A 56,668-nucleotide genomic window follows, 5' to 3' on the forward strand; every position below is an offset into this window, starting at 1 on the left:
ATCTTTAACTCGATTTTTTGTATCCTGGTAAAAGGTACAGATGTATACATTGGCGGCCAGTATAATGGTGCCGGGGCAGTCTGGAAAAACGGGACGCTCCTCAGCCCCTCCACTTATTCGGTAGCCGAAAACGTTTCTTCTATTTTCCTTTATAACAACACGGATATATACATTACGGGTGCCTCATCGTCATCCGGTAACAACTGCTATTGGAAAAATGGAAATTTTGTTGAAATGGACCCGGGATGTAGTCACCAGAGTACAAATTGCGCGGGAACTTTTGCCAACCAGGTTGTAGGTATTTACGTGAAATAAACACAGGTTGTATCCGAAATCTATTTCCAGTAATTCCACTTGATCCGATCTTCCTCAACCTGGTTAAACAAAAAGCCTTTAGCGTAAAGTTAAAGGCTTTTTGTTTTGTCCTGAGGCTTGGATCGCAAACAGTTAGTAAATTAATATTATGCGGGATTTTACTTTTTTGACAATGGATTGGGATAATTATCACTTTGGTCTTCCGCCACATTATCCAGGCATTTAAAGTCCTTTTCAATTAATAGATACAGAGGACCATTGTCGTTTTCAAAACCCACGCGGTCTGTTGTTGTCCATTCATCAGCCATATAGTCAGGTACGTATAACACAATTTTCTGATCGTTAAAATCAGCCATTAGTTCGTCGTCCTGATAGCGTTGTAGCGCGTATATCAATTTTTGGCTTCCAAAAGAAGTAGCTTCTTCGAGATACCCATCCTTTGAAAAACATTCAATATCAGGTTTAGTAAGCCGGTAACGCAGTGAATTGCCTTTAATTCGAATCTTCATAAATCTATGTGTTTTTTGAGTGAAAATTCACCACTTCGCCAATAAGTATCAGCGCAGGATAGGTTAAACCGCCATTTGCCGCCATTTCCGGCAGATCTTCTACAAGGCCCGAAGCTATTTTTTGGTGCGGCAATGAGGCATGTTGAATTATTGCAGCAGGTGTTGCCCCTTTGCCTTGTTCAATATATGTTGCTGCAATTACTGCCAGTTGTTTCATTCCCATATAAATAACAACTGTTGCGTTGCTTTGCATGGCAAGCTTCAGATCCGATGAAAGCGTGCCATCCTTTTTTGTGCCGGTTATCATCCATATTCCTTCACTTACAGAACGGTGGGTAAGCGGGATATCTTCAAAACCAGAAGCCTGCATACTGGTAATACCTGGTATAAAGTGAGTTTTAATTCCATGCTCCCTTGCATAAATAATCTCCTCAAACCCTCTGCCGAAAATAAAGGGGTCACCACCTTTTAATCTTACCACTTTACCCTTTGTAAATGCAAAATGCTTTATCATCTCGTGGATGGTTTCCTGTGGAGTATAACTGCCATAAGGCTGTTTACCAACATAAATCACTTCGCAATCATCTTTTGCGATGGCTAAAAGTTCTTTATTCGCCAAATTATCGTACAATATAACATCAGCTTCCTTTAAAATTCGATATCCCTTCATGGTAATTAGCTCAGGATCGCCCGGACCCGCGCCTAAAACAAACAATTCAGGAAATATTTCACCATTTTTCATTACTTACATTGTTATTTTGTTAAAAATGACCTTCAAATTTTATCTATTTTACCAAAACATAATTATTATATAAACTTTATCAAATTTAAACTTATAAAAATGATTTACATCATAAAAAAATTGTAAAAAACTAACTAAAACTGTTATAAATATTATTAAAATCATAAAAATACTAAAAAACACAAATAAATCATTGCTAAAATGGTGATATATATTATATAATTGAGTACTATTGTTATGTAAATACGCTTTGGTCGCAACATGAATGTATTTATCGTGATTAATTGCTTTAACATTTAAAAAAAACGAATATGTCTCAACCAACAATTGTAGTAGTTGGAAATGGAATGGTGGGATACAAGTTTTGTGAAAAGCTTGTATCAAGATCAAATCAGTTCAATATCATTGTTTTTGGCGAGGAACCCCGAATTGCTTATGACAGGGTACATCTTAGCGAATACTTTAATGGTAAGTCTGCCGATGATCTGTCACTTTCCTCTTCATCCTGGTATGCTGACAATGGCATTTCCCTCCATCTTGATGATCCCATACAGGAAATAAACCGCATCGATAAAACCGTACATTCTTTAAAAGGCGCTACAATAAATTACGATTACCTTGTTTTAGCGACCGGCTCATCCCCTTTTGTTCCCAACATAGAGGGCATTGAAAAAAATGGCGTGTTTGTTTACCGTACTATTGAAGATCTTGACCTGATCAGGGACTATGCTGTTAATGCAAAGGTTGGCGCTGTAATGGGCGGCGGACTATTAGGACTTGAGGCCGCAAAGGCATTAATTGACCTGGGGATTAAGGAAACCCATGTTATTGAATTTGCGCCGCGTTTAATGCCAAGGCAGATCGACTCTGCCGGCAGCGCCATGCTGCAATCAAAACTAAAGCAATTTGGACTAAGCATCCATTTAAACAAAAGCACATCAGAAATTACGGGCAGCGATAAAATAGAGGCCCTGAAATTTAATGATGATACGCTATTACCGGTAGATATGCTGGTGATCTCTGCAGGCATACGCCCTCGCGATGAATTGGCTAAGCTGGCAGGCCTGCAAACAAGTAGCCGCGGGGGCATTGTGGTTAATGAAAAAATGCAAACCAGCGATGAGCACATCTTCGCAATAGGCGAATGTGCACTTTACAACAGCATGATATATGGATTGGTTGCACCAGGTTATGAAATGGCTGATATTGTAGTAACGCATTTAACCGGAGGTGATAAATCCTTTTATGGCTATGACATGAGCACCAAGCTAAAGCTGATTGGTGTAGATGTGGCAAGTTTTGGCGACGCCTTTATTACAGAGCCCGACTGTCGTACCATTGTGTTTGAGGATACCCATAAGGGAATCTACAAACGCATCAATATCAGCAACAATGGCAAGTACTTATTGGGCGGTATTTTAGTTGGCGAAGCGGAAGCGTACAATATTTTATTACAAACGGTCAATAATAAGATTTTACTCCCCCCTAACCCCGAAGATTTAATATTGGGCTCAAGAGGCGGTGAAGCCAGCGAAGGCGCCGGGGTTATGAACTTGCCTGATGACGCATTAATATGCTCATGTGAAGCGGTAAGTAAACTTGCCATCTGCTCGGCGGTAAACGAAGGAGCATCCGGCATTGACGATATAAAGAAATGCACTAAAGCCGGAACCGGTTGCGGCGGTTGCGTTCCCCTGGTTAAGGATTTGATAGCCGGCACCATGAAGGCAAATGGCCAATACGTTAAGAACGTAATATGTGAGCATTTTGACTATTCGCGGCAGGAGCTGTTTGACATGGTAAAGATCAATAAGCTAAAAAATTACGACCTGGTATTGGATCACTTCGGAAAGGGCGATGGCTGCGAAGTTTGTAAACCTGCGGTAGCAAGCATTCTTTCCAGCTTATGGAATGATGTAATTGTAAAACAGGACACCATACAGGACAGCAATGACCGGTACCTGGCCAACATTCAAAAAGGGGGCACCTACTCTGTGGTACCGCGCATTCCGGGCGGCGAGATCACCCCTGACAAACTGATCGTAATTGGGCAGGTTGCAAAAAAATATGGGCTTTATACCAAAATAACCGGCGGGCAGCGTATTGATATGTTTGGCGCCCACGTAAATGATTTGCCCGCAATTTGGGAAGAGTTAATTAACGCCGGCTTTGAAAGCGGACACGCTTACGGCAAATCCTTACGCACCGTTAAAAGCTGCGTGGGCAGCACATGGTGCCGCTACGGCTTACATGACAGCGTTTCGTTTGCTATAGAAATTGAAGAACGTTATAAAGGTGTAAGATCGCCGCATAAATTAAAAGGGGGCGTTAGCGGCTGTGTTCGTGAATGCGCCGAGGCACAAGCAAAGGATTTTGGTATAATAGCTACTGAAAAAGGATGGAACTTATACGTATGCGGCAATGGTGGCTCGAAACCTCAACATGCGCAACTTTTAGCCACAGATATTGATAGCGCAACCTGCATAAAGTACCTTGACAGATTCCTGATGTTTTATATTAAAACAGCCGATCCGCTAACCCGGACCGCAACGTGGCTAAATAAAATGGATGGCGGGATTGCTTACCTTAAAAATGTGATCATCAACAACAGCCTGGATATAAATGAACAATTGGAAGAAGAGATGCAACACCTGGTTAACACCTACCATTGTGAGTGGAAGGAGGTAGTGGAAAATAATGAACTACGCAAACGCTTCGTTCATTTTGTTAACGCACCAGAAGAAAAGAACCCGGCGATAAAATTTGAACCGATGCGGGAACAGGTAAAAGCCAAATGGTAGCGATAGACTTTAAAGATTAGTTAATTAGAAAACTTCAAAAATTAATATGGAAACGACAATTGATATTGAATGGGTACTGGCTTGCTATACTGATGACGTTCCCAGTAATGGCGGGGCATGTGTAAAACATGGTAACGAACAAATAGCTATATATAATTTTACCCGTCGTGGTGAATGGTTTGCGACGCAAAATCTTTGCCCGCATAAGCAACAGATGGTCTTATCCCGTGGGATGATAGGCAGCGAGGGTGATAGTTGCGAGCCTAAAGTAGCGTGTCCATTTCATAAAAAAACCTTTTCGCTATTAAGCGGCGAATGCCTCAGTGGTGACGAATTACAAATAAAAACTTACCCTGTGCAGGTTTTGGATGGCAAGGTGTATATAGGAATTATTTAAGCCGCTAAACTTCTTCGCTGGTAGTTAACAATAGTAGCTTCTCATTATCTATAACTTTAAGGTATTTATCATGGGCAGCTACTATTTTTTCACTCAGCAGTTCATTTATCACTCTAAATACAGTTTCATAAGTAGCCCCAATAAAGGATGCCAGGTCCTGCCGGGATAACCTGATATTAATAAAGCCATCCTCTTTTAACCCAAACTGTTTATCCAGGTATATTAAAGCTTGCGCCACGCGGCCTTTAACCGGCATATGAGCAAGATTACGCATCTTGGTTTCCGATTCCTGCAGATCCTTTACAAAAAACATCATCAATTTATAAGTAAACTCGTGGTTGACTTTTAAACTGGCTTCAAAAAAATCAAGGTCAAAATAACAGACAATACCGTCTTCAAGTGCTGTGGCCGATATGGGATATATTTTAGTGTCAAGCCCCCGGTGACCAAATATTGCGCCATTTGATGCAAACCTTAAGATCACCTCCTTGTCATGCCCCCATTTTTTATGCACCTTAATAGTGCCGCTCAATACAAAATAAATCCCCTCTACAGGATCCCCCTCCTTAAAAATCACCTCATTCTTTTTCACGAAAAAATTCTTCTTGCTGGCAGCAATTGCCCCTTTCCATTCCGGAAGGCAGTTTCTGCATAAAAAGCAGCTATTCATATCGCATGTAATTAGCTTTTTTTTCATATGCAAGGCATTTTATTCAACTTTTTCAATATTACGACCAATAAACAATGCAATTATAAGCCATTTAGCCAGATTGATTTAAATTATTCATTAAAAAATGATATAAATAATATAATCTGCAACTAATCGGATCATAATTTTATTAATTAAGCCATTTATAATGATCCAAAAATTAAAAATTCAATTTTAACATTACAATTTTCTCATTTTTAATACATTTTTTATATTGATTATTGCTTCTATCATAAAAGTGACGGTTTTTAAGCCTTAAAGTTGATTAAAAACATTAAATGAATTATATTTATCACAACAAACACTAAAATAGAGACCACAAATTATTGCTTATGGATAAAACAAGAAATTAAAATACAAAAAAGCCCTGCCGGGAGGTCGCATTCCCAGACAGGGTTAAACAGTTTTCATTGCTTTAACAAATAAAAAACTTACTCAAATGTACAAAAATGTATCAAACCAATGCACTATTGGACTTATTCTATTATTTTCATCATACTTTACAGCAAATGCTCAAGTAAATAGTGAAAATTCTCCAATAGCATACGCCAATGTTGGTGTAAAATCAGACCATCCTCCTTCGAATTTAACAAATACCACCAAACCAGTAGAAGCCGATACCTCATGGAAGCCAATAAGGCGCGTATGGGGGCTGGCTTTTGGTGATTTTTATTTCCTGCAACATGCAGATGCAGCGGGCAGAGGGGGTGAAACCAATTATTCAGGGGTGCCTGCCAACAGAAATGCTTACCAGTTTCGTCGTATTTATTTAGGTTATGATTACGACATCAATAAAAAATTCACCGCTGAAATTCTTTTGGCTTCTGAACCTTCAGGAAACACAGCGCCATCCGGAACTACTTCCATATCCAATAGCGACAATCTTGCTGATAACAAAATGGCGTTCTACATAAAAAACTTCGACCTCCGATGGAAAGGTGTATGGAACGGAACTGATTTCGTGATTGGAGAAATGCTCACGCCAGCTTTCCCTATGTTAACAGAAAAGATTTGGGGTTACCGTTCAATTGAAAGGACGATATCAGATTTTCATCGCACAAACGCTTATGATGTTGGCGCTTCCCTCCAGGGAGCCTTCGACCCAACCACGAAGAATTTTGGTTACAATGTAATGATCGGCAATAATTCTACAGCCACTCTATCATCGGCGGCTAATGCCAATACAGGTTTTTACAAAGCGTTTTATGGTGATGTTTATGCAAAATTTATGGGTCAGCGTTTAATATTTGACCTCTATGCCGATTATATCACTACAAATCCAACTATCCCTGCAACTGCTACAACACCAGTTATAGGTCAACAGGAGCACAACATGATAAAAGGATTTGCAGCCTGGACTACCCCTAAAATTACTTTCGGTTTAGAAGCTTACACCCAACATGTGAAAAATGGGGTTACAGCTACCCAAGCCGGCATTAAAACGGCGGAAAATGCACAGGTATTTGCAATCTCAATTTACTCACACGGTGCTATTTATAAAGATAAATTAGGCTTCTTCGCCCGCTATGACAGCTATAATCCTGACGACGATTTTAATGCTGCAAACGTATATACACCTAACACCAATTTAACAGCCTACAACCCGTATACGAAAGAACACTTTGCTACAGCCGGTTTAGATTTTACGCCTGCCAAAAACATTCATTTTATGCCTAATCTATGGTTTATTGACTACAAGGATGAAAGAGCACCTGGTACTACCGGATATGTGCCCGAAAATCACATTTTGGTTTACCGGCTAACTTTTTTCTTTCAGTTCGGCAGATAAAAACAGAATTATTTGAATAGACGATTACACGCTAATAAATAAACTTATGGAAAATCAACTTACTAAACTCAATATATTTTCATTGAACGGAGTTCAAATGAAGACCTTTCACATTACCTGGCTAATGTTTTTTGTTTGCTTTTTTGGCTGGTTCGGCCTGGCTCCGCTAATGCCCACCATCCGGGCAGAACTTCATTTAACTAAGGGGCAGGTTGGCAATTGCATCATCGCATCGGTATCAGCAACCATAATTGCCCGGCTTTTTATAGGCAAGCTTTGTGATACCTGGGGCCCGCGTAAAACAGCCATAAGGCTCTTGCTGATAGGTTCGCTGCCTGTTTTTTTGGTAGGGCTGGCACACAGCTATACAACATTCTTATTGTTTCGCCTGGCTATTGGCATAATAGGGGCATCATTTGTTATTACGCAATTCCACACCTCTATGATGTTTGCGCCTAAATTAAAAGGAACCGCAAATGCAATAACAGGCGGCTGGGGCAATCTGGGCGGCGGTGTAACCAATATGGTAATGCCTTTAATTTTTGCAGCCATAGTTGGCTTTGGTTATACAAAATCTGAAGCCTGGCGATATGCAATGATAGTACCGGGAGTAATGATGCTGATTATCGCCTTTTTATATTGGAAATACACGAAGGACACCCCCAATGGCAATTATGACGAAGTAGGTTACAATGCCGGAAAATCAACAAAAACAGATTGGTCGGTTTTAGCCGATTGGAGAATATGGGCGTTAACCATAGGCTATGCCATGTGTTTTGGCATGGAGTTAACCTTCGATAACGTGGCGTCCCTGCATTTTGTTGATTCATTTCATCTTTCGCAAAGCACAGCGGGTTTTTGGGCCGGCATATTCGGTTTCATGAATTTGTTTGCCCGCGCACTGGGCGGTATCGTATCTGATAAGGTAGGCAGCAAGTTTGGGATGCGTGGAAAGGGGCTGTTACTTGCTGGCATGTTGCTTTTGGAGGGCCTTGGACTGGTATTATTTGCGCAGGCAGGTTCACTTATGGTGGCTATAATTACCATGTTAACATTTGCGCTTTTTCTTAAAATGTCAAACGGCGCCACCTTTGGTATTGTGCCTTTTGTAAACACAAAAAATGTGGGGCTGGTTAGCGGCATTGTAGGCGCAGGCGGCAATTTTGGCGGAATGATGTTTGGCTTTCTGTTTAAATCATCATCCATCACCTATGTACAGGCATTCACCTATATAGGGTTTATTGTGATAGCCGTATCATTAATCATATTTATAACACGATTTCAAAAAACAAGCAGTTCCGATGTGAGCATTGCTACACCACTGGCAAGCGGAGCAGCATAAATACTTGCAGAAAATTAAGCTATGGCGTTGAAAAGGCAACCTGTAAATCAGTTAACCAGTACCTGTTGTTATTGCGGGGTTGGCTGTGGCGTGGTTGTTAATAAGGAAAAAAATGGGAGTATAACACTTACCGGCGATAAAGATCATCCGGTTAATAAGGGAATGCTCTGCAGTAAGGGGCTTAACCTGCATTATACCGTAAATGATAAAAGCGACAGGCTGCTTTATCCGCAGATGAGGTATAACAAAAACATGCCCATGCAGCGTGTTAGCTGGGATGATGCACTGGAAAGGACAGCAGCTGTATTTAAAACGTTCATCAATAAGTATGGGCCCGATTCCGTTGCCTTTTATGCGTCAGGCCAGTGTTTAACTGAAGAGTATTACGTAGTTAATAAGCTGATGAAGGGATTTATCGGCAGCAATAATATCGATACGAATTCCCGGCTTTGCATGAGTAGCGCTGTTGCCGCTTATAAAATTGCGCTTGGCGAGGATAGCGTGCCTGTTTGCTACGATGACATTGAACTTGCCGATTGTTTACTTATAATGGGTGGCAACCCCGCGTGGTGCCACCCTATATTATGGCGCAGAGTGGAGGCCCATAAGGCGGCTAACCCGGATGTAAAAATCATAATAGTCGATCCGCGGGTTACTGATTCATGCGCAAATGCCGATCTGCACCTACAGATAAACCCGGGAACGGATATCACTCTAAATCATGCTATTGGCAGGCTGTTGATAGAGAATGGTGATATCGACTTTAATTTTATAAAGGACCACGCCGAAGGGTTTGAAGCTTATAGCGAGATAGTTTTTAGTAATAGTTTGTTTGATGCTGCAAAAACATGCGGATTGACCGAGAGCGATATCCGCCTTGCAGCAAAATACATTGGCGACGCAAAGGGCTTTATTACCATGTGGACGATGGGGCTTAACCAAAGCGCCATTGGTGTGAATAAAAATTTGAGCCTTATAAACTTAAACCTTATAACCGGCCATATAGGCAAGCCGGGTTCAGGGCCGCTGTCGCTTACAGGTCAGCCAAACGCTATGGGCGGACGGGAAGTTGGGGGCTTAGCCAACCTGCTGCCGGCACATCGCGACCTAAGCAACCCTTTGCACCGGGAAGAAGTACAAAAGTTTTGGGGCAGTAAGCCAATTCAACCCAAGCCCGGCTTAACAGCCACCGAAATGTTTGAGGCATTAAACGATGGGCGTTTAAAAGCTATCTGGATAATGTGCACCAATCCTTTAACCAGTTTACCAAACGTGCGGCTGGCTGAAGAAGCCTTGAAAAAGGCAAAATTTGTTGTGGTGCAGGAGATCAGCAATAAGCCGGAAACTTTGGCTTATGCCGATGTGATACTGCCCGCTGCTGCCTGGGCCGAAAAGGAAGGCACAATGACCAACTCCGAACGACGGATAAGTTACCTGAACAAAATTGTGGAGCCATCCGGAGAAGCTATTGCTGATGCAGAGATAATTTGCTGCTTTGCCCGCAAAATGGGTTACAAAGGGTTTGATTTTGAAAATCCCGCAGCCATTTATGCCGAGCATGTTAAATTAACCCGCAATACCAATATCGACATAAGTGGGTTGAGCTATGAAATTTTAAAGGAACGGAAAACTGTACAATGGCCCTACAAAAAGAAGGGCCCGCCGGATGGTAAACCCCGGTTATTCACTGATCATAATTTTTACCGGGCATCAAAAAAAGCCCTCATCAGCGCGGTTCCTGATACACTGACCAGCGAAATGCCAAATAATGATTTCCCGCTGATATTAACCACAGGCCGTATCCGCGATCAGTGGCATACCATGAGTAAAACAGGCAAGGTAAATAAGCTTAACCAGCATTATAAACAAGCTTTTTTAGAGATCCACCCTGATGACGCCCAAATATTAGGCTTAAAAGAATTGGATATTGCAGTTATTACATCCCGGCGGGGCGAGGTGAGGGTACAGGCAAAAATATCGCCTCAAATAAAAAAAGGTGTCGTGTTTTTGCCCATGCATTGGGGTAAAATATTGGGAAGTGACCTTAACAGGGCCAACAACCTGACCAGCGACCTGGTTGACCCCATTTCAAAAGAGCCTGACTTTAAATATTGCGCCGTTAACGTGCAAAAGTATGTAAAGCCGTTCCAGCGTATTGTGGTAATTGGCGCGGGCGCGGGTGCCTTTGGCTTTGTAAAATCATACAGGGAATTAAATCCCGACGATGAGATAACTATTTTCAGCAAGGAGAATCATCCTTTTTACAACAGGGTAATGTTACCGGACTACATTAGTGGCGAGCAGAAATGGGAGCAGCTTGTAAAAATGAAAGACAGCGAGGAACCCAGCTATAATATCAGGCTTTTAAGAGGCATCAGTATTGAAAAAATTGACCGGGATAACAAACAGGTTACCGATTCGCGTGGAATAAGAACCGCCTACGACATTTTAGTGATAGCTACAGGCAGCAGGGCGTCGATACCTAAAAACACACCCTCGTTGCCCGGTATATTCAGTATGCGCAGTCGTAACGACGCTGACAACTTTAAAAAACATGTGCCAAAAAACGGGCACGTGGTAATAGTTGGCGGCGGATTACTGGGTTTGGAGATGGCTGCCTCGTTACGCGAGATCGGCGTGAAAATCACCATTATTCATCGCACATCACGTTTTTTAAACAGACAATTAGATGCGTTGGGCAGTCAGCTATTGCATGAAGAAATGGCCGATCAGGGCTGCGACATATATTACGACGACGAAGTACAGCTGTATTACGGCAGGTCGAAATTAACCGGGATAGGCTTAAAGAGTGGCCGTAAAATAAATTGTGATGCTATGATATTGGCTATCGGCACCACACCTAACCTGGAAATTGCAAAGGAATGCGGCTTGACCATAAAACGTGGTGTTATTGTAAATGAAAGAATGCAAACGAATGACCCGGCGATTTATGCCATTGGCGAAATAGCTGAATTTGAGGGCACACTTTATGGAATTACCGCAGCCGCGGAGCAACAGGCGGAGGTAGTGGCCAAATATATGAACGGTGATATTGCAAGCTATTACAAAGGCAGCTTATTCATGAATATCATAAAAATCCACGGTTTTGACCTGTGCAGTATTGGCTTGTCTGAATGCCCGGACGACAAGGCCTATGAAGAGATAGTTTTTATCGATAAGGCAAAACGCTATTACAAGAAATGCATCATTCACGAGGACAAGCTGGTGGGTACGATTCTTATTGGCGACAAAAGTGAGTTCCAGGAATTTAAAGCGCTTATTGGTAATAAAACTGAACTGAATGAAAAGCGATTGCAGCTATTACGAAGTGGTAACAAGGTTGAACCCGTTTTGGGTAAACTGGTTTGCAGTTGTAATAACGTCGGCAGCGAAAACATAGGTAACAAAATAAAAGCCGGTTGCCATACACTAAAGGAATTGTGCGACACTACCGGTGCGGGTACAGGCTGCGGATCGTGCCGGCCTGAAGTAAAGCGCCTGTTGGAGGAAAGTTTGAAAACAACGGTTTAACAAATGGAAAAAATGGAAACTTTTTGTGTAAAGATCAATTTACCGGGAGGCGTAATATCTGCCGGCGACCTTTATGAAATTTTGCAGATAGCCGAAAACGCCGGTGCGAATGCCATAAGCGTTGGCAACAGGCAGCAGTTATACTTTTGTATCCCACAAGACCGGCTCGAAGACCTGGAAATGGGAATGCTGCAGGCGGCAATTGATTACGAGATCAACAGCGATCAGTTCCCTAATATCATCAGCTCGTATGTAACCGATAATATTTTTAATACAGAAAGCTGGCTTAAAGAGGGTGTGTACAAGGATATATTCGACTTGTTTAATTTTCAGCCGGAGTTGAAGGTGAACCTGGTGGACAAGCACCAAACCTTTGTGCCGTTTTTCAGCGGCAACTTTAACTTTATAAGTTCCGACGTAAGTAATTATTGGTACCTGTATATCCGGTTTCCAAAAACAAATGAGTTGTATTGCTGGCCTTGCCTGGTATATTCAGATGATATCCCAACCTTCTGCAAAGTTTCGCAGGAAGCTATATTGGGTAATAAGCAATTGTTTTATGATCAGCCAGAGATCAATTACAATTTGTTTTATGAAAAAGTCATTACCAGCAATAACTTCATAAACCAGCAAATAGCCGAGCCCTTAAAATTGCCGGATTTCTCGCTGTCATACTATGAGGGCTTTAATAAATATCTGAATGACAAATACTGGCTCGGCATTTACCGGCGTAATGAATTGTTTCCGATAGCTTTTTTAAAAGATGTTTGTTCCATATGCCTTAAAACCCGCGTAGGCCAGTTATACACAACCCCCTGGAAATCATTTTTAATAAAGGGAATAAATGAAGCCGACCGTAAAGACTGGGGGTTTGTCCTCAACAATTACAGGATAAATGTGCGGCATGCCGCTAATGAGTTAAACTGGCAGCTCGAAAATTTATGTAAGGAAAGCCTTGAGCTTAAAAAACAGTTGGTAAGAGAATTCGAAGAATATGATTTGCGAACCTATCGTCTTTGCTTTGCTATAAAAATGCAGCCTAAAACCGGGTTGCTTGCTTCTATAATTATTAAGAAGGTAAAGGCCGGCTTATTTGACATCCTGCATACCAGGGATTTTAACCCCAACTCAAAGGATTTTGTTGTTTATAAACAAAAGTTACCCGCCGGCTCTTTAGGGCAGTCACTAATAGAATTATGTAATTTTTATTATGAGCTATTAATTGATAATAGTGTCTTACTGCACCCGGGAAATACGGAGGATACAGAAATAGAAAACGACGTAGAAATTATTGAGCTTTATCAATGTAAAAACTGCCTCAGTATTTACGATAAAAATTACGGAGATCCTGTTAACGGAATACCTGTAGGCACCGATTTTAAAGCCATCAGCGACTATGAATGTCCCGTTTGTGAATCGCGATCAGATTGCTTTATAGCCGTGGAGAAGCAGGTCCATCATATTAGTAAGAATTAGCAGCGGTAAATTATGGTGGCCTCAAGCTATAAGTACTATTAATTCCTAACTTTATTGTTTCTTCATTATCGATTATGAGTAAATTACTGCAAGCGTTCCAGGGATTTGATACATACAACCAAAAAGACCCGCATATATTTACCTGGGATGGTACTGCCTATCCGCAGGAATATTTCTTAGCATTAAAATTGCATGAATGGGTGCTAAAATTAAAGCCCGATGCAAGTGAAGAGCTTTTATTAGCATCGCGCAGTCAGCACATTGGCAGATGGGAAATTCCGCGTGAAAGTTACCCGGATGGCAGGGATGCCTATTTAAAATGGCGCAAGGACCTTGCATTGTTTCATGCTGAAAAAGCATCATCAATTATGGCAGAAGCCGGATATAATGATGCTCAAATTACCCGCGTAAGGCAAATAATATTAAAGCAGAAACTAAAGGTTGATGCAGATGTACAAACTATGGAGAACGCACTCTGCTTAGTGTTTCTTGAATTTCAATATGAAGATTTTCATCCTAAACATCCGCCAGAAAAAGTGGTAAACATACTTAGGAAATCATTATTGAAAATGGATAATCATGGGCATCAGTTTGCACTCACTTTAAATTTTTCAGAAAAAGGCCTTGCTTACATTAATGAAGCGTTAAATAACATTAAACAGAATCAGTAGGCTAAACAATTACCTTCATACGCCAACCTTTTTATCTATCTATGCTGGTGATCGTTATTTGAGCTTTTCAATCGGTTTAAAAAGTCCGCGGCTGCGAACTAACAGATAACATCATAGCGATTAAACAGAAAACTTAAATGAAAGATATTGAAGATATAGCAGATATAAAGCTATTTGTAGATGAGTTTTACACTAAGGTGCGTAGCGATGAATTAATAGGCCCGGTATTTTCCGCAGTGATTACCGGTGATTGGCAACCACATCTCGACAAAATGTATGCATTCTGGAATGCTGCTTTATTTAGCGTCCCAGGCTTTAAGGGAAATCCTTTTGCCAAACATGCACCATTGCAAATCTCGCAGGAGCATTTTGATCGTTGGCTGGAACTATTTTCTGCAACAATAAATGATCATTTTGAGGGCCTAATGGCAGAAGACGCAATGCATAGAGCCCAGCTAATGGCTGAACTGTTTGTTCATAAATTAAGAAACATGAACGGCAACCCGGGAAAAGTAATTGTTTAATGAAACATTCAGATAAGAATGTAAAAAAGACGACTCAACTTTTTAGAACAGAATTAAACGTCGGTATTAATACAGTTCGCGATTTTGTTTATTTTCGTACCTGACACCACAGGTATACATCATCCGCTTATGAACCCGAACTCACAGAATGTAACAGACTACACCAACGACAATACCATATTTATGGCCTGGAATTTTAAGGATAACCTAGAGGTTAGAACCACTTTCAACCAGGTTTGCCGGCTGCTTATCAACCTTAATAATTCGGCCAATGTACGTTTCCCTGTTTCCAGGGCAAGCTGTGTGATGGGGATAGGACATGATGCATGGCTTCGGCTTCAGCTTCCCACTCCATTACCTAAGGAATTGGTGAATTTTGTTCCTGTGGTTGGCGGGAAACACACTGCGGTGTCTTCCAAAGGGGACCTGCATTTTCATATCCGGGCTGATAACACCAGTATTTGCTATGATATGGCATCCGCAATATCAGATACTTTAGCCCCCGTAGCTGTCAGTACAGAAGAAGTTCATGGTTTCAGGTATTGGGATAGCCGTTCTATTTTAGGTTTTGTTGATGGTACCGAAAACCCCCAGGGCCAGGATAGGGAACTCTTCGGTATGATAGGAGACGATGATCCCGGTTATAAAGGAGGAAGTTATCTTTTTGTACAAAAATACATTCATGACCTAACTGCCTGGAAGGGACTTTCTACCGAACAACAGGAAAAGGTGATTGGCCGGTCCAAATCGAATGATATAGAAATGGCAGACGATGTAAAACCCTCAAATTCTCATATAGCATTGGCCAACGTTGGCGACGAACTTAAAATAGTTCGTGATAATATGCCCTTTGGCAATATGTCTACCAACGAAATGGGTACTTATTTTATAGCCTATGCAAGTACATTCAGCACCGTGCAAAAAATGCTGGATAATATGTTTATCGGTAATCCCGAGGGAAATTATGACAGGATCCTGGATTTCAGCACACCGAAAACGGGCAGTTTATATTTTGTACCAACGTTTGACATGATTGATGAGCTTTCATCAGATTAAATTTTGAATATGTTGTCTTTTCTCCCGTTTTAGTACGCTCTCTCCACTTTAATTATCCCAGGTAAGTCTTCAGCGTTCTTGAACGGGTGCTGTGACGCAGCCTTTCCAATGCCTTATCTTTTATTTGCCGCACCCGTTCGCGGGTAAGGTTATATTTTTCACCGATCTCTTCCAGGCTATGTGCGTGCTGGTTTTTCAACCCGAAAAACAGTTCTAAAACCTCCCTTTCCTTGTCACCAAGTACACGCATGGTATCGGATACATCAATACTGAGGGATTCGTTCATCATTTCATTGTCTGTTCCAGGCTCAGCGCTTTGTAATACATCAAGCAATGTGTTATCTTCTTCACTGGAAAAAGGGGTATCATAGGACAGATGTCTGCCTGAATGCGCCAATGAATTGCTTACCTTTTCTACGGTCGTTTCCAGATCTTCCGCCAATTCTTCGGGAGTCGGCTGCCTTTCATAAACCTGCTCCAATTTAGAAGCGGCTTTAGAGATCTTAGAAAGATCGCCCACCTGGTTTAACGGTAACCGCACCATCCGTGATTGTTCGCCTATAGCCGATAGGATAGACTGACGGATCCACCACACTGCATACGATATAAATTTAAATCCTTTTGTTTCGTCAAATCGCTTAGCTGCTTTGACCAGGCCAAGGTTGCCTTCATTGATCAGGTCGCCGAGTGTTAGACCGGAACTTTGGTATTGTTTTGCCACAGATACCACAAACCGCAAGTTTGCAGTCGTCAATCTTTCCAGCGCAGCCTGGTCGCCCTCCCTGATCTTTTGTGTTAAGATCACTTCTTCCTGCGGAGTAACCATCGGAATCTTTGCAATGTCTGACAAATATTGATTCAACGACGCTGTCTCACGATTGGTGATCGACTCACTAATTTTAAGTTGCCTCATTTATGAAAATATATTTTTAAGTGAATGCTAAAGATCCAGTGCCTTAGAATGCGCGAAAAGCAGAATTATTCTCTTTATTGTTACAGCGACTTGCTGATGCCTGCGGAAGAAAGGATATTTAAAAATCTTTAACGTACAAATATACGCACAGAACTAAAAAACAGTGTTGATTGAATGTCAAGAAGTTAGGAGTCCTTGTCACCGGCAAGTCTGATTAACGAAAACAAATCTAACAAACTTTAAGAAAAAAAGCCTCACATTTCTGTGAGGCTTTTTGCTCCTGAGGCTGGGCTCGAACCAGCGACCCTCTGATTAACAGTCATAATCAAGCACTTTTCGATATCTACATTTTCTGTTTTACTTATTGATATTCAAATATTTAACAAATTTTTACTTTTCGTTGTTTATCGATTTTTATCGTTATTTATGGCTAAAATATGCGAAAACTATGCGAAAAAAAAAGAGTAAATATTGGGTTTTTGATGTCATTAGGCTTATTTTTGTACCGTATTTTTAAATATACTATGCGAAAATAGACTGAAATATGGAAAAGATAACGAAAAAGGCAAAAATTTCACTATATCAAGACACCAGAAAGGCTACCACTGATGACGTTTATCCGGTTAGAATCCAGGTTTATTATGGTATCCAGCGCTATTTCTTTACAGGAATGCGCATGTCAATTGACGACTTCGAAAACTCTTATAAGGCTATAAGACCAAGAGGAGAATACTATAAAAATTTAAAAATTGAACTAGCCTCTGTTGAAGCTAAAGCTAACGAGGCGGCAGAGAGTTTAAAAGTATTCTCCTTTGAAAAATTCGAGAAGTTACTGTTTACGGCAAGACTTTCAATGAATAACGTCATCGACCATTACAATGACTATATAAAAATACTCGATAAAAACGATCAAACAGGCACGTCCTCCAGCTATACCTGCAGCATTAATTCTATAAAAGAGTTTATCAACTATAAACGCAAAAACCCCATTGAAGTAATTACGTTCGATATGATCACCCCGGAGTTCCTAAACAATTACGAGAATTGGATGGTTGCTCAGGATAACAGCAGAACCTCGGTAGGTATTTATCTACGGGCCTTACGCAAGATCTTTAATCAGGCCATCGAAGACGAAATCATCGATCAGGAAATCTATCCTTTTAAAAAGTATAAGATTCCAACCGGGAAGAACACGAAGAAAGCGATTGAAGCTCCTGACCTCAAAAAGTTGTTTAATTTAGATGTAAAAGGCAATATTTTCCAGGAAAAAGCGAAAGCCTTCTGGTTCTTTAGTTATCAGTGCAATGGAATGAACATTAGGGACATTTCTGAACTAAAGTTCAAAGACCTTCACGGGACTTACTTCTCATTCCTTAGACATAAGACTATTAGGACAACGAAAGAAGACCCTAAACCGATCATTGTACCGATTACTGAATATGTTAAAGAAGTATTTGAAAAATACGGAAATAAAAAAGGGAAGCCAAGCGATTATGTTTTCCCAGTTTTCACCCCCGGCATGGACGCTAAAGAACGTCATAAAGCAAATCAAAACTTCGTTCGGTTTATTAACCAGCATATGAAAAAACTGGCCAATGCCAATGGAATGGAAATTAACGGCACAATGGAAGCCAGGCACTCGTTTACCACACAGGTAACTAGACGACAAGGCATGGAATTTGCCCAGGAAGCATTAGGTCATACTACTCTTGCCACAACTCAAAATTATTGGGCAGGATTTCAAAGTGAAACCAAAAAAGAAATGGCAGATATGCTGATGAATTTTGATGAACCGAAAAGTAAACGAAATGCCGTCGCCGCAAAACGGGTTGCAAGACGGGTACGTGTTTAACAAAAGGCTTTAATTTTGCAAGTGACGCTTGCAAAATTAAAGCCTCCTGAACGTATATTATCAGAATCTACAAGTTAAGTACTATTTAATATTAGTCAAAGTCGCCGCCGGTTCACCATTCATACCAAGTTGTACTAATTCTGCTATGAATTTTGCGAATGGCGTAATATCACCGGTTACGCTGGCTGTTTCCAGACAACTCATATATTCAGCCCGCCTTTCAACCGGAATGACCGTCCAGGGATATCCACCAGAGGACAGCATGACGTTCATCATAAACCTGCCCATCCGGCCATTTCCATCCATATAAGGATGAATGTTTACAAAAACGAAATGCCCCAATACTGCTCTTACGGATGCTTCCGGCTCATTGGCTAAAAGTTCAAACAGCAATGGCATTGCATCCCTCAGGGCCGTTACATTTAACGGCACATGCTTAGAGCCGCCAATATAAACCTGGTTAGTCCGGTAACCTGCCAGGTCACCGGCCTTTAATATGCCAGCAGTCACGCTCGGCCCAAACAATTCCCGGTACCAATCCTGATGTTCTTCGTCGGCAATAGTTCCGGCATTTGCGCCTTCTAAAATCTTCCGGATACTTTCTTTAACAACCTGAAATGCCTGCCAGTAACCGCGTGCTGCCATCGCATCCTTTTGCCCATGGTCCTCTTTATTGGCCTCGCTGTTCCACCGCCCACTACGTACCTTTTCGATCAGTTCAGGTGTAACCCGGTATCTTTCGATGGATAAGGAGTGATAGGCATCAGTGACATATACTTCCTCGACCGCTTTAAGATAGGCTTTCTTATCCTTTGGTATACCAGGGGCCTTGGGGAACACGGCTATCACTGCATCGCGCATGGTATTCCAAATCAACCTGATTCTATTCGCATAAGGTGAACGCTCTTTGAACGACAGGTCCACATCAATCTTTGTTTCAAAAGGATCGGTCTCCCTGATATCATAGCCAGCGGCTTTCATGGCCTTCAATAGATCGTTTGCGATCCTGTCGCGGCCTATATTCCGGAACGCACCGGCTAATCTCCCGGCAATAGTGGTATGGCCCCCGTTTAACAGGATAGTCAGAACTTCGGATGAATCGCCTATCAAAGCCAGGGCGGCGCGCGCGTCCGTTGGGCTTTGGGTAAAGATCGATTGACTACAAAATAATAGTGAAGCAGGCAAGGTATATACCATGATACCATTTCGCTTTTCTCTGAGTTCAGCTGCCGGCAGTTCTCCTCTCATATGGAACAGTGAGGTATGGAAGGGCAGGTCAGTTTTAAAGTTAGAAGCATCAGGTGCGCGGATTAGTAGCTGCGCCGGTACCGTTTGGTTACCGGAATGAAGTTGCAAAGAATAATCAGCGGAGAGAATATATCCATCACCGTACTTTTCGCCAATGTACCGACCACAAAATTCCCAATAGTTAGCATACCAGGACGTGCTATCGCCCGGCATTTCTTCGGGGCTTGATGGGATATACCAACCTTTGAGCACTTCCTTAAGGAAACCGTTCTTTATTAATCGCTGCCTGTAAACTGTGCTGATGTCGCTAGTATGTATCGTTACGATACCTTTATTTTGTAGGGCATGCAGTACTTCTAATGCATCCGCTAATTTTTCTGCTGGTGTTGCCATTTTTGCTCCATTTGATTGCGAGCATAAATTCCCCATAAAGAATCCGTGCTCTAATTATGATTATTAGCAGTGTTTAAATTATAATAATCAAATGTACTAAAATTATAATTATCAAATGCATGATAATTATAATCATCAGTATCACGAGAAGCAACTTCATGCTTACCAGCAGACTGAGCAGCTTCAAATCGTGTCTTAACGGCACTTACAAAAATTCCCTTATCTGGATGTTGAAATCGCACTGGAGCCGGTTGCTGCTTTAAAGGATCTTGCGGTTATTTTAAGGAAGCACGTTTTGGATGATCAATCAGCCGCCTTCGTTTTACAACAACTAATAGATAGCGGACGTAAAGCCGGTGTTCAAGTTTTTCTCACGGTTGAACATCCTGAAAGCGCCCTACCGGAAGTCCATCCTCTAACCAGTGCAATACTCACAATACCCTTACAGGACAAAATATACTTTACGCCACAAGCCACCAATTATCAACCCAATAAGTTTTATAGTTTATTCGAACCGGAGTCAAAGTAATAATGATCCAATATTCATAGAACCTGTTTTATAGAGGAATCGCAGGCAGGAAATCCGTAGAAAAGTAAAGTCCCGGTTAACAGGCACAGGCCTTATGGCAGTTGGATTCACTTATCGGAACATTCATTTTTTGAACTTGTACTTTCAGAAAAAACTAATTAATTTTAAATCATAGTCCAGCATTGTTGTCTATGAATCTAAGACCTTATTTACCGATCAATACAACAGCAAAAGTTGATGAACTGATTGCCGACCTCGAACCCCTGCCCTGGGATGCCCAAATGGAACAGTTGGAACTGGAGGTGGTCATGGAAATCCGGAAAATGAAAATCCAGCTTTATTGCAAGGAAGCTTTTCTGAAATTACGCCTGTATAAACAAAATCAAAAAAGCACAGTGACTGCCAGCAGCAGCAAAGCCAAAACCTCCACTGTTAAAGAATTAACGATAGGAAGAAAGGCAATGAAAGAAGAGTGTGCGCTATCCCATCAATTTATTGGCCTGACGATAGCAGAGGTCGCTTATCAGATGGACAAAGACCTTGCTGAACTGATTCGGGTATTAGGAGGCCTTGGGGCAGAAGTCTCAGCCGATAGTTTATTCTCCCGTGAGCTACAACTGCTCTCGGAAGATTACATTGTCAATTTTATTTTCGCACGAAACCGCGCCCAAAAACTTAAAGAAATCGAAATGCAAAACCAGGCCTCTGGCTTTGTAAAGAAGGCTGCCCTCTTCAAAGCCAGCGAGGGTCTTGAGGGCAATTATCGCAAACTGATTTATACGCACCCAAAATCCTGAATCACCAATAACAGGCATTGTCCGATTATACAGGTTCTTCTCTGCAATATTGTATTTGGCAGGCCAAATTTGATTCATTTGTGTAAACCATTTATACTTTGTTGTGATCAGGGTATTTTAGAAAGTGAATTTAGTATCGGTTTAAATTCTTCTTCCAAAGCTAACAATAGTATAATGACCGCCTGTTTCATTATTCCCTGGTTCTTTTCAAAGATTTCAGCTTTGCTAATCATAATTCTAAGTCGCATTTCATAAACTTCCTGATCGTAGGGTGCTAACTGGTAGGCTGTCAGCATGGTCATGTCTGAATCAGCCAAATCGCCCCGGTGGGCAATCGTGTCACGAAGCGGTTTGATCATAACAAAAGCTTCCTCAAAATAATCCAGGAACAAATAAAGCATTTTACTTTGTACAACCGGGTGGGCGCGTACTTTCTTTTCCAGCCCCTGAGATTGTGACAACCCCATTCGAAAAACTTGGTTCAGCAATTGCAAAACCTGGTCTTTTAATTTGGGCAGGCGAAAAAAGTAATTCTCGAAATGGTATTTGATATAATCGCCACGATCAACCTTCGTCATCTTGAATGATTTAATTTTTGGATGAGCAAAACGGATCAACTTAATGGTTAATGTAATATCATCAAAACTCTGGCTGATGCTGGTCATAATGTCGTTAAGATCTTGCAGGTATAGCGCGTATTCACTGGTCCGTTCATGTTTTTTCAAATACATGTCGGTAATGAATTGTTGCACTATCCTTCCAACGGGCGTTGTAAAGAGGGAAAGTGTATTAAAATCTATATCTGTCTCATTCATTATTTGATCTTTGGAAATACTGTTTGCTTGGAACGGTCCACATCCCATTCTATAAAGCCATTATTTTTATTGCCCTGAAATTTATAGTAGATCTCTTCATAAGGCATTCCATCGTGATCAAACAAACAAAATAAATGCGGGCAGGACGTCATTTCATCTCCATCAGTAATAAAGGCGGCGATACCTGAATAAGGAATCCTGCCAATACATTTGACAGGTACTACCCTGTATAAAGGACTTTTTAACCGCTCATCATCAGAACTGCGTATAGGTTCCCAATACCCATCTTTGTTCATAATGATATCGGCCCCTATGGCAGCGGAAAGGTGAAGCTCTATGCCATTATGATAAGTATCGTGAAAGAACGAACGAAACCAGGGACTGATTTTAGCATTTTGCCTTTCCGGCATATTGGGATAGGTGCGATCATCTACAGACCGTATATAAACATCCTCACTGATAAATTTCAAACTGGGATCATTGAATATTTTATCCCTATTGGCCGGATTGTTTAAGGCTTTGTGGTTCAGGATTGCTTTAAGCAATTTATCTTTCATCTTCAGACCCCTGATGATTTCCTGGGCATTAGTCTTTGTTTGCTTTTCCTTTCCTGAATCATCACCAAAAGCGACAGCCTTAACTTTTGGGTGAGCATATAAAAATGCCTCTAAAGAGGTCGCCGTCCAAATAATCAACTCAGGAACACCAAGTTCCTGGTAGTAGTTATTGATATATTCATATTTAGCTTTAGTCAAATCACAGGATACGATCAATAAGATGTAATCAGGCATAGGTTGACTGACAATGATTTTATCGACCATTGATTTCAGGTCGCCCTGGCTAACCTTTGCATGACGCTTACACTGGACAAGCCATGTTTCCTTTCTACCACCAGGTAACAATTTAGTGCCTTTAATATCAACGCCCCCATCGCTACCAGTTCTGCCAATATGGATTAATTCATGCCAGTTATACATTGCTTCAAGTAGCATAAAGCAGATATCTTCAAATCTCGATGGATCAAGAACAGAAAATGGAGGCCTGTTGGTAGTCTGTGTAGGTTTAATACTCATCACTTCTTTTTAAATTCTTCCGGTTTGCTAACATAACTACATTGTGTTACCTCTTTAGTCTTGTAATCAGTTGGAAGCCGAAATGTGAAGGTTGTCCCGCCCGGTTTGATTTTACCTGCATAATTGAAAATAAACAATTGCAGGCAACATTTGGTCATCAGCGCTTTTTGCACTAAAATATCCAGATGAAAGTGCGGCCAGTCTGCCGGGTTGGCCAAACGTAGATAATTATTCTCTTCTCCCAATTGAGAAATATAGGGCATAACGTTTTCCGTAAAACCCAACATTAAGATTCCATGGGTCGTTTTTGCAGTTCCTTTTTTAAAGCCCGCCGCTAAATTCATGTTATCATAAGCAGCGAGGAAGGGTGGCATCTCCCCGGCTTTATCCTTGGCAACCTGTTCAGCTGTAAATATATTACCCAGCGGACGCATGGCTACTGAAAGTCCATGTTTATATTGGTTATAAAAAAAATCATAATCTTTATAAAATTGCACCAGTTCAGCAATATAACCAGTTAGCCTCTCGGCACCTTCGGTATATTTTATCTGATCGCTTTCCCGATCGTAAGGCAAGTCATCGGGGAAATGAAAAGCCGCAGCTACATGCTTTCTTTCGGCTTTAAAAGATTTAATAAAGTTTGTTACCTCGCCAGCTTTATAGGTTATAATGTTCCTGATGAAAAACTCTGGTTGCCTGGATGCCCTGATCAACGCAAACAGGTCTTCAATATATTGAATACACTGAGCAATAGTATCGAAATATAAACCGTTTTGAATTTCCTGCGCAATGGTGGCCTCTCCAGTTTCATCCCGGTCACTTTTTACCTGGGGAGCAAGATCGGCGTAAAACTCGTAGCGATTGTTAATGAGTTTTTGCAAAGTCAATACTTTGGTATATCGCCATTCGGAATAGTAATTATCGAGGTATGTACATGTTAAATCTACTGAAGCCAGCCTTCTTTGTTCAGAGGTGAGTTTAGGCATATTATTAACCGGATTATTTTTTCCCGAACGTAAAAATATAATATTTGGTCAGCTGGCGGATTTTTTATTATCCACAAAGGTAAGGGTATCATAATACATCCCAATTTTTCACCTGCCATTGGGTAAACAATAGCTGAGGAAATGTTCCCTGGGCGGCGAACATTTTTTATTGCATCAGCTGCTTCCTATATAAGAAAATAAATTTCAAAAACTTATTCTCTGGTGATTGCGAAATGGTTATACGCTCTCAAAAGAATATATCTGAATTTTTTTTAAAAATAACGTGCTGTTAGTGAAACTTTCTGCTCATTTCAAGTACAATCTCTATAGGAAAATCAAAACCCGTCTTTCAAAGCAGGTTAAACCCTCAGCTTCAATTGATAATTGAACAGGTTTTTTGGATAAAGTAATCACGCATCCAAATTCTTATTCAGCACAAAAACATACTATCTAACTATGGAGACACTTAAAATGATAACAGCGCTAATCAGCTTTATAACCGCCTGTATGGGCATCAGCATAAAATTGAAAACCTCAAATTCCAAACATATGAACAAAGAAACTATTCCTTACCTCGTCCTGATTATTGCCTTCCTTTTACTGGTTGGCGCAATCTGTTACCTGGCGAAAATTAACCTGCGGAAATAATGTGGCATAAATTGGAAAGGGTATTTAAAAAGAAAAGTCCCGAACACTCGCTGCCGGGACTTCTCAACCTAAACCTTATCACAATAGGCAGAAGAGTTCTGCCATTTGAATCGCAAAGTTAGTCATAATGATCGTAAAAGAAACACCTTTAAAGGAGTACCAGGTTTCAGAACAGCTTATTAATTTGCGCCATGATTTCTAACCAACTTAATATTATAACAGGTAGCGACCCTGAACAGGACACTTTAAAGAAACTCGGCAACCGGGTTAAGACATTACGGATAAAGGCCGGACATCAACATTACGAAAAATTCGCTTTTCAAAATAACATCGGGAGGATCTTGCTCCGCAGGTGTGAACTGGGCGGTAATGTTAAGTTTAGCAGCCTGTTAAGAATCATCAATGCACTGGGTGTTACCCCCGCGGAATTTTTTAGTAAAGGATTTGACTGATCGTAATCACCTTCCTTTAATTACGATTTTAATATCCAGTGACTGGATCAATTTTTTATACCAAGTCTACTGATCACTTATAAACCAGCACCGCCAGCTCAAGTACTCTTACATAACTCAAAACTATTTTTGACCGCACTGCATTTAACTGCTTTTTGCAGATCCGGAAAATATTCCGGCGTTTAGTACTATCCTGGTCCATCAGGTCGTAACATTCTGTCACCTCTTTTACAACGCTTTTCCTGATTTGTTCATTGAGCCACGTCTTGACCTTTGCATTGAACGCAGTTTTATCTAACATTTTGAATGCTTTATTTTTTTTATCGCTATCGATATAACCTGCGATTATCTATAAGTCTGCTTTTGCAGAAACGACTGGACGGCGGCCAATCATTGATCGCGAATCAAATTTACCCGAAGGTAATTTAAAACCTAACGATCTCAAAATTATCAAATTCATTATAATTGCTAATATTTTTAGCATAAATTTGCAGACACAAAAGGAATGAACAATGGCGTACCGGGTTTTAACAGCGCATAACAGGATGGAGATCGAGGATACGGATTCGGGCCTGCGGGTGGTGGTGAACGAAAAAGGAAAGACCCGCTTACCTGAAAATAGCGCCTATTGCCTGGCAACGCTGTACCGGATCAAGGGCGGATTTATCCCGGATAAGATATTTGTATTCCGGGCTCTGAACGGGATCGACCTCGCAACACTGAAAAAGGGAGTCGACTTCTTTTTCACCACCCTGCTGGAAACCGAATTATATATAAAGGAAGTGCCTGCCGATTCTGCGCTGTTCAGCCAGGAGTCCGCGCGCTGGTATGGCGATCATAAAGAGGAGAAAAAAAATGGAGCAGTTAGCATTGTTTGCGCCGGCGGGGCAAAGTAAGGGCTTGCCAATACATTTATTGGATTATCATTCCAATTTCCTGGACAAGGAGATGAGCAACGGGTTACTGGAAAAATTCATCAGGGAAACACCCTGGAGGCAAACCACGCAAAAGCTATGGGACAAGGAATATTTGACCCCGCGCCTCACCTGCTGGTACGGGGATACCGGCAGAATTGCAGGCACGCTGCCATGGACAACGGAGCTGCAGGCCATCCGTGAAAGGGTGGAACCGCTTGCAGGCGTAACTTTTAACACCGTATTACTCAATTATTACCGCAACGGCAATGATTCAGTTGCCTGGCACAGCGACAAGGAAAGCATTATGGGCAGCCAGCCGGTCATCGCTTCGGTCAGCTTCGGGCAAGTGCGCAGCTTTGATATCCGTCGTAAAGCAGATCATGGGGAAAGGTATTCCGTGCGCCTGGAGCACGGATCCTTCTTATTAATGAAAAGCGGATTGCAGGAACATTGGGAGCACCGCATCGCCAAGTCCGTTAAACCGATGAAAGCAAGGGTTAACCTCACCTTTCGTTTGGTGATCTGATATTTTACCAACAGTATTTAATTTTTAAAACACAACCCAATTATATTCGCAGCATGAAGAAACTGTTTAACCTTTGCCTTATCGGCACTTCAATCGCATTGATCTCCTGGGGCTTTAAGGGGCACCGTGCGGTGGCGACCATCGCACAAAAGCATTTAACGAGCAATACGGCCTACGTGGTTTCGGCCTACCTGAAGGGCGAAAGCATGGCTGAAGTAGCCACCTGGGCTGACGAAAATAAAAGCAGTACAACTGCACCCTGGCATTTTCTGAACCTACCCTTGGGATTGACCCACGAGCAGTTCGTGAAATTTGTGAGTGAAAGCGACAATAACGTTTATACGGCAATTCTTAAAACTGAAGCCAGCCTGAAGGATAAGAGCCTGGCTCCCGACCAAAAGAACGAGGCCCTGAAATATCTGATCCATTTGGTCGGTGACGCGCACCAGCCGATGCACATCAGCCGGAAGGAAGACAAAGGCGGTAATACGATTCAGGTGCGTTTTGATAATAAAGGCACAAACCTGCACAGTCTTTGGGATAGTAAGCTGATCGACCATGAAGGGTTAACCGAAGCGGAAATGGTCAGGACCTATGATGTGGCGACTGCCGCGGAGATCCGGCAATGGCAAGCCGACAGCCCGATGGAATGGATCTGGGAAAGCTACCAGGTCAGCAGTGAACTTTATGCGCAGGTAAAAACCGGGCAGGACATCGATGACGCTTATTATCAAAAGTATATCCCGGTAATCCGCAAACGCATCAACCAGGCAGGCATCCGTTTAGCGGGTGAACTGAACAGGTTGCTCAATAAAGAACAGGTTACTAACATCAGTCAGACCTTGATCCATCCGGCGGCGAACGCCCAAACTGTGATTGTGGTCAAGTTGGAAGATATTAAAGCCGCGATTGGAAAAACTGTCAGTGTCCAGGGAAAGGTGTACAGCAGCAAAGATATTGGCAGCATGATACTCGTGAATCTTGGTGCAGCCTATCCCAATCAGCTATTGACCATAGCCTTAAAGGGCAAAGCGAAGGATATGGGGAACCAGTTAGCCGATAAAACCGTCATAGTTGAGGGTGACGTGATCGATTACAAAGGCAAACCAGAGATCATCGTGACCGACCCGTCAAAGATCAAATTCTAAAACTATGAGTGAACCGTTTATTGTACCGGTAGTCTACCAGGGAACGGAACATGAATTTAAAGCGCGTTTTGAACGGTGGGCTTATACCCACCGTATTGCCGTGCTGATCGGTGAAACGACCTTTATTTTTGAACCGGATGAGGAAGGCGGCTACCGGGCCATGAATGACGCCGGGCAATCCGCCGGCGCAACCAACGTCAATGTTGACCTGCTCCGGGCGGTCGCCGAAAAACTGGCAAAGCTAAGTTCCTGAAAGGCCGGCCATTGGAGCAAGCAGATCACTTTTGTTGCTTTAATCCGTTTTTTTTACCAGTACCAGTTGCCCGTTGTGTGAGCTTAAATGGTTCGTCCGGCTCAGCAACAGGTTCAGCTTGTTTCTTTCGGGCTGCAACGCGAAATCTTCCGCGCTCACGTAGGCGTGTTTGGAAAGCCAGTCGGCAACCGGCATCTCGTTGAATTTTTGATTCAGGAATTCATTCAGCTTATGCCAGTTCTCTTTGATCCATGCCGTTTCCGGGTATTTCGCATCTGGTTGCTGCGCATCAAGGAAAAGCGGATCCAGGTCTGCATAGGACCGTTCACCAAATTCCATCCCTTCCACCAGTTTATCATGGACCACCAGTAAGTGGCCTATTACATATACAACCTTGTTCCGGCCGGGCGCGACTTCCTTATCCATTGCCCATTCACTTAACGAATCGATTAATTTGGAGGCCTGCGCAACCCGTTGTTCCCAGGTTTTCACGCACTGGTCGATGATCATTTTTTCATTCATATCTTTTATCATTTAAATAGGCAAACCATTGGTATCCGATGACAGGACATCACTCATATAGTCCAGGAAAGGCCGCATGTCTTTAAAGGCCTGGTTAGCCAGCGCTAAAAAGCTGCCGCCTAATACTTCCTGATCTGAAAACTGCCGCCTGACGAGAAACTGCTTATAGCGTAAAAGATCAATGGACTCATGGGTGCCGTCAAAACCTTTGGGGCTGGTTTTTAATTGTTCACCTCGTAAGCCGCCAAAATTCTTTACAAAGACCGGATCTGTGAGGATCTTACGAAGCGGGGCCGGATCAAAAGCGATATCTTCCCGGATCAGTTTCAGGTCGGGAGCCGCCGGTGCCCAAAAGCCGCAGATGAGGGATGTTTTACCGCCAGGTTCCAGGTGATAATAATACCCGCCACGCCGTTGCTTCCCGGCGCGTTTAAAGCGGCCGCCCCAATAGGTGCTGTAAGGTGTTTTGTCTTTGGAAAATCGCACATCGCGATATATCCGGTAAAGGCTTTTTGCGCCGCTCCCGGTTTCAATGACGTCATGTTTGTTCATCTCCTTCAGCAGCTCACCGGCAAATGCGGCGACCACAGCAGCTTCCTGGTGATAAATTGATTTATTTTCAGTAAACCAATTGCGGTCGTTATTTTTCTTAAGCTGTTCCAGGAAACTAAAAACGGAAGGCTGGAGATTTACGGATGCCATTGTCCAAAGCTAACAGGTGTCCGTTAAACTGCGGCGTCTAAGGAAAATCATTACACAGTTATTACTTAACAAAACTATATCCGGGATATAGCTAATGGGAAAATGATTATTTTGCAAAAAAGTTCATGCCATGGAAAATAACAAGAATGACAATTCTGTGCTCGCGCATATTACAAAGCTCACCGAAAAAGAGGAACACCTGTATGGTAAGACTGACCTGACTGATAAAGATATTAAGGAACTACATCATGTTAAATCCGAACTGGACCAGTACTGGGACCTGTTAAGGCAGCGACGCGCATTGCGGGATGCCGGTGAAAACCCCGGAGGGGCAGAAATGCGGCCTACTGACCAGATCGAAAATTATGAGCAGTAGATAAGCCGCCTAAATGATCTTATAAAATCCCGCATTAAACCCGTTGGATTTGCCGGATCTATCCTTTTTACCGGCCGGATAAAAACATCCACCGGGCTACTGCAACTGGCTGCCCAATTTGAATCACATCCTGTTCAAGTACGTCAAAGGATCGGATATAGCGTTAGCGGGATTTTTCACGGTGGGCTTTGAAAACCTGTACCTTATAGCGGCCTGCGCGGTCGTTTCGGTTTCGGTGTTTCGGTGCGGTTATCCCTTTGGGGCGTGTCCTGGCTTTGCCGGAATGGTTTTTTGAAACTTTTTGCAGGAACCTGCTGAGGAACGGGCTTCTCCTCAGCAAACCGGACATTGATCGTCCGGTCGCCGATGTTTAAGCCATCTAAAGCCCGGATCGCTCTTTCGGCTCCGGCATCATCTGTCATCGTGATAAAGGCATATCCTTTAGGTTCGCGGGTAAGCTGGTCAGTAACGATGGTCACCGTGTTCACCGTGCCATGCAAACTAAACAGTTCGACCAGTTCTATTTCCTGCATACTTTTCGGAAAGCCTACGATAAACAATTTTGCCATGGTGCCGTAAATATACGGCTCATCTACAGTCTTTAATTAAATATTTGATTTTGAAGGCCGCCGGCAAAAGAAATGCAGCCGTTTAATTCATGGAGCGCCCCGTGTTTTCACCAGGATCATGAACCATGCGAAAACACGGGGCGAAACGGGGCGGGCGAATGCCCGCCCGCCGGAAGATTTTTGCCTACCGTTAACTGTTGGGATCAAGCAGGTTCGTAAACAATGATCTCTATGGTCAGTTCAGATAAAATCCCGGTGAGCATAGGTTTGATCACTTGCCAGTCCAGCCCGCCATTTCCGCAGCCTAAAGCGGGTAAAGCTATACTGTTGAGCTTACTTTGTTTCAGGTAAGAAAGCAGTTCGATTAATCCCGAAGCGATATATTCATTTTTTGCCGGGTTTCTCCAATCCCGCTTGGTGGGAAAGTTGATAATCGTTTTTTCACCTGTCAGCAGGCTGCTATCTTTAACTACGAGCAATTTTCCTGTGACCAGTTCGCCTTTTTTACAAGCCTCTCTATATTTTTTATAATTAAAGGGGAATGCATGTTTGAATTGCAGGGCGATTCCTTTCCCCATTACCCCAACAGTATTGACCGTATTAACCAATGCTTCAGCGCCCGATTCCAGTAAATTGCCTTTTGTAAAACGTATCATTGCCCTAACTCCCGCTTTTTATTTCTGTCTCCAATAATAACAGTTTTTGATAAATATCTTCCCAATATTTACATAAATACAAATCGTATTCAGAGGGCTTACTTACCCGGTAGTGGCGATAATCATCCGCTTGCAAAATGGCTATCAGCAAATCAGTTACTATAATTTCTTTGCCATCCAAATCTGTAATTTTCATCACTTGGTTCTTTTGATATGAAATCAGGCCACTTTCAGTGGCTGTGTTTTAAACTCCTTTAAGTTCAGGAAAAAGCCCCTGTTGAACAGTATGCCCTCCCGGAATACCTGCCATAAGAGGGAAGCGCCTAAATTGGCTAATGCAGAATTAATAAATAAATCCTGTTTGGTCAGGGCTTCGGCTAAAGAACAGCTTGGTGTATTGTCGGTACTTTCCGAGGTTTCCAATAATTCCCTGAATTCCGAAGTAACCACTGGCAGGGTTTCCACGACCCTGAACTTTTTGCTTTCGGGTTGCTTGATGTCTGTCAGCGTTGACAGGATAACCTGTCCCGTATCCCTGCTGTTCCCGAAATCCATCCAGTAGAGCGGACGGTTACGCATATAGCTAATCCGCTCATCGAAATTGAGCAGTAATTCCGCAATCTCGAAACGTGCAGATACGGTATCAACACAGGATATGGTAAACTCCGCCATCCTTAATTCGGGAGAGGCAGCAATCGTTTCCTTATTGTACTTATCGGTGATGGCTTTCCAATTCGTTCCGAAAAACAGGTTAATCCGGTTGACCAGTGCCACCGCCTTGTACATACCCAATTCAGCAGTAGAGAACAGTTGCCTGCCGAGGTTCGCAACTTCAACCTTATCATCATCAAATACCCGCACCATTAAACCGGGATGATGCATTGCGATCAATGCGTGGTTCATTCTGCCTAAAGCGGTAAGAAACTGACTTCCTGTTCCCCCTGCGCCAATTAAATTAATCAGTATCGGGTTATAGGGGTTGAGCAATGTTTTTTCTACGATATGCACGCTCGGCCTGACGGCATTTAATTTTTTCGTTTTCATGTTATTAAGCTTTGTAATGTGTCATTGGTGGATTTCAACAGGTGAGTTGGAAAGGCATTTTCCGTTTTAACCTGTGTTTGCCATAACTGGACGATATTTTCGGTTACCGGGTTAAAGTCATCCATCAGGTGGCTGAAATAGCTGTTCCAATAGTAATTTTCCCATTGTGCCATGAAATCTTCCAAACGGGCGGACTCGCTGATATTGATCCTAACCGTTCCCATACAAACCCTGCCTGTACGGTAAATATTAAAGAATGGCGCATGGAACAATTTGGTGTTGCCTGTTGGTTTTTTACCGCCTTTCAGGGCAAATACTGCTAATTCTTCCCGGCCTGCTTTCCAAACCATTGCCGGGACTTTTCCCCTCCCTGATTTAATTCCCAAAGCGGATGCGAAATATAAAGGCACTTCCTGCGGTGGGGTAAACCAAACTGCATACCCGCCATTTTGGGGATTAACATACAGCACCTGATTAGGTATGATGCCCCTGCTTCGCAGGAAGCCCGTTTTCATTTCCTCGGCGGCTTGAAACAACCCGCTCAATTGCAGGGTTTCCTTAAAGGTAAGCGGGTGGGCATTTATCGGCTTTCCGAATTTGCCAATATCATAGCTTTCCACGTAAATATTGCTTTCTCCCCCGCCATCTTCAACAGTTGTTTGTTTCTGACAAATCAGCAGGGCTTTAACCGGCTGATAGGAATTACAAAAGTTATTCGTTAAGTTCTTCATAATCGTAATCATTTAAAATTTCAGATAGTCGGTCTATCAGTGATAAAATCCTCGGTTCAAAATCGAAAACATGGCAGGGCTTTTCCTGCGGGCGGTCAAACCATTGCATCGTTACGGGTTCTTCCTGGTAACCCATTTCCTGAAATTCATCGTTTATCATCCTGAACAGCATTTTTGCAAGCCTGTCTTCCCCGCTCCAGTAAAAGGAAATATACTGCTCCCAGTAAATGGTATTGTTATCCTCCGGCTCATCCTCGTAGTACATGCTTTCCCTTAATGCCCGTTTAGGGTAGTCCTTAATCAATTTTATAAACTCCGTAACCAACTCCGTCAGGTATTTATCAGCGCCCTGCTTATTTTGGTATTTAAGGCAAAGCCGTTCCAAATCCTTTAATTGGAATTGCTTTTGAATTTCAGGCTGTAGTATATTTCCTGCCTGCTCCAATATTTTCAATTCGTTGACTTGCTGATTTCTGTAAATGACATCTTCTTCATCCTCGTCACCATCGACCTCTTCCAGCCAGTTTTTAATCGTGTCATAATTACTGTCAACCGTTCCCGGTTCATTAAAGAACGGCACTCCCGCAACCTGATAGAGGTAGGCGAAAAGTGCAATAAATAATTGATACCGGGGACGTTCCGCCTGTATGTCCCGCATTTTCCAAACCGGCCTCACCGGGATATAAAATAAGTGATTGCCTGTATCAAATGATTTCAGTGTGGTCATGCAACAGGCATGTTGTTTATCCTGTCCGATTTTAACCTGTAAATCGAAGTTGCGTGTTTGCTGTTCAGTAACCTTATTATAAGCTTCCCTGATATTTTCGGGAAAGGACAGGCCGGAAACATCCGGCTTTGTCCATCCGTAGAGTTTGCACAGGTTTTCGACGGAAATAAAAAACTCCTGTTCAGCCTTTTGCCAGTCATTAAAGGCTATACCCCAAACGGGCTGAAAAGCATGGTTTAAAAAACCATTACGGTGCATTCCTGCGGTGCGCTCCTTAACGGGTTTTGCTGTACCTCTCTTGCGTCCGGCAAGCGGTCTAACCGCTCTGTGAACTGGCCGAATAGCTGATGTATTTTCCATTGTTTACTCTGTTCTATGACGGTTACTTTTCTTTTTTTTATTGGCCTTTCCATTGTGAATAGTTTTAACCCTTTGTACCCATTGTACTTTCAAAGCGGTATTGTACTTCATCATTCCTGATTTCAGGGCCGACAATCCGTGCGTTGGTCAATACCGGATATGTACCTGCATAAAAGTTGAGTACCATATCAGGGTCGAATGTTTCACCGGGATCGGTTAAGCGGACTTCCTGTCCGTTCTCCTTGTGGATAAAAATCCTTTCTAATTGCGTTGTCTGTAACATGGCTAATCTTGATTAAATAGTTGCAGGGCTTTGTCCATTTGTTCTTTTTTCCGGGTCAGGTCGGTTTTTCGCTTGTTCAGTTCCTCCGCCTTTTCAGGGTAATCGGTCACCGATGGTAAAATTTCCAACGCTTCCGCATATTTACAGGCATCGTTCAGCAACACGACTTTTCTGATCGCTTCCGTATAAATTCTCTTTTTTTCCTCGGCTGAAACTTTTGGCTCTGTAACCTCCAAATCATCCTCATTGTCTTCGTCACCCTCTGATTTCACCTTGGCGGGCTGACTTTTATTATTTTGCGCCAGTTTCTTTTTAGCACCCTCTAAAGATTTACGGTAAGCATCAAGATTGCTGTATAAACCTGCGGTTTCCTGTACAGGCTTTTCAATAGCTTCAAAAAAACCCTCATCCATTTCTGTAGCAGTTCCCTTGAAAATCAGGGGGGCTATGGTTTTCAGGGCAGGGTCGTTATTTTCGGTTGGCGCATAAAGCGCAGACACAACAAAACGCCCGTTTTCGTCATTTTGGATGCCTATTTTCCAAATGCCCGGGGCATTCAGACCGGCTATATTTTCAAAGAAATTCGTTTTCATATTTTGATTATTTAAAGATTAAAAGGAATGCACCTGCAAGGATGGCCATCAAGGCTAACAGGTTAAACAGGTTTTCTATCCGTGTGGTAATCCACCATTTTTCATAGGATGAAAATTGCTGTAGACCTGCTACACCCCTGCGGTTGAACCTGCGCCTGCTGATAATGTAGCGGATAGCCAAGCCTATGCCTATCAGGCTATAAGCATGCAGGGCTCGTGTTATTCAGATGAATGATTAATAGTTCCATTGTCGTATACTTTATTGATTATAAAAACAGGGATAAATTTTGCGCCTCCTTGCGGTTGTCGGGATGATAGGGAACGCTTTCTTCTCTTAATTTTAAGATAATAGCATACCAAATAATCTTGGCGAGGCGGTAATCATCCCCTGATTCCCTATCCACATCGATTGCCCCGCTGTCTACCGCTTTTTGATATAACCGTTCGATTTGGCCGGACAGGTCATATTCCGTCAGCAGTTCATCAAAACGTTTTTTCAGCAATTGCTTTTCCATTTTCTGCGTGTTTTAAGGATTAAAAAATAATTCGACTGCTGTTTTAAATTTGGGATCGGTATGCTTGCCCTGTTCGGTGTAGGTGGTCAGGCAGTGATTCAGGTATAATGCGCTGTAGCCGTCAAATAACTGGTCACTGAATACCGCACTGCTTTTTTCCAGTTGCCTGCCGTATCGTTTGATTTTGCGGTCTGCCTCGTCGGCTAACTGAAACCAAAAATCCACCCCGAACAATTGGTTAACCCAAACCCTGCGCACTTCATCGGGGTTCTCCCGCATATAGGTGCTTAACTGTTGGGTATAGACTAAAAAGGCGGGTATCTCGTGCATCAGTAAAGCGTGTAATAATCTTGCTTTCTGTACATTATTCATGGCTCTTAAAGGTTGCATGATGTTAAATTTGGAGTTGGAAAATAAGGGGGATTGCTCCCCCGTTGATTATTTGATTTGGTTCAGCGCATCCACGCCATGACGGGCGAAGTCACGGCAGAGGTCAAAAGCTACCTGCCCCCGTTGCTTGCCTGTGCCGTCCATGATCGATTTAAATTTGGCTTCCTCATTTCCGTATTTACGCACATTTTGAAAATACCCGGTAATGGCATTGTAAGCGCCAAATACTGTACCTGCGGTAGTGTCCATTTGCTGGGTAGGATTTCCCAAAGCATATTCGTAAACACTATCGACGATATTGGTATAAGTAGTTGACAGCTTATCCAGTAAGCGCAATTCCAGATTGGTGATGACTTCCTTATTTGGAGCCATAGCCACCTGTATCAATTTTTTAACCTGCATATCGGTGATACGCACCTGCGACCAATGGTTAAAAATATCTTCCAGTTCGTTTGCCATCGTACCGCTGATACCCATTAAAGTATGCGCCTGTTTCAGGCGGTCATTAGCTGAAGCGGTATGTCTTATTTTAATAGAATTGCTATGGTTTCGCATGGCAGCGTTCAGGGTATTGTTGCAGACAATACGGATGGGGGTAAATGCTGCGGTGATACTGCCGAAGCCATCGTGCGAGGTGGTTAAAAACAGGTATTGCTCAATCATATCCTGTCTGCCTACCTTGATATAGCCCGGCAACTTGGCGGTGATAAAAATACGTTCGCCTTTGCCCAATGCCCCGGCGGTTTCGTACAAAATGCCATCCCCGCCACCTACAATGGCGTCGAAGAACTCAAAGGCGTTTACATTCTGCACGACCTCATAATCTTTGCCGACTACACCCAAAACCTGTTCGGTGTCGGTACGGATATTAGCGAAATAATTGGGCACTTCGATTTCAGGGATTAGAATATCATTGTCGGGGTCGCCTGTATGGTTCTCGGTATCATAGGTAAACAGCGGGCGTTTTTCCACGAAATAATCTAAACCCGCATATTTTATGGCTTCTGCGCTTGTGGGGTACTGTTCAACGATCTGACCTAACCCGTGCCATGCTTTTTCCTTTACGCTGAAAAAGCTGTGTTTCCCGTTTGTTTCATTGATGTTATGTGACATGACTTTAATTTTTTAAGTGATTACTGAATTGCTCTCGGTTATATATTATGTTTCCGCCCTCAAAAAGGCAGGTCGTCATCCGGTGCATTGCTTTTGCTTTTTTCCGGCTTTGCAGAGGTGCTGTTTGATGAGCCGCCCAAAAATTTGAGGTTGGAGATATTGCAGGTTAAATAGCTTATCGCATCCCCGTCTTTGTTGACCCATGCACGGCTACCCAAGCGGCCACCTAATTGTACCAATAAGCCTTTTTTAAGGAATTGCCCTACTTTCGGATTAATCCAGTAAGCACATTCCACATAGGTGGTCAGTTCCACCCGTTCACCATCTTTAGGTTTGTAGCTGTCGTTAATAGCGATACTGAAATTCACCACTTTTTTTCCTCCTTTAACCTCGCTAACCTTAGCGTCAGAGGTTAATCTTCCTGTTAGTTCCATTGCGTTCTTAATTTTTAATTGTTAAAAAATCTGTTTTCAAAGACCATTTCGACAGAACCCTCATTTGGCCTTTGATAGAGGCAAAAAACTTGCGCGGGGGGCGAGCGGGGCAAGGCTGCCGCAAAAAATACTACCCGGAGCGCAGCGGAGGTGTGGAGATTTTTTTAAGCGGCATTTACATGGCCTTGACCGCTGAAGAGGGGTAAATTTGCCTCAAGCAAAGGCTAAATGAAACAGGAATTAAGACCTGGAAGCAGTCCGGGATCAGGCATGGAAAAGCAGGTTTCTAATGTTTAAAGCCAGGGATTTTACCGGCGAAAGGATAACTGCCCTTCCGGCTACTATTGCCGGACGAGGCACCCGCAGGGCCAGGTTAGCCTTATGCCGGGTCTGTTGGGAAGCGCGGGCCGGATATTAAAGTGATCATCAGACCAGGGTAGAAGGAACAAGGAGCAAAGCTTGACACGGCCGAAAATGAGGGCTGGAAAGGCGGGCACGAGATGGGCATGATGTGCTGATCCGGTACCCTAATTGTTTAGGTTTTCGGGATATACCGGATTCTTGCAGAAGTGAAAATGAGTCTGGGCGATACGAGGGAAAGCCGGGGATTGAGGCGTATGGTCGAAACGCTGCAAATGTACCGGATAAATAAATTGGACGATACGCTTCACGAACATCTTGAAAATGGCGGCAAACCTATGTGTTTGAGCTATGCCGCCTTTTTATTGCTTCGAACCGGTATTTAATTTATCCTGGTCATCGGTATCTGTAAATTTGTTGGCCGGGTTTCCTCCGTGTCGAAGCCTCGTCCATCGACGTTTCGTGCACCCCAGAAAAGCATGTCGTTAAAAAAATAGATCAAATCATACTCCTTGAAATGCTGGCCCTCGGTTAAGCCGAATGGTAAAAAGGATTTGCCAAAGATGCTTTGCACCTCACCAACCTTCCATTTATCATAGGCAGTACCTGCGACCTGATTGAGCAAGTCTGCAAAGCCCTGTATCAACGGCGTAACTTCATATGCTTCATCTGCGGTGAAATTGACTTTTTGGGCACCTTCGGCAATGGGGTGATCGCCTTGCCAGGTGATATGGCCGGTAATGGCGATCCTGGCTAAGGGCACTTTTCCATATGGATCGGCGAAATTTAAAATAGTCAGTGTAAACCTATCGCCCGCCAAATATTCAAAATCGCGGGTAAGATAAAAGGGTTTGGCGCTGCCGTTTTCATTTTTTTGATTGCTTGGCCTGATCTCAGGACTTATACTGTGCCATTTACCAAGAATAGCTTTTTTAGTTTCTTCAATTTCCATACAGGTTTTTGTTTTTTACCAGACGAAAGTTATAATTAATCTGTTCGCTAATTGGTTGTTATAAAATTGGTTATGCTTAATATAATTAATTTATCCTGGCGCTTTTAGCTGCTGTTTCAAGGATGGTTGCTACCTCTTTGGCATGAGAGATAAAAACAACGTGACTGGCCTTGATCTCATAAACTTTTCCACCAGTTTTTTTACCCATACTCCTTTCAAGCACCGGTGGAATCGAATGGTCGTCTGAAGCTACAATATACCAGCAGGGTTTAGTTTTCCAGGCCACATCCTTAAACTTATACAAGAATGCCGAGTTGGCAATTGGTACCTGGGAATCATACATAAAATCAGCCTCTGCCTGCGGCAGGTCGGCGCAAAACCCGGTATGAAATTTTGCTTTATCATACCAGTCAAATCCAAATTTGTCAGGCGGGTTAATTCCTGTAAGGGGGTCATGAGGGGCAGAATTTAACAGGTCAAACAGCGAATGTCCCGGATCGGGAACGAAAGCTGCAATATAGACCAGACCTGCTACCTTTTTAGAGAGGCCGGCAATGCTGATTATCGCGCCGCCATAGGAATGACCGGCTAAAATACATGGACCATCCAGGCGGGCAAGTACCCTGTTTGTTGCTGCTACATCATCGGGAATTCCGGTATCCGGGTTGGGTACTACACTAACATTATATCCGTGGCTTTTTAAAATGCGGTAAACTTCTTCATAGCCTGAGCCATCCGCGAAAGCACCATGTACCAAAACGATATTTTTTACTTGTGCGCTGGCGTGGTTAGCTAAAAATCCACAGCAGGAAAATAAGAGGAACACCATTAAGGTCAGCCTGCTTTTAGGGCGATACCCGGAATTGATTGTTTTCTTTTTCATGATTTTGAGGTTTATATGGAAGGTTAATAATCTGTCAGATATTTTCTGTAAATTCTATAGAATTCCCATGAAGATCAGCGATGAAGGCGATACGCTTACCAATAACAGGTAAATTAAATGGCTCCCTGGTAATGTTAATACCCCTTTGCCTTAAAGCCTCAATGGTCTCATCAACGCTTTCGACGGTCATGCTGAAGTGGTGAAAACCTGAGACGATTGGTAATGAATAATCCTGATAGGCAGCCGGTATTGGTCCCTGTATGATTTCCAGCCAAAAATCATCGTCGTTGGCCGGTGCCACGTAAGCCATCAAAAGATCACCGGACACCCATTTATCAACCAGCCTGAATCCTAATTTATCTATATACCATTGAATGGTGGTCTCGTAATCCGTTGTCCTTAAAGCAGCATGTTCGAATTTCATTTTTCCGTTGATGCCGTCCGGATTTTTTGCCGGGTTTTTAATGATTTTATTATTCATAGTTTTAGAATTTTGCTAATGATCAGATTTCGTTATCAAGAAAAAATAAGGCTTGATTTGTAAATAGATAAGGGTATTGAAATAGCGAGCCGTGTGAAGCGTCGGGATAGATCGATAAGATGGCATCCGGCAGCTGTTGAAACATTTCGTAAGAATTGGAGGTCGCGAACATATGGTCGTTGCTGCCGGTCACGATCATTACCTGGTGTTTGATACGTTTAAGTAGCGGATTTGCCGGCTCTGGTACCTCTCCCCAGCCAACTATCGCTTCTGTTTGGGCCACTAAAGTCTGCTGCCTGAATCCCGGCGTCCATTTAGGATCACGCTCTGTAAAACGCTTCAGTAAAGCGTAACCCAGCTTGCGGCTCTTTTCTGAATTTTCGAAAAAATAATACAGGTACCTGTCCGCCCCTTCGATACCAACCGAACCTTTTAAGAAATCCCGAAAGGTGGAACATCCTTTTCCTCCCTGCTGGCAGGTGCCCGCTAATATGGCTTTTCTAACGAGTTGCGGATGTTCCTCCAGGATAAGCTGGGATATAAATCCGCCCAATGAAAATCCCAGCAGGTCAACCTTTTCAATTTTCAGCGCATTTAAAAAAGCAATGGTATCCCGCGCCATTGCCGCGACGGTATTGGGTGTTTCGCCTTCTGATTCACCAACACCCGTGTTATCGAACAGGATTACCCTGCGCGTTGAACTCAGTGCATCTATTACAGCAGGATCCCAGCCGTCCATGTTCCCTGTAAAATGCTGCAGGCATAAAAGCGGAATATCAGAATTATCCCCAATCAGCCGGTAAGCTAACTGGTGGCCATTAACATTTACGAATTGTGTTATGGCAGTTTTAAAGGAATTTGAAATATCCATTTCTTTGGTTTTTAATCTATAAAATAATCAGGGTCGTCTGTGGTTACGCTGATCTCTTCCCATTCATTTACATCTTCCCAATATTTAAGGGTATTATCGCGGTAGGCTTTTACACTGTCACTTCCAATGGGAAGGTGAAGCGGAGGATCTTCAGCATTTGCAAGCTGTACTATGACATGGCCGATTTTTTTGACATCCCCAAGGCGTTTAATATTATCGCTGAACAGCTCCGCTCTTTTTTTGCCTACTTCGGTTCTTTCATAGTCATCGATGATCACCTTTGCTTTTTCTGCGGTGCTGTTTCCCTGGAAATGTGTCAGGAATAGGCCGGGCTCTACGGAAGTAACTTTTATATTAAAGGGTTTTAATTCCAGTGCCAGACCCTCCGATATACCGTTAACGGCATATTTGGTTGCCGCGTAAATGCCCCATCCGGCTTTTGGACCAAAGGAAAACATCGATGAAATATTGATGATGTGGCCAGCCCGTTCTTTGCGCATATAAGGAAGGACCGCACGGGTAACATTAAGCACCCCAAATACATTCGTTTCAAAATTCCGGCGAACTTCGGCAGCGGTGGCTTCCTCGATCGCACCCAGGTAACCGTAACCGGCATTGTTCAGCAGCACGTCGATTTTTCCGAAACGGGTAATCGCTTCCTCTACTCCGTGCTTTATCGCAACTTCATCAGTAACGTCCAACACAACAACGTGTAAATTAATGGCACTATCCAGGGCCTGATACGCGGCTTCAGCATATTTGCGAACAGTTCCGATAACATTATCACCGTGCTCTAAAACGGTCCGCGCGATTTCCAATCCCATGCCGGAGGAGATCCCGGTTATAAACCATGTTTTTTGTTTTGCTATCATAGTGTACAAGCATTTTGGCTCCATTTTTCAAGACGGGTGCCATTATGGAAGTCGTTGAAAATCAATGAGCAGGAACAAGCATGAACTCATAAACAAAACGTTATATCGTTAATTGGTGACTTTTAAAGACTAAATGAAGTAAGCCAGGCCGATAAGTATTTCCCTTTTTCAGTTCTTAAAAAATCGGGAATAAAATCTTATTTATCTGAGTTGTGACGGAAACATCTGAGGTTGACGAAATAGAACTATGCTATATCGAAAATTAACTGTATTTCGTTAAAATCCTGACCGTAAAAAACTGCAACCTATTGTTTGTCAATCCATTACCAGATGGCATATAAATTCATAATGAGTGTTTGAATTTTATAGGGTTAATGAATACGGGAGTAATGGCCCGGTTTAGAGACCAAAGGAGTCAAAAAAAACATCGCATTATGAATTACAAAGAAGAAAAAACATCGATCACAGAAAAAAGAGCGCATACCGGTAACGGATTTTCACGCCGGAGTTTTCTTACGGCCGGCGGCCTGTTAAGTGCAGGCCTTTTGATAAGCCCATTGGTAAAGGCGGAAGGATTGGCCACAGCTGTTATGGGAAGCAGAAAAAAAACTGACGTTATTGACGTCAAGGCGTATGACATTGTCACAAATGGCATCACGCTGCATGTTACGGAACTTGGGGAAGGACCGGCTGTCCTGTTCTGCCATGGATTCCCGGATACCTCTTATACATGGCGGAAGCAAATGCAGGCCGTAGCTAAAGCTGGGTATCGTGCTATCGCTCCTGACATGCGCGGGTATGGGAAAAGCTCAGCGCCCGCAGACGCGTTATTATATACGCCATTTTATACGGCTGGTGACCTCGTTGGCTTGCTGGATGCGCTGAAAATCCCTAGTGCTGTCCTGGTTGGACATGATTGGGGTGCCACGCATGCATGGAATGCCGCCATGATGCGCCCGGATCGCTTTACAGCGGTAATGTGCCTGAGCGTACCTTATTTTCCACGGGGGGATGAAAGCGTTTTTGAAAAAATGCGGAAAGCCGGCCACCAGAATGACTTCTATATGTTCGAGCAGATGAAACCGGAAACGGACCAGGTATGGGCCAATGCTAAAGTCATGATACCGGGCTTTCTATATTGGGCATCAGGTGCTGCACCGGCAGATACCAAATGGGATCCCATGAATCCTGCGCGCAGTCTTCACCGCCCTGCTCCCGGACCGCTGCCTTCATGGGCCGACCCGGATTATGTTGCAAATAACATTAAGGAATTTGAACGCACCGGTTTCCATGGCGCGTTGAATTACTACCGTGCTGCCGAACCCTATTTTTTCCAATCAGGTGCGTTTAAAGGCGCAAAAATTAACCAACCCTGCTTCTACATAACCGGGAAAGCTGATGGTTTGGGCGTGCTGTACCCACCGGTTGAAAAAATGAAAGCAGGTCTCCCAAATATGGTTGGATCTCTGGAATTGGATGGCGTAGGTCATTGTGTACAACATGAAGCCTCTGCACAGGTGAGCGAACAGCTTGTTAAATTCCTGGGTACCATAAAGCATTCCTAAAAAGGTGCCAGGTCATGCTTTTTTAAAATACAGCAAATTATACGCGTCACGGCAAAAATGCTGTGACGCTTTTTAGCGACAATGCCAACCTGGCCGTGCAGGCCATTTGTAACCATTTATGAAAATTTTTTTACTTACAATTTGTGCATTCGTTACGATAGATGCAGCAGCGCAGGACACGGTTTCCCGGGTTTTGACAATCAAGCAGCTATTTGCATTGACAGAGGCCAACGCAAAACAACTCAGTATTGCTCACCAAAATATTGACATCGGTGATAGTAAAGTTGATGTCGCCAAATCAGACCGGCTCCCTGAGATCGGCACTTCAGCCGATATCGGGTATTTAAGTACGATCGCTATACTCAATCCGGACTTTTCATTTCATTCCAATGTTCCTACCCCGCATTTGTCCAATAACTATTTTGTTGGAGCCAGCGAAGTAATTTATAAGGGTGGATATGTACGCCATAACGTTTCAAGGGCCAAACTCAGTGTGGAACTTGCAGGCTTAAATTATGATAAAGATGCACAGGAAATTAAGCTATTACTATTGGGGAGGTATCTTGAACTCTACGAGCTGTACAATAGTACCGTTATTTATAAGAAAAATATTCAGCTGTCCAGGCGCAGGTTAAGCGACCTTGAAAAACTAAATAAGGAAGGATTGGTTACCGGCAATGATTTAATCAGGAGCCGGCTACAGATCGCGGATTTTGGGCTTGACCTCGACCATCTTCAAAACAATATCACCATTGTCAATAATGAACTGGCTGTCGTTTTAGGTCTTTCTCCTTCTACAAAAATCCTACCGGATACAACGCTTACGGATAGCCCTCTTCATGAAATCCCGCTGGAAGGGTACCTGCAGTCTGCCTATACCAGCCAGCCTGAAATGAAGGTAACCAGGATCAATGAAAAGATCAGTGAGCAAAATGTTGCGCTTGAAAAATCCGCAAGAATGCCTGCCATTTCACTTTATGCCGGTGATGCCCTGCAGCGACCTTTCCTGCTGACACTTGAACCGCTTGATATTTATTACAATGCCTACCAGGCCGGGCTAAAGGTACAATACAATATTTCATCCATATATCATGCAAAGGATAAAATAAGGTTGGCAAATCTCGAACTGGCCCAGCAGCGAACAAAAACGGAATGGCAAAAACAGCAGACAGAAATTGCGGTTACCACAGCCTTTACCCGCTATAATGAGGCAAAACAAGATTTTCAAACCCTTCAAAAAAGCCTGGATCTCGCAGATGATAATTTTAGGGTAGTTCAGAAAAAATACATCAATCAACTGGCGCAGATCACTGATATGCTGGATGCAAGCACATCGAAACTTGCAGCGGAACTTCGATTAAACAACGCCAGGATCAATATTATCAACCAATGGTACCGCTTACAGAAAGCCAGCGGAAATTTTTAACAAAAAGATCAGGCAGACATCAATTATGGAACCAGAACAAACACCCACGACAATCCCAACAAAAACGGATGAAATTGCGCAAAATAAACGGAAACGCCGGATACTGCTGTTTAATATCATATCATTTCTCATTGTGTTTACAGCACTTGGATGGGCGGTAGTCACCTATTTTCACCTCGACAAATCGGTTTACACCAATGATGCGCAGGTAGAATCTTATGTAAATCCTATTAACACCCGGGTTCAGGGCTACATCAGCTCGATCAGATTTGCTGAGCACCAGCATGTAAAAAAGGGTGACACGCTGGTTGTTTTAGATGACAGGGAATATCGTATCCAGGTAAAACAGGCGGAAGCAGTGGTTTTGAATGCGACCGCAGGCAAGACCGTTGTGAATGTGAGCCAGGATGTTTCCAATAACAGCATCGCAGTTTCGGCGGCCAATATTGAGGAAATCAAAGCCAGGCTCGATAATGCCGAGGTGAATTTTCAGCGCTATGCTAACCTGCTAAAAGAAGATGTGGTAACCAAATTCCAGTATGACCAGCAGAAGACGGAAAGAGACGCCTTGAAAGCAAAATACGAATCGCTCATGCATTCACAGCAGGGTGCGCGCTATGCAAGCCAGGAAACCGGTAAAAGGATAGATGTGGCAAAAGCGGATATCCTGCGTGCCGAAGCCGCACTGGACTATTCCCGGCTTAACCTTTCCTATACGGTGATTACAGCACCTTACGATGGTACAGTGGGGCGTAAAGTTATTGAAGAAGGCCAGTTTGTTCAACCAGGCCAAACGATGGTCAGTATTGTAAGAAGTAATGAGCACTGGATCAATGCCAATTATGTAGAGTCCCAGTTAGCAGCTATTGCACCCGGCAGGAAAGTCAAAATTCATATTGACGCATTAGACAATAAGACGTTTTACGGAAGAATCACTTCGGTCTCAGAGGCTACCGGAAGCCGTTATTCCGCAGTACCCGTAGACAATTCTACCGGCAACTTTGTTAAAGTGCAGCAACGCTTCCCTGTTCGGATAGATTTTGTCAACGGTATTGAAAATAAGGACCTGGAAATGCTGCGCGCCGGAATGAATGCAGAAGTTGAACTTGTTAAATAATCCAGTATGCAGCCGAACAAGATATTCCATGAGTGGGTGCATGAAAAAATGCATCTTTTTTTATTGATTTTATTATTGATACCAATTTCCCTGTCAAGCGGAATCATTGGCAGCGGATCGCCTTATATGACCGGCAGCCTTAGCGCTATTCCTGCAGATATAACGATGGCCGCATATTCCTATACGGTAGGTCTGGTCTGCGGCATACCACTGGTTCTGTCTCTAAAGCAATTTTACAGCAGCAAGGTTATTTTGGTGGTCGTTTTTAGCAGTCTCATTATTGTTAATTTTATTTTAGGGTATACCGACCAGCCGCTGATCCTGGTGATGGCTTCCTTTATTGACGGGTTCTTTAAAATCATAGGCCTGCTGGAGGTGATTGCAACCCTGATGCCGATTTTGATGCCTCATGGTGAACGACATCGCTTATATGGTGTATATTACCCGGTCAGCCTGATTACCACGCAAGTTACCGCCATCGCTTTTGTGTGGATGGCGAATGTATACGGGTGGCAGGTCAGTCAGCTGTTTCTCATTGTGCCGTTCCTGCTGGCTTTACTGATCGTTATTTTTCTGGTGCACCCCAATTTTCCGGGTCAACATGTTTCCTTAATTAATTTCGACTGGTTCGGCCTTGTCTTTACCATGATATTTATGCTGCTGCTGAATTACGTCCTGACTTACGGGCAGGTTGAAGACTGGTATAATTCCAGGAGTATTTCTATCGGCACTGTCTTTTGTTTATTATCCCTCCTGCTGGTTCTCGGAAGAACCTTTATCATCAAAAAGCCTTTTTTAGACCTCTCGGTTTTCAAATATAATAACGTCATTTTTGGATTATTGATCATCTTTATTCTGGGCGTCTTTTACGGATCGGGAAATCTTCAAACCATCCTGTTTGCTATAGTTTTAAAAAACGATCCCATAGAAAGCACGAGGGTTACCTTATACATGATTCCCGGATTTATCGTAGCGGCGGCCTTCGGCTATTTCTACTACTCCAGGTTTCAGGATTTTAAGTTTATCGTAATTGTAGTTGCGGCCTGCTATACGATCTCTTATATCGAATTTTATTTTTTAACGACACAACAGGTTACCTCACAAGATTTTTATCTACCTATGTTTTTCAGGGGAGCCGCAATTCTGCTGTCGTTTATGGCTGTCGGAATCTATATTTCTAACGGGGTGCCTTTTTTAGATTTTTTCTCGGTCGTATTTTATTATTTGACCATCCGTCAATTTCTTGGCCCGGTGATATTTACCTCATTTTTTTCCAATTTCTATTACCGGCGGTCAATAGCCAACCTGGATCTGCTGGCATCCAAAGTTGATCTTGCGAATACCTTCCAGCAGGAAAGGTATCGGCCCATTTTCAATGCGGCCAACCGGTCAGGGCTAGGCAGTCATGAAGCACTGAATGCTGCCACTAAAGCTATGACCGGTGCCTTGCAGGTTCAGGCATCATTACTGGCGCTCAGGGAAGCCTTTGGGATCGTGATCATAACCGGAGTCATTCTGATTGCCGGGATGATCCTTTCAAAAATTTACTGGCCGGCGGAACCTGAACATGCCAATGGGTTTGTACTGCCTTAAAGCTTTAAACCCAAACTTCTAATTCACGATTATGAGCATATCACTTTATTGAAAAACAAAAATGTTTATCTTATGAAAAGCTTTAGAATCATCTTCCTTATTTTACTCACAGCTACTGCTGCGCAGGCGCAAAAACTAGTGCCGGTTTACAGTGATAATACCTATCAGATCACCGGCGTCGCCATTTCTGCCAAAGGGAGGCTGTTTGTAACTTACCCCAGGTGGTCAGATACCTACCGTTATGGTGTTGTTGAAGTCCTGAAAGACGGAACGGCAAAGCCTTACCCTGACGAAGCGACAAACGATTGGCACCCGGGCCAGGATGGACGGGATAAGTGGGTTTGTGCAATGGCTGATTATATCGATGATAAAGATTTTCTATATATCGTAGACCCCGCGGCACCAAAGCTGGGCAAGGTTTATAACAACAGTGCCAAGGTGGTAAAAATCGATCTGAATACCAACCAGGTCGTGAGAACCTACCGTTTTGCAGGTACTGTCGACAACCAGAGTTATCTTAATGATATCCGCGTTGACACTAAAACGCAAATGGCCTATCTGACCAATTCGGGAACAGGAGGCATCGTTGTGCTGGACCTGAATACCGGCAGGTCATGGCAGGTGCTACAGAACCACCGGAGCGTACACCCCGATCCTGCCGCCAAATTCGTTATAGACGGGCGGGAGTTAAAGAAACAGGGGCACCCGACAGCTTTTCAGTCGGATGGTATTGCCTTAAGCCCTGATGGCATTTATTTGTATTATAAAACCATCGGTGACAAACGGCTTTCCCGTATCAAAACAGCATTACTGAATGATACCACCAAAAATGCCGGTCAAATTTCCGCCGGGGTGGAGGAGCTGGGGGATTTCGCCAGTACGGACGGAATGATATTCGATGCGAACGGAAACCTATATTTAGGAGATCCGACGGCCTATAGCATCGTAAAAATCACACCTGATCTGAAGCTTCAAACCTGGATCAGGGATGAGCGACTGATATGGCCTGATTCTTATACCATTTCATCAGATGGTTATCTGTATATTTCCACTTCGCAGATCCAGAAGCAGGCAGGATTTAATAACGGTATTGACCAGCGTAAAAGCCCTTATATGGTTTTTAAGGTTAAATTAACGGAATGAAAATAGCCGGACGTCAGAACGTCCGGCAAACAAAAAGCGGATAACAGTTAATATTCCACCCATATTTCGAGCGCCATAATTTTTTCCATGTCATATGGAGGGATTAGATGCCCGATTGCCTGACCTGCAGGTGCAAATAATAAAGATTTGGGATGTGTCAGACTATCGAAGCCATATTTACCGTAGTAACTTGCCCATACATAAGTAGCTAAACCGTGCTTTTTGAGAACGGCAGAGAATTATTAGCAGGATGAAGCGAGGGGATTAATTTCAAAATCAATCAAAAATGCTGTCCCAAAGTCATTAACAATCTGGTAACTTCCTCCTAAATCGTTTTCAACTAAACCGCGGACCAGTGTCATGCCGAATGAATTGCTTTGCTCGATCACGAATCCTGATGGTAGTCCGCGGCCATCATCTGCTATTACCAGGCGGGCAATATGGTTATCCGGGCAGGTAAGGGTAATCGTAATCTTGCCGTCCTGGCCTGGATAAAAAGCATATTTGATAGAATTGGTGATTACTTCGTTTAAAATCAATCCTAAAGGAACTGCAATTGCGATATCGAGATATAAAGGTTCAACGCGTTGGCTGAATACAACCTTTTGTCCGACGCCGAAGCTTTGTCTCAGATATTCCGTGAGTTCACCTATATATTCAGGCATATAGATCGTCGTTCCGAGTTCAGCTTTATATAACTTTTGGTGAATCAGCGATATTGCGTGAATTCGGTGCTGGCTGTCCAATACTGCATCTAGCGCTACCTGGTCTTTAAGAAACGCAGACTGCGATTGCAGAAGGCTGATAATAATGTGCAAGTTGTTTTTTACCCGGTGATGGACTTCTTTGACAAGCCATTCGTTGTCCATTGCCAATTGTTGCAACGAAACATTTTTTCGGGTGATTTCAGTCTGCTTCTCCTCCAGCATTACTATACTCCGCTGCTTTAGGCGGTACCTGTTAATTATTAAAACCAACAACAGCATGGACATGACAAAAGCGCCAAGAATAACATTTTTTATTGCCCTTGTCCTGTCGACCTGATTTTGTTCCAACTGGCTTTGCTTGGTCAAAAGCTGAATGTTTTTTGCTTGTAGCTGAATATCCTCATCTTTTTTTTCCGATGCATACCTCAGTTGCACTTCATCAATCAGTTTTTTATTCGTTGCATTGAATAGGGAATCATTCAATTTTTTATGCAATTCAAAGTGTTTGATTGCAGACACCCACCTGCCTAAAGCGGAATCGACCTTAAATTGCAGTAGTTGTATTTGGCTCATGACAGACGGTCTTATCAACAACGGCGAAGCATTCAGCAATTTACTTAAGTAATAATCCGCTTTTTTGTATTGTCCTGTCGCCACAAAAAAATTGCCCACAATACTATAATTGTGATAGTAATCTTCAAAGCCTTGGTTTTTATAATCCACTTCTGCCAGCCTGATCATATCCAAATAATATATTTCCGCCTTGGTGTACATTTTCAATTCCTTATAACAACTGCCGAAGGCTGCATCCATCCATTCTTTCTGCTTTAAATTTGCCGGTGGAACAGCAATCGTTTTTACCTTTAAAAATTGTAATGCCTGCTTGGGCTTGTTTTGCAGAATCAAAGCCTGTACTATATCCCTGAGCAATTCATAAAATCTGTTATAATTTTTTTCTTTAATACTAAATGGCAAAGCCTTATAGTAATAAGCGATGCTTTTTTCGTATAAGCCCAGATCATAATAAGTGGTGGCGAGGTTGTAATAAAAATAAGTTGCATGAGAGAAATCCCGGGTCGATTCCATGCTGCTAACCACCTCCATCTTGTAAAAAAGTTCCTGATGCAGATCTCCTTTCATCCTGTTCAATGAAGCGAGCAGGTCATAAGTATAGTGCAGGTTTTTATAATTAGCTACCTTATACTGCGAAATTACCTGCAGGAGCTCACGTTCCGCCAGGTCATACCTGCCTTCTACCATGTGCGCATCAGCAATGTTCTTAAAATCTTCTATTTCATTTAGCCCGTTATGAAGTTCCCTGAATAATCTTCGGGCTTGCTGATAGCAATAGATTTTTTTTTCCAAAAGGGCTGGTTTCCTGCTTACGCCATATCCAAATTTCTCCCATACCCGGGCTTCATCCAGTTTGCTATTTTCTTTGCGATAAAAGTCAATGACTTTCATGAAGTATTCACTGCCCCGAACCTCGTCATCCAACTGAAGATAACAATATCCTTTTTGCAGGTAGGTTTCATTCTCCCATTTTTTAGAATGAATTGCAACACTCAAATCATGTGCCTCATCGAAGCAGGCCAGTGCGCTATCTTTATCGGTTTTGAAATAGCCGGGTTTTAAAACATAATAACTTCCTAAGCGGATCAATAATTTTACCCGGTTAGTGTCCTGCGGGGTTTTGGCAATCTTTGCTAATAAAACTTTAGGCGTGTTAAGGCTACCGTCTTGTGAAAAAGCGATATTTGTTATAACAAATAGAAAAGTAAGTAAGAACCAATATCTAACCATAAGCTATCATAATTACCCGCCATATTACAATCTATAAAATTAATGAAATCGTTGAAGTTATTTTTGGCTGCCATTAAAAACCAATATTAACCGTTCAGAAACGCTCACCAGTTGCAGGGTTTTTAGCTGAAAGACCTTGTTAATAAAGAAATTTCCAGGAGATCCCAAGCTTCTTCATCTTCGAATTTAACGTTGTAGCCGGGATATTTAATATTTCAGCGGCTCCCCCTTTACCTGAAACCCGGCCATTGCATTTTCGCAATGCCAGGATGATGTGGTCCCGGTCTACCTCCTCGATTGTTCTAAAGGTATCATTACTTAATTCATCATTTGGCTCCGCCGGTAAGACATCATCGGGAAGTTCGATGCGCGAAATAATATTAGTAGGACTAAGTACTACATTCCGCTCTATTACATGTAAGAGTTCACGAATATTGCCCGGCCAGGAGTAATTCGTAAGTTGCTGCAGTATGTTGGGCGCAAGGCGCTTTACTTCCGTTCCGGAATCTGCCGCATGCTGATGTAAAAAATAATCGGTAAGTAAGGGAATATCTTCTTTTCGGTCCCGCAACGGAGGCATAAGAATAGGGAAAACATTGATCCGGTAAAATAAATCCATCCTGAACCTGCCGTCAGCAATATCCCGGTGGAGATCCCTGTTGGTCGCTACAATAACACGGACATCAATTTTTATAGTGGTTCGCCCACCGATACGCTCCAGCTCTTTTTCTTGCAGGACGCGGAGCAATTTGGTTTGTATATCCAACGGGATTTCACCGATTTCGTCAAGAAATATGGTACCTCCCTGTGCCTGTTCGAACTTGCCTATCCGGCGGTCGTACGCACCGGTAAACGATCCCTTTTCATGACCGAACAGTTCCGATTCTATCAGTAAGGCCGGAATTGCTGCGCAATTCACCTTTATCAATGGCTTCCGGTTCCGGTTCGACATTTGATGGATAGCTTTTACCAAACCTTCTTTTCCAACCCCTGTTTCGCCTAAAACCAGCACCGTCATATCAAAGTTGGCAACCTGGGTTGCCTGATCCAACGCGCGCAGTAATTTTGGACTGTTTCCAACAATGCCCTCCGGTTGCGGAACCCTGCTGGTTACTCCGGTTTTGGGTTTACCATATTCCAGGGCACCTTTAACACTTTGCCTGCGGATATTATCGATGACCAGGCAGAGCAATGTTCTTAATGGATTGAGCAGGTCGAGGTGCTCAACGGTATAGATATGGGGCTCCTTGCTGTAAAACCGAACGCTCATTCTGATTCCCGCTTCTGTGGAACAAGGAACTATGATCCTTGCCTGAGCCCCGGACTGATCCTTCATGATGGTCAGGAACGGATCAGTTTTACAGGATTCCACCATTTGTTCGAGGTTCTGGAGTAATATGTTTTGGAGCGTAGAATTTCGCCGCCTCCAATCCAGGTAAAAATCATAGTTCAGGCCCATTTCCTCTATGATCTGATACCCGCTGGAGGTCACATACTCATCAAAGCTTGTCCTTTTAAGGCATACCAATGAGTCAAGATCACCGCTGTCCATGTCTACATCAATAAACAAAAAATCAAATGGAACGTAAGGTTTAAAGGCTTGAGCGACTTTCAGGAGCTTGGTTTGCACATTGCTTTGATCTAACAATAATCCACCCAGTATATTGGTTAACAGGTTTTCCTGTTTATGAAAAATTTCAACCTGGTTGTTATGCCGGTACTCGGCAATGTCCAAAGCCACCAACACATCTTTGGCCCGGAAAGGCTTTACTAAAAATCCCCAGGGCCTGGTCACTTTTGCCGCTTCAAGTACGGATTCATTTGAATTGGCAGAAAGGTAAATAAAAGGTATGTTTTCGCTGGAAAGCAGGGTAGCCAGATCGATGCCGGTTAGTTTTCCCTTTAAATAAATATCCAGCAGAACGATATCGGGTCTGACCCGACCCAAAATAACGCAGGCGTGGTCATAGGACTTGGCAATGCCGGTTACCTCGTGACCTGCCCGTTCTAATATTATTTTCAGGTCGTTCGCTTCAACGAACTGGTCTTCGACAATTAGTATTTTTGATCCCATGGTAAATGATTAATGAACGGCAAAAATTAATACTTCAGCGCATGCATAAGTAAAAAGCGTACTCCTGAACTACGTTACAGGTACGGTTATTTTGCTCTTCAATTAATATTTTGCGAAAATAATTACTAAATTTCTACAAAAAAACCCATCAATACAATTAAAATCAATAAATATGCCTCAGTGCAATTAGTTGATTATAAGATATTTAAAACGAATGCAAAAAATAAAATAACGATATATCGTTATTTTATTAGATGTCGTAATTGCATATCGTATATATCACCAAATTGACATAGATTTTCATTTAAGGCCAGGGTGGCAACTAATAAAGCAGGCGGAATCTAACCCTAACCGGATTAAGCTAAATATTATTATTTAAGGGGGGAGTAAAGGTGACAGCTTAGCTGAAAAGATTATCGTTGAAGGCGCAGACCACATCTAAACGGATAAAACAAAAGGGTGACAAATGCCACCCTTTTGTTTTATTACAAACTTGCTTTATCAGGATTGAAAGAATTCCAGTAAGTCAGCATTTATCGTTGGTGCTTCCGTAGTTGGCATACCATGAGGGAATCCCGGATATGTGATCAATTTTCCATTTTTGACCAATTTAATGGCTTTCAATGCTGAGTTTGCGATAGGTACAACCTGGTCATCTTCGCCATGCAGAATCAAAACAGGGACGTCCACCGCTTTCAGATCTTCTGTAAAATCCGTTTCTGAAAATACCCTGATGCAATCATAAAGCGGTTTAATGCCGCCCATCATTCCCTGACGCCACCAATTATCCCTGATACCCTGCGATATTTTAGCTCCCTCACGGTTGTAACCATAAAATGGCAATGTAAAATCCTCGAAATATTGCTGGCGATGCGTTGCCGTTGAAAGGCGGATTTCATCGAAGACATCCAATGGCACTCCATCAGGATTAGTCTCACTTTTTAACATGATCGGAGGAACCGAACTGATCAATACTGCTTTAGCGACACGTTCCTTGCCGTATTTTGCAACATAGCGAATAACCTCTCCGCCTCCTGTAGAGTGCCCGATGTGGATAGCATTTCTTAAATCAAGTAACTCTGTGAGTTCGGCAACATCGGCTGCATAAGTATCCATATCTGTGCCCTTATCGGTTTGGGTTGACCGGCCGTGGCCCCTGCGGTCGTGGGCAATTACCCTAAATCCTTTTTCCAGAAAAAAAAACATTTGGGCATCCCAGTCATCGCTGGTCAGCGGCCAGCCGTGATGAAAAACTAATGGTTGACCTGTACCCCAGTCCTTGTAAAAAATTTCAGTTCCGTCTTTTGTAATGATTTTCATGATTAAATATTTAAGTGATTTAAACCTAATTCGGTTGGGCCAATTATCCAATTTCCGGCCATATTATAACCGCTTAGCAATCAATTGCATATATATTTTTCCATGATTTTTCTTCACGAACAATCGTTAATAAGCGAAGCAATTCGTGAATTACAATTTTCGATAGAAAGCCCAATCCATAAACAGGCAGCCGCTTACTACGACATATCAAGAGGTGCCTGCGTTAATTAACGTTAAATCGTTAAGTTTTTGAAAGGCATATTTCAAAAACTACTCAACATCAGACCTTTACCTGCATGGCACAACATTAGTCTATTAGGGTAAATTATACCGTTCCTATTGAAGCAGATACCTTGGAAGCACATATGAGAAAATTACTGACCATCATTTTATTGAGCGCAACCTTTTGCAAGGCCCAGACGGTGATCAACAATAATATTAACATCGGCATTGCTGACAGCCTTCATTCAACCATTCTAAATGAAACACAGCGGTTTTGGGTTAGTCTTCCTACAAGCTTCTACAATCCTAAAATTGCCAAGGCACATTATCCTGTCATCTATGTGTTTGATGGCGACGCAAATTTTGCGACAGTCGCTGCGCTGCAAAAACAACTCAGTATCAGAAGCGGAAGCACCTTGGTGCCTGAAGCCATCGTGATCGGTGTGATGAATAGCAACCGGGACCGTGATTTTACACCCTATCCATCTTCCTTTTGGGTTTATAATACAGCTACGCCGTTAGAGAACACAGGAGGAGGTGAAAAATTCGTCCAGTACCTGCAAAAAGAACTGATGCCGCATATCGACTCTCTGTATCCAACCGCGCCGTACCGCGTACTGATCGGTCATTCATTAGGCGGCCTGGCAGCAACCAATATATTGGTCAATCACACCCGGCTTTTTAACGCCTATATTATTATCGACCCCAGCATGTGGTATGATAACCATGGATTTCTTAATAAAGCGCAAAAAGTTCTGGCCGGCAAAACATTAGGTAATACTACAGTATACCTGGCTATGGCGCATTCCATGGGCCCCGGTCTTTCCTTATCAACCATAGAAAATGATCACACCAAAGGAACGCTTCATCCCCGCGGCATTCTTCGTTTAAAGAGACTTCTTGAAGGCGAAAGGCAGCGCGGGTTACGGTTTAAGTTTAACTATTATGGGGATAACACGCATATGAATTTGCCACCGATTGCGGAGTACGATGGCTTCAGGTTCATCTTCAATTTTTATGAAATACCACCGGAATTGGATTTTGCTTTTTTGATGCCCTCAAACCATATAGATCCTGCCAAATATTTGACGGCACATTATAAAACTGTATCGGAAAAAATGGGATATGAGGTATTGCCCAATGAGAACCTGGTCCTTGTCCTGGCGAATACGACCGCCAATTATTTTATGCCGGAGAAGGCCCTCGGGCTATTTGAACTGAATACAAGGAATTATCCCAAAAGTTACGGAGCATGGTATTACCTCGGTGAATTTTACGAAAAGCAAAAAGATAAAGTCAAAGCGCTTTCATGTTATAAAAAGGCATTTGGTCTAAATGCCAATCCGGAAGTTCAGGCTAAACTTAAGAATCTGGAGCCAAAATAACTGACCAGGTCTGTTATACAATACCTAAACGAAAAAATTCATGAGATATAACTGGGAAATTTCCGCTGCTTCGTCTCTTATCGAATTCAGCTTCAAGTACTATGAAATCGGACGTATAAAGGGCTACTTTAAGAAGTTTGGAGGTGAGATTACCGCCGGTAATCATTTTGACAACCCAGAAATAAAGGTTTGGATAGGAGCTGAATCAGTCTCGACACATAATAAAGCATGCGACAGGAGTTTGGTGTCACCTGCTTTTTTATCCGTAAAGGAATATCCGGCAATTGAATTTACTGCTAGTCATGGATGCCGCTTAAGTGAAGGGGGAATTCAGGAGCTTTCCGGCAACCTGAGGATTAGAAATATAACTAACTGCATCAACCTGCTGGTGACTTCATCTGACATTAAAAACCTGAAAAAAGAATTAAATGCCCAGTATTCGCTGACCACCTCCTTCAGTTTAATTG

Annotated in this window: 60 protein-coding genes (2 of these 60 only partly in view); 27 read left to right on the top strand and 33 right to left on the bottom strand. The window is 42.7% G+C overall.

Annotated features, from left to right (window positions below; genetic code table 11):
* Positions 1–315, top strand: partial view of an IPT/TIG domain-containing protein gene (locus tag KXD93_RS21730; protein ID WP_258139466.1) — the final stretch only. Its footprint begins 1,488 nt before the window's first position; only the last 315 of its 1,803 coding nucleotides appear in the window; its start codon lies beyond the left edge, outside the window; it ends in the stop codon at positions 313–315.
* A 158-nt stretch (positions 316–473) separates the two neighbouring features.
* Here KXD93_RS21730 and KXD93_RS21735 read toward each other — a convergent pair whose 3' ends face one another.
* Both KXD93_RS21735 and cobA read right to left on the bottom strand, forming a co-directional pair.
* On the bottom strand, positions 474–824 hold the full coding sequence (locus KXD93_RS21735) for a DUF7009 family protein (RefSeq protein ID WP_258139467.1): 351 nt from the start codon (positions 822–824) through the stop codon (positions 474–476).
* Between the two features lie 4 nt (positions 825–828).
* Positions 829–1,566 (bottom strand): uroporphyrinogen-III C-methyltransferase, encoded by a 738-nt coding sequence (cobA, locus tag KXD93_RS21740; RefSeq protein WP_258139468.1) that lies wholly within the window; start codon positions 1,564–1,566, stop codon positions 829–831.
* 311 nt (positions 1,567–1,877) lie between these two features.
* Between cobA and nirB the strand changes: the two genes are divergently transcribed.
* Together nirB and nirD are read left to right on the top strand one after the other, a co-directional pair.
* Positions 1,878–4,367 carry a nitrite reductase large subunit NirB gene (gene nirB, locus KXD93_RS21745; protein ID WP_258139469.1) on the top strand — a complete coding sequence of 830 codons (2,490 nt, stop codon included), beginning with the start codon at positions 1,878–1,880 and terminating at the stop codon, positions 4,365–4,367.
* A 46-nt stretch (positions 4,368–4,413) separates the two neighbouring features.
* On the top strand, positions 4,414–4,764 hold the full coding sequence (gene nirD / locus KXD93_RS21750) for a nitrite reductase small subunit NirD (protein WP_258139470.1): 351 nt from the start codon (positions 4,414–4,416) through the stop codon (positions 4,762–4,764).
* A 4-nt stretch (positions 4,765–4,768) separates the two neighbouring features.
* Here the strand turns inward: nirD and KXD93_RS21755 are convergent, their stop codons facing one another.
* Positions 4,769–5,461 (bottom strand): Crp/Fnr family transcriptional regulator, encoded by a 693-nt coding sequence (locus KXD93_RS21755; RefSeq protein ID WP_258139471.1) that lies wholly within the window; start codon positions 5,459–5,461, stop codon positions 4,769–4,771.
* Positions 5,462–5,912: 451 nt separating this feature from the next.
* Between KXD93_RS21755 and KXD93_RS21760 the strand changes: the two genes are divergently transcribed.
* The 7 genes from KXD93_RS21760 to KXD93_RS21790 all read left to right on the top strand — a co-directional run bounded on the left by KXD93_RS21760 (position 5,913) and on the right by KXD93_RS21790 (position 15,862).
* On the top strand, positions 5,913–7,262 hold the full coding sequence (locus KXD93_RS21760; RefSeq protein WP_258139472.1) for a hypothetical protein: 1,350 nt from the start codon (positions 5,913–5,915) through the stop codon (positions 7,260–7,262).
* A 46-nt stretch (positions 7,263–7,308) separates the two neighbouring features.
* Positions 7,309–8,604, top strand: a complete 1,296-nt coding sequence (locus KXD93_RS21765) for an MFS transporter (protein WP_258139473.1) — start codon at positions 7,309–7,311, stop codon at positions 8,602–8,604.
* 21 nt (positions 8,605–8,625) lie between these two features.
* Entirely contained in the window at positions 8,626–12,135 is a 3,510-nt protein-coding gene (locus KXD93_RS21770; RefSeq protein ID WP_258139474.1) for a nitrate reductase, read from the top strand.
* Positions 12,136–12,138: 3 nt separating this feature from the next.
* The gene (locus KXD93_RS21775; RefSeq protein ID WP_258139475.1) at positions 12,139–13,611 is read left to right on the top strand and encodes a rubredoxin domain-containing protein; all 1,473 of its coding nucleotides are present in this window, start codon (positions 12,139–12,141) and stop codon (positions 13,609–13,611) included.
* Between the two features lie 74 nt (positions 13,612–13,685).
* On the top strand, positions 13,686–14,282 hold the full coding sequence (locus KXD93_RS21780) for a DUF4202 domain-containing protein (protein ID WP_258139476.1): 597 nt from the start codon (positions 13,686–13,688) through the stop codon (positions 14,280–14,282).
* Between the two features lie 137 nt (positions 14,283–14,419).
* Complete coding sequence (locus KXD93_RS21785) at positions 14,420–14,806, top strand: group III truncated hemoglobin (protein WP_258139477.1); 387 nt, start codon at positions 14,420–14,422, stop codon at positions 14,804–14,806.
* 129 nt (positions 14,807–14,935) lie between these two features.
* Positions 14,936–15,862, top strand: coding sequence for a Dyp-type peroxidase (locus tag KXD93_RS21790; protein WP_258139478.1), 927 nt, complete (start codon positions 14,936–14,938; stop codon positions 15,860–15,862).
* Between the two features lie 52 nt (positions 15,863–15,914).
* Here the strand turns inward: KXD93_RS21790 and KXD93_RS21795 are convergent, their stop codons facing one another.
* On the bottom strand, positions 15,915–16,775 hold the full coding sequence (locus KXD93_RS21795) for a sigma-70 family RNA polymerase sigma factor (protein ID WP_258139479.1): 861 nt from the start codon (positions 16,773–16,775) through the stop codon (positions 15,915–15,917).
* Between the two features lie 544 nt (positions 16,776–17,319).
* Here KXD93_RS21795 and KXD93_RS21800 point away from each other — a divergent pair.
* Positions 17,320–18,627, top strand: coding sequence for a tyrosine-type recombinase/integrase (locus KXD93_RS21800; RefSeq protein WP_258139481.1), 1,308 nt, complete (start codon positions 17,320–17,322; stop codon positions 18,625–18,627).
* A gap of 81 nt (positions 18,628–18,708) precedes the next feature.
* On the opposite strand, the gene KXD93_RS21805 is transcribed toward KXD93_RS21800, so the two are convergent.
* Entirely contained in the window at positions 18,709–20,268 is a 1,560-nt protein-coding gene (locus KXD93_RS21805; protein WP_258139482.1) for a Fic family protein, read from the bottom strand.
* Positions 20,269–20,318: 50 nt separating this feature from the next.
* Positions 20,319–20,510 carry a hypothetical protein gene (locus KXD93_RS21810; RefSeq protein ID WP_258139483.1) on the bottom strand — a complete coding sequence of 64 codons (192 nt, stop codon included), beginning with the start codon at positions 20,508–20,510 and terminating at the stop codon, positions 20,319–20,321.
* A 478-nt stretch (positions 20,511–20,988) separates the two neighbouring features.
* On the opposite strand from KXD93_RS21810, the gene KXD93_RS21815 reads away from it, so the two are divergent.
* Complete coding sequence (locus tag KXD93_RS21815) at positions 20,989–21,594, top strand: hypothetical protein (RefSeq protein WP_258139484.1); 606 nt, start codon at positions 20,989–20,991, stop codon at positions 21,592–21,594.
* 107 nt (positions 21,595–21,701) lie between these two features.
* Here the strand turns inward: KXD93_RS21815 and KXD93_RS21820 are convergent, their stop codons facing one another.
* The 3 genes from KXD93_RS21820 to KXD93_RS21830 are packed head-to-tail and all read right to left on the bottom strand — an operon-like array spanning position 21,702 to position 24,468.
* Entirely contained in the window at positions 21,702–22,409 is a 708-nt protein-coding gene (locus KXD93_RS21820) for a Cthe_2314 family HEPN domain-containing protein (RefSeq protein ID WP_258139485.1), read from the bottom strand.
* Entirely contained in the window at positions 22,409–23,482 is a 1,074-nt protein-coding gene (locus tag KXD93_RS21825) for a restriction endonuclease (RefSeq protein ID WP_258139486.1), read from the bottom strand. Before KXD93_RS21825 ends, KXD93_RS21820 begins: the two co-directional genes overlap by 1 nt.
* A complete protein-coding gene (locus KXD93_RS21830) occupies positions 23,482–24,468 on the bottom strand; it encodes a hypothetical protein (RefSeq protein ID WP_258139487.1) in 987 nt (328 codons plus the stop codon). The genes KXD93_RS21825 and KXD93_RS21830 overlap by 1 nt, the downstream gene beginning before the upstream one ends.
* A gap of 456 nt (positions 24,469–24,924) precedes the next feature.
* On the opposite strand from KXD93_RS21830, the gene KXD93_RS21835 reads away from it, so the two are divergent.
* Complete coding sequence (locus KXD93_RS21835) at positions 24,925–25,116, top strand: hypothetical protein (RefSeq protein ID WP_258139488.1); 192 nt, start codon at positions 24,925–24,927, stop codon at positions 25,114–25,116.
* Between the two features lie 191 nt (positions 25,117–25,307).
* Positions 25,308–25,568 (top strand): XRE family transcriptional regulator, encoded by a 261-nt coding sequence (locus KXD93_RS21840; RefSeq protein ID WP_258139489.1) that lies wholly within the window; start codon positions 25,308–25,310, stop codon positions 25,566–25,568.
* A 73-nt stretch (positions 25,569–25,641) separates the two neighbouring features.
* Here KXD93_RS21840 and KXD93_RS21845 read toward each other — a convergent pair whose 3' ends face one another.
* Positions 25,642–25,869 (bottom strand): hypothetical protein, encoded by a 228-nt coding sequence (locus KXD93_RS21845; protein ID WP_258139490.1) that lies wholly within the window; start codon positions 25,867–25,869, stop codon positions 25,642–25,644.
* Positions 25,870–26,080: 211 nt separating this feature from the next.
* Here KXD93_RS21845 and KXD93_RS21850 point away from each other — a divergent pair, with 211 nt between their 5' ends.
* Genes KXD93_RS21850 through KXD93_RS21865 form a run of 4 tightly spaced genes read left to right on the top strand, consistent with a single transcriptional unit; the run spans position 26,081 to position 28,412 of the window.
* Positions 26,081–26,464, top strand: a complete 384-nt coding sequence (locus KXD93_RS21850; protein ID WP_258139491.1) for a hypothetical protein — start codon at positions 26,081–26,083, stop codon at positions 26,462–26,464.
* A complete protein-coding gene (locus tag KXD93_RS21855; RefSeq protein ID WP_258139492.1) occupies positions 26,424–27,011 on the top strand; it encodes an alpha-ketoglutarate-dependent dioxygenase AlkB family protein in 588 nt (195 codons plus the stop codon). The genes KXD93_RS21850 and KXD93_RS21855 overlap by 41 nt, the downstream gene beginning before the upstream one ends.
* A 53-nt stretch (positions 27,012–27,064) precedes the next feature.
* On the top strand, positions 27,065–28,159 hold the full coding sequence (locus tag KXD93_RS21860) for a S1/P1 nuclease (RefSeq protein ID WP_258139493.1): 1,095 nt from the start codon (positions 27,065–27,067) through the stop codon (positions 28,157–28,159).
* Between the two features lie 4 nt (positions 28,160–28,163).
* A complete protein-coding gene (locus KXD93_RS21865; protein ID WP_258139494.1) occupies positions 28,164–28,412 on the top strand; it encodes a hypothetical protein in 249 nt (82 codons plus the stop codon).
* A 39-nt stretch (positions 28,413–28,451) separates the two neighbouring features.
* On the opposite strand, the gene KXD93_RS21870 is transcribed toward KXD93_RS21865, so the two are convergent.
* Complete coding sequence (locus KXD93_RS21870; RefSeq protein WP_258139495.1) at positions 28,452–28,934, bottom strand: DinB family protein; 483 nt, start codon at positions 28,932–28,934, stop codon at positions 28,452–28,454.
* Positions 28,935–28,946: 12 nt separating this feature from the next.
* Positions 28,947–29,636, bottom strand: a complete 690-nt coding sequence (locus KXD93_RS21875; RefSeq protein ID WP_258139496.1) for a DUF2461 domain-containing protein — start codon at positions 29,634–29,636, stop codon at positions 28,947–28,949.
* A 130-nt stretch (positions 29,637–29,766) separates the two neighbouring features.
* Between KXD93_RS21875 and KXD93_RS21880 the strand changes: the two genes are divergently transcribed.
* Positions 29,767–30,012, top strand: coding sequence for a DUF2630 family protein (locus tag KXD93_RS21880; protein ID WP_258139497.1), 246 nt, complete (start codon positions 29,767–29,769; stop codon positions 30,010–30,012).
* A 203-nt stretch (positions 30,013–30,215) separates the two neighbouring features.
* Here KXD93_RS21880 and KXD93_RS21885 read toward each other — a convergent pair whose 3' ends face one another.
* The 13 genes from KXD93_RS21885 to KXD93_RS21945 form a co-directional block, all read right to left on the bottom strand.
* On the bottom strand, positions 30,216–30,581 hold the full coding sequence (locus KXD93_RS21885; protein ID WP_258139498.1) for an RNA recognition motif domain-containing protein: 366 nt from the start codon (positions 30,579–30,581) through the stop codon (positions 30,216–30,218).
* Between the two features lie 203 nt (positions 30,582–30,784).
* Positions 30,785–31,237, bottom strand: a complete 453-nt coding sequence (locus KXD93_RS21890) for a macro domain-containing protein (RefSeq protein WP_258139499.1) — start codon at positions 31,235–31,237, stop codon at positions 30,785–30,787.
* Between the two features lie 4 nt (positions 31,238–31,241).
* Positions 31,242–31,433 carry a hypothetical protein gene (locus KXD93_RS21895; protein WP_258139500.1) on the bottom strand — a complete coding sequence of 64 codons (192 nt, stop codon included), beginning with the start codon at positions 31,431–31,433 and terminating at the stop codon, positions 31,242–31,244.
* Positions 31,434–31,456: 23 nt separating this feature from the next.
* Positions 31,457–32,281, bottom strand: coding sequence for a PRTRC system ThiF family protein (locus KXD93_RS21900; RefSeq protein WP_258139501.1), 825 nt, complete (start codon positions 32,279–32,281; stop codon positions 31,457–31,459).
* Positions 32,278–33,012 carry a prokaryotic E2 ligase family D protein gene (locus KXD93_RS21905; RefSeq protein ID WP_258139502.1) on the bottom strand — a complete coding sequence of 245 codons (735 nt, stop codon included), beginning with the start codon at positions 33,010–33,012 and terminating at the stop codon, positions 32,278–32,280. Before KXD93_RS21905 ends, KXD93_RS21900 begins: the two co-directional genes overlap by 4 nt.
* Complete coding sequence (locus tag KXD93_RS21910; protein WP_258139504.1) at positions 32,993–34,099, bottom strand: hypothetical protein; 1,107 nt, start codon at positions 34,097–34,099, stop codon at positions 32,993–32,995. The genes KXD93_RS21905 and KXD93_RS21910 overlap by 20 nt, the downstream gene beginning before the upstream one ends.
* 64 nt (positions 34,100–34,163) lie before the next feature.
* Entirely contained in the window at positions 34,164–34,382 is a 219-nt protein-coding gene (locus KXD93_RS21915) for a PRTRC system protein C (protein WP_258139505.1), read from the bottom strand.
* Between the two features lie 2 nt (positions 34,383–34,384).
* On the bottom strand, positions 34,385–34,975 hold the full coding sequence (locus KXD93_RS21920) for a PRTRC system protein E (RefSeq protein ID WP_258139506.1): 591 nt from the start codon (positions 34,973–34,975) through the stop codon (positions 34,385–34,387).
* 7 nt (positions 34,976–34,982) lie between these two features.
* Complete coding sequence (locus tag KXD93_RS21925) at positions 34,983–35,156, bottom strand: hypothetical protein (protein WP_258139507.1); 174 nt, start codon at positions 35,154–35,156, stop codon at positions 34,983–34,985.
* A gap of 85 nt (positions 35,157–35,241) precedes the next feature.
* The gene (locus KXD93_RS21930) at positions 35,242–35,490 is read right to left on the bottom strand and encodes a hypothetical protein (protein WP_258139508.1); all 249 of its coding nucleotides are present in this window, start codon (positions 35,488–35,490) and stop codon (positions 35,242–35,244) included.
* Between the two features lie 12 nt (positions 35,491–35,502).
* Positions 35,503–35,880 carry a hypothetical protein gene (locus tag KXD93_RS21935; RefSeq protein WP_258139509.1) on the bottom strand — a complete coding sequence of 126 codons (378 nt, stop codon included), beginning with the start codon at positions 35,878–35,880 and terminating at the stop codon, positions 35,503–35,505.
* Positions 35,881–35,928: 48 nt separating this feature from the next.
* Positions 35,929–36,993, bottom strand: coding sequence for a DUF932 domain-containing protein (locus KXD93_RS21940; protein ID WP_258139510.1), 1,065 nt, complete (start codon positions 36,991–36,993; stop codon positions 35,929–35,931).
* A gap of 59 nt (positions 36,994–37,052) precedes the next feature.
* Positions 37,053–37,427, bottom strand: coding sequence for a single-stranded DNA-binding protein (locus KXD93_RS21945; protein ID WP_258139511.1), 375 nt, complete (start codon positions 37,425–37,427; stop codon positions 37,053–37,055).
* Between the two features lie 569 nt (positions 37,428–37,996).
* On the opposite strand from KXD93_RS21945, the gene KXD93_RS21950 reads away from it, so the two are divergent.
* The gene (locus tag KXD93_RS21950; protein ID WP_258139512.1) at positions 37,997–38,173 is read left to right on the top strand and encodes a hypothetical protein; all 177 of its coding nucleotides are present in this window, start codon (positions 37,997–37,999) and stop codon (positions 38,171–38,173) included.
* On the opposite strand, the gene KXD93_RS21955 is transcribed toward KXD93_RS21950, so the two are convergent.
* The 5 genes from KXD93_RS21955 to KXD93_RS21975 form a co-directional block, all read right to left on the bottom strand.
* Positions 38,170–38,739 carry a hypothetical protein gene (locus KXD93_RS21955; protein ID WP_258139513.1) on the bottom strand — a complete coding sequence of 190 codons (570 nt, stop codon included), beginning with the start codon at positions 38,737–38,739 and terminating at the stop codon, positions 38,170–38,172. The two genes, KXD93_RS21950 and KXD93_RS21955, sit on opposite strands and share 4 nt — an antisense overlap.
* An 85-nt stretch (positions 38,740–38,824) precedes the next feature.
* Positions 38,825–39,622, bottom strand: a complete 798-nt coding sequence (locus KXD93_RS21960) for an alpha/beta hydrolase (protein ID WP_258139514.1) — start codon at positions 39,620–39,622, stop codon at positions 38,825–38,827.
* Between the two features lie 34 nt (positions 39,623–39,656).
* Positions 39,657–40,103 carry a VOC family protein gene (locus KXD93_RS21965; protein WP_258139515.1) on the bottom strand — a complete coding sequence of 149 codons (447 nt, stop codon included), beginning with the start codon at positions 40,101–40,103 and terminating at the stop codon, positions 39,657–39,659.
* A gap of 22 nt (positions 40,104–40,125) precedes the next feature.
* Complete coding sequence (locus tag KXD93_RS21970; protein WP_258139516.1) at positions 40,126–40,974, bottom strand: alpha/beta fold hydrolase; 849 nt, start codon at positions 40,972–40,974, stop codon at positions 40,126–40,128.
* An 11-nt stretch (positions 40,975–40,985) separates the two neighbouring features.
* Positions 40,986–41,846 (bottom strand): oxidoreductase, encoded by an 861-nt coding sequence (locus KXD93_RS21975; protein WP_258139517.1) that lies wholly within the window; start codon positions 41,844–41,846, stop codon positions 40,986–40,988.
* Between the two features lie 434 nt (positions 41,847–42,280).
* Between KXD93_RS21975 and KXD93_RS21980 the strand changes: the two genes are divergently transcribed.
* From KXD93_RS21980 to KXD93_RS22000, 5 genes are all read left to right on the top strand, one after another.
* Positions 42,281–43,411, top strand: coding sequence for an alpha/beta fold hydrolase (locus KXD93_RS21980; protein WP_258139519.1), 1,131 nt, complete (start codon positions 42,281–42,283; stop codon positions 43,409–43,411).
* A 118-nt stretch (positions 43,412–43,529) separates the two neighbouring features.
* Complete coding sequence (locus KXD93_RS21985; protein ID WP_258139520.1) at positions 43,530–44,837, top strand: TolC family protein; 1,308 nt, start codon at positions 43,530–43,532, stop codon at positions 44,835–44,837.
* 25 nt (positions 44,838–44,862) lie between these two features.
* The gene (locus KXD93_RS21990; protein ID WP_258139521.1) at positions 44,863–45,954 is read left to right on the top strand and encodes an HlyD family secretion protein; all 1,092 of its coding nucleotides are present in this window, start codon (positions 44,863–44,865) and stop codon (positions 45,952–45,954) included.
* Between the two features lie 6 nt (positions 45,955–45,960).
* Entirely contained in the window at positions 45,961–47,547 is a 1,587-nt protein-coding gene (locus KXD93_RS21995; protein WP_258139522.1) for an efflux MFS transporter permease, read from the top strand.
* Between the two features lie 72 nt (positions 47,548–47,619).
* Complete coding sequence (locus KXD93_RS22000) at positions 47,620–48,690, top strand: L-dopachrome tautomerase-related protein (RefSeq protein WP_258139523.1); 1,071 nt, start codon at positions 47,620–47,622, stop codon at positions 48,688–48,690.
* A gap of 242 nt (positions 48,691–48,932) precedes the next feature.
* On the opposite strand, the gene KXD93_RS22005 is transcribed toward KXD93_RS22000, so the two are convergent.
* The 3 genes from KXD93_RS22005 to KXD93_RS22015 all read right to left on the bottom strand — a co-directional run bounded on the left by KXD93_RS22005 (position 48,933) and on the right by KXD93_RS22015 (position 54,594).
* Positions 48,933–51,200, bottom strand: a complete 2,268-nt coding sequence (locus KXD93_RS22005) for a histidine kinase dimerization/phosphoacceptor domain -containing protein (protein WP_258139524.1) — start codon at positions 51,198–51,200, stop codon at positions 48,933–48,935.
* 139 nt (positions 51,201–51,339) lie between these two features.
* Positions 51,340–53,274, bottom strand: a complete 1,935-nt coding sequence (locus tag KXD93_RS22010) for a sigma 54-interacting response regulator (RefSeq protein WP_258139525.1) — start codon at positions 53,272–53,274, stop codon at positions 51,340–51,342.
* Between the two features lie 501 nt (positions 53,275–53,775).
* Positions 53,776–54,594: an alpha/beta fold hydrolase gene (locus KXD93_RS22015; RefSeq protein ID WP_258139526.1), complete on the bottom strand. Its 819-nt coding sequence runs from the start codon at positions 54,592–54,594 to the stop codon at positions 53,776–53,778.
* A 365-nt stretch (positions 54,595–54,959) separates the two neighbouring features.
* Here KXD93_RS22015 and KXD93_RS22020 point away from each other — a divergent pair, with 365 nt between their 5' ends.
* Both KXD93_RS22020 and KXD93_RS22025 read left to right on the top strand, forming a co-directional pair.
* A complete protein-coding gene (locus tag KXD93_RS22020; RefSeq protein ID WP_258139527.1) occupies positions 54,960–56,201 on the top strand; it encodes an alpha/beta hydrolase-fold protein in 1,242 nt (413 codons plus the stop codon).
* Positions 56,202–56,241: 40 nt separating this feature from the next.
* A protein-coding gene (locus KXD93_RS22025) for a YceI family protein (protein WP_258139528.1) crosses the window boundary here: on the top strand, positions 56,242–56,668 show its 5' portion. Its footprint extends 89 nt past the window's final position; only the first 427 of its 516 coding nucleotides appear in the window; it begins with the start codon at positions 56,242–56,244; its stop codon lies beyond the right edge, outside the window.

Source organism: Mucilaginibacter phenanthrenivorans (assembly GCF_024721155.1).
Classification (GTDB): Bacteria; Bacteroidota; Bacteroidia; order Sphingobacteriales; family Sphingobacteriaceae; genus Mucilaginibacter; species Mucilaginibacter phenanthrenivorans.

Excerpts from the sequence above, each read along its gene's own strand:
- KXD93_RS21830 (WP_258139487.1), bottom strand. The coding sequence starts at position 24,468 with ATGCCTAAACTCACCTCTGAACAAAGAAGGCTGGCTTCAGTAGATTTA.
- KXD93_RS21910 (WP_258139504.1), bottom strand. The coding sequence starts at position 34,099 with ATGGAAAATACATCAGCTATTCGGCCAGTTCACAGAGCGGTTAGACCG.
- KXD93_RS21970 (WP_258139516.1), bottom strand. The coding sequence starts at position 40,974 with ATGGATATTTCAAATTCCTTTAAAACTGCCATAACACAATTCGTAAAT.
- KXD93_RS21880 (WP_258139497.1), top strand. The coding sequence starts at position 29,767 with ATGGAAAATAACAAGAATGACAATTCTGTGCTCGCGCATATTACAAAG.
- KXD93_RS21980 (WP_258139519.1), top strand. The coding sequence starts at position 42,281 with ATGAATTACAAAGAAGAAAAAACATCGATCACAGAAAAAAGAGCGCAT.
- KXD93_RS21920 (WP_258139506.1), bottom strand. The coding sequence starts at position 34,975 with ATGAAAACGAATTTCTTTGAAAATATAGCCGGTCTGAATGCCCCGGGC.
- KXD93_RS21890 (WP_258139499.1), bottom strand. The coding sequence starts at position 31,237 with ATGATACGTTTTACAAAAGGCAATTTACTGGAATCGGGCGCTGAAGCA.
- KXD93_RS21895 (WP_258139500.1), bottom strand. The coding sequence starts at position 31,433 with ATGAAAATTACAGATTTGGATGGCAAAGAAATTATAGTAACTGATTTG.
- KXD93_RS21915 (WP_258139505.1), bottom strand. The coding sequence starts at position 34,382 with ATGTTACAGACAACGCAATTAGAAAGGATTTTTATCCACAAGGAGAAC.
- KXD93_RS21990 (WP_258139521.1), top strand. The coding sequence starts at position 44,863 with ATGGAACCAGAACAAACACCCACGACAATCCCAACAAAAACGGATGAA.
- KXD93_RS21945 (WP_258139511.1), bottom strand. The coding sequence starts at position 37,427 with ATGGAACTAACAGGAAGATTAACCTCTGACGCTAAGGTTAGCGAGGTT.
- KXD93_RS21785 (WP_258139477.1), top strand. The coding sequence starts at position 14,420 with ATGAAAGATATTGAAGATATAGCAGATATAAAGCTATTTGTAGATGAG.
- KXD93_RS22005 (WP_258139524.1), bottom strand. The coding sequence starts at position 51,200 with ATGGTTAGATATTGGTTCTTACTTACTTTTCTATTTGTTATAACAAAT.
- KXD93_RS21900 (WP_258139501.1), bottom strand. The coding sequence starts at position 32,281 with ATGAAAACGAAAAAATTAAATGCCGTCAGGCCGAGCGTGCATATCGTA.
- KXD93_RS21825 (WP_258139486.1), bottom strand. The coding sequence starts at position 23,482 with ATGAGTATTAAACCTACACAGACTACCAACAGGCCTCCATTTTCTGTT.
- KXD93_RS21850 (WP_258139491.1), top strand. The coding sequence starts at position 26,081 with ATGGCGTACCGGGTTTTAACAGCGCATAACAGGATGGAGATCGAGGAT.
- KXD93_RS21815 (WP_258139484.1), top strand. The coding sequence starts at position 20,989 with ATGAATCTAAGACCTTATTTACCGATCAATACAACAGCAAAAGTTGAT.
- KXD93_RS21870 (WP_258139495.1), bottom strand. The coding sequence starts at position 28,934 with ATGAATGAAAAAATGATCATCGACCAGTGCGTGAAAACCTGGGAACAA.
- KXD93_RS21905 (WP_258139502.1), bottom strand. The coding sequence starts at position 33,012 with ATGAAGAACTTAACGAATAACTTTTGTAATTCCTATCAGCCGGTTAAA.
- nirD (WP_258139470.1), top strand. The coding sequence starts at position 4,414 with ATGGAAACGACAATTGATATTGAATGGGTACTGGCTTGCTATACTGAT.
- KXD93_RS21865 (WP_258139494.1), top strand. The coding sequence starts at position 28,164 with ATGAGTGAACCGTTTATTGTACCGGTAGTCTACCAGGGAACGGAACAT.
- KXD93_RS21860 (WP_258139493.1), top strand. The coding sequence starts at position 27,065 with ATGAAGAAACTGTTTAACCTTTGCCTTATCGGCACTTCAATCGCATTG.
- KXD93_RS21795 (WP_258139479.1), bottom strand. The coding sequence starts at position 16,775 with ATGAGGCAACTTAAAATTAGTGAGTCGATCACCAATCGTGAGACAGCG.
- KXD93_RS21800 (WP_258139481.1), top strand. The coding sequence starts at position 17,320 with ATGGAAAAGATAACGAAAAAGGCAAAAATTTCACTATATCAAGACACC.
- KXD93_RS21885 (WP_258139498.1), bottom strand. The coding sequence starts at position 30,581 with ATGGCAAAATTGTTTATCGTAGGCTTTCCGAAAAGTATGCAGGAAATA.
- KXD93_RS21995 (WP_258139522.1), top strand. The coding sequence starts at position 45,961 with ATGCAGCCGAACAAGATATTCCATGAGTGGGTGCATGAAAAAATGCAT.
- KXD93_RS22010 (WP_258139525.1), bottom strand. The coding sequence starts at position 53,274 with ATGGGATCAAAAATACTAATTGTCGAAGACCAGTTCGTTGAAGCGAAC.
- KXD93_RS21940 (WP_258139510.1), bottom strand. The coding sequence starts at position 36,993 with ATGTCACATAACATCAATGAAACAAACGGGAAACACAGCTTTTTCAGC.
- KXD93_RS21780 (WP_258139476.1), top strand. The coding sequence starts at position 13,686 with ATGAGTAAATTACTGCAAGCGTTCCAGGGATTTGATACATACAACCAA.
- KXD93_RS21930 (WP_258139508.1), bottom strand. The coding sequence starts at position 35,490 with ATGGAAAAGCAATTGCTGAAAAAACGTTTTGATGAACTGCTGACGGAA.
- KXD93_RS21805 (WP_258139482.1), bottom strand. The coding sequence starts at position 20,268 with ATGGCAACACCAGCAGAAAAATTAGCGGATGCATTAGAAGTACTGCAT.
- KXD93_RS22020 (WP_258139527.1), top strand. The coding sequence starts at position 54,960 with ATGAGAAAATTACTGACCATCATTTTATTGAGCGCAACCTTTTGCAAG.
- KXD93_RS21820 (WP_258139485.1), bottom strand. The coding sequence starts at position 22,409 with ATGAATGAGACAGATATAGATTTTAATACACTTTCCCTCTTTACAACG.
- KXD93_RS21755 (WP_258139471.1), bottom strand. The coding sequence starts at position 5,461 with ATGAAAAAAAAGCTAATTACATGCGATATGAATAGCTGCTTTTTATGC.
- cobA (WP_258139468.1), bottom strand. The coding sequence starts at position 1,566 with ATGAAAAATGGTGAAATATTTCCTGAATTGTTTGTTTTAGGCGCGGGT.
- KXD93_RS21975 (WP_258139517.1), bottom strand. The coding sequence starts at position 41,846 with ATGATAGCAAAACAAAAAACATGGTTTATAACCGGGATCTCCTCCGGC.
- KXD93_RS22000 (WP_258139523.1), top strand. The coding sequence starts at position 47,620 with ATGAAAAGCTTTAGAATCATCTTCCTTATTTTACTCACAGCTACTGCT.
- KXD93_RS21835 (WP_258139488.1), top strand. The coding sequence starts at position 24,925 with ATGGAGACACTTAAAATGATAACAGCGCTAATCAGCTTTATAACCGCC.
- KXD93_RS21875 (WP_258139496.1), bottom strand. The coding sequence starts at position 29,636 with ATGGCATCCGTAAATCTCCAGCCTTCCGTTTTTAGTTTCCTGGAACAG.
- KXD93_RS21985 (WP_258139520.1), top strand. The coding sequence starts at position 43,530 with ATGAAAATTTTTTTACTTACAATTTGTGCATTCGTTACGATAGATGCA.
- KXD93_RS21840 (WP_258139489.1), top strand. The coding sequence starts at position 25,308 with ATGATTTCTAACCAACTTAATATTATAACAGGTAGCGACCCTGAACAG.
- KXD93_RS21960 (WP_258139514.1), bottom strand. The coding sequence starts at position 39,622 with ATGAAAAAGAAAACAATCAATTCCGGGTATCGCCCTAAAAGCAGGCTG.
- KXD93_RS21735 (WP_258139467.1), bottom strand. The coding sequence starts at position 824 with ATGAAGATTCGAATTAAAGGCAATTCACTGCGTTACCGGCTTACTAAA.
- KXD93_RS22015 (WP_258139526.1), bottom strand. The coding sequence starts at position 54,594 with ATGAAAATCATTACAAAAGACGGAACTGAAATTTTTTACAAGGACTGG.
- KXD93_RS21775 (WP_258139475.1), top strand. The coding sequence starts at position 12,139 with ATGGAAAAAATGGAAACTTTTTGTGTAAAGATCAATTTACCGGGAGGC.
- KXD93_RS21855 (WP_258139492.1), top strand. The coding sequence starts at position 26,424 with ATGGAGCAGTTAGCATTGTTTGCGCCGGCGGGGCAAAGTAAGGGCTTG.
- KXD93_RS21770 (WP_258139474.1), top strand. The coding sequence starts at position 8,626 with ATGGCGTTGAAAAGGCAACCTGTAAATCAGTTAACCAGTACCTGTTGT.
- nirB (WP_258139469.1), top strand. The coding sequence starts at position 1,878 with ATGTCTCAACCAACAATTGTAGTAGTTGGAAATGGAATGGTGGGATAC.
- KXD93_RS21965 (WP_258139515.1), bottom strand. The coding sequence starts at position 40,103 with ATGAATAATAAAATCATTAAAAACCCGGCAAAAAATCCGGACGGCATC.
- KXD93_RS21790 (WP_258139478.1), top strand. The coding sequence starts at position 14,936 with ATGAACCCGAACTCACAGAATGTAACAGACTACACCAACGACAATACC.
- KXD93_RS21845 (WP_258139490.1), bottom strand. The coding sequence starts at position 25,869 with ATGTTAGATAAAACTGCGTTCAATGCAAAGGTCAAGACGTGGCTCAAT.
- KXD93_RS21935 (WP_258139509.1), bottom strand. The coding sequence starts at position 35,880 with ATGCAACCTTTAAGAGCCATGAATAATGTACAGAAAGCAAGATTATTA.
- KXD93_RS21760 (WP_258139472.1), top strand. The coding sequence starts at position 5,913 with ATGTACAAAAATGTATCAAACCAATGCACTATTGGACTTATTCTATTA.
- KXD93_RS21955 (WP_258139513.1), bottom strand. The coding sequence starts at position 38,739 with ATGGAAATTGAAGAAACTAAAAAAGCTATTCTTGGTAAATGGCACAGT.
- KXD93_RS21765 (WP_258139473.1), top strand. The coding sequence starts at position 7,309 with ATGGAAAATCAACTTACTAAACTCAATATATTTTCATTGAACGGAGTT.